Origin of the sequence: Phaeovulum veldkampii DSM 11550 (genome assembly GCF_003034995.1) — a bacterium.
Taxonomy (GTDB): domain Bacteria; phylum Pseudomonadota; class Alphaproteobacteria; order Rhodobacterales; family Rhodobacteraceae; genus Phaeovulum; species Phaeovulum veldkampii.
On sequence record NZ_PZKF01000016.1, the window covers coordinates 1 to 57194 of the forward strand.

The 57194-nt window shown below is 66.5% G+C and carries 47 protein-coding genes, 3 tRNA genes, 1 pseudogene and 2 riboswitches (1 of these 53 running past the window's edge); of the genes and pseudogenes, 26 read left to right on the plus strand and 25 right to left on the minus strand.

The annotated features are described in order from the left end of the window. Positions 1 to 251: 251 nt before the first annotated feature. The gene (locus C5F46_RS08455) at positions 252 to 1010 is read right to left on the minus strand and encodes a methyltransferase domain-containing protein (RefSeq protein ID WP_107324925.1); all 759 of its coding nucleotides are present in this window, start codon (positions 1008 to 1010) and stop codon (positions 252 to 254) included. Between the two features lie 62 nt (positions 1011 to 1072). On the opposite strand from C5F46_RS08455, the gene gloB reads away from it, so the two are divergent. Further along, positions 1073 to 1840 carry a hydroxyacylglutathione hydrolase gene (gloB, locus tag C5F46_RS08460; RefSeq protein ID WP_107324926.1) on the plus strand — a complete coding sequence of 256 codons (768 nt, stop codon included), beginning with the start codon at positions 1073 to 1075 and terminating at the stop codon, positions 1838 to 1840. Positions 1841 to 2012: 172 nt separating this feature from the next. Further along, positions 2013 to 4328, plus strand: coding sequence for an ATP-dependent Clp protease ATP-binding subunit ClpA (clpA, locus tag C5F46_RS08465; protein ID WP_107324927.1), 2316 nt, complete (start codon positions 2013 to 2015; stop codon positions 4326 to 4328). A 58-nt stretch (positions 4329 to 4386) separates the two neighbouring features. Here the strand turns inward: clpA and C5F46_RS08470 are convergent, their stop codons facing one another. Both C5F46_RS08470 and C5F46_RS08475 read right to left on the minus strand, forming a co-directional pair. Further along, positions 4387 to 5697, minus strand: a complete 1311-nt coding sequence (locus C5F46_RS08470) for a peptidoglycan -binding protein (protein ID WP_107324928.1) — start codon at positions 5695 to 5697, stop codon at positions 4387 to 4389. A 3-nt stretch (positions 5698 to 5700) separates the two neighbouring features. Beyond that, positions 5701 to 6792: a biopolymer transporter ExbB gene (locus tag C5F46_RS08475; protein WP_107324929.1), complete on the minus strand. Its 1092-nt coding sequence runs from the start codon at positions 6790 to 6792 to the stop codon at positions 5701 to 5703. A 156-nt stretch (positions 6793 to 6948) separates the two neighbouring features. Between C5F46_RS08475 and C5F46_RS08480 the strand changes: the two genes are divergently transcribed. Next, positions 6949 to 7926: a DUF2125 domain-containing protein gene (locus C5F46_RS08480; protein ID WP_107324930.1), complete on the plus strand. Its 978-nt coding sequence runs from the start codon at positions 6949 to 6951 to the stop codon at positions 7924 to 7926. On the opposite strand, the gene C5F46_RS08485 is transcribed toward C5F46_RS08480, so the two are convergent. The 4 genes from C5F46_RS08485 to rpsD form a co-directional block, all read right to left on the minus strand. Beyond that, positions 7914 to 8774: an extensin-like domain-containing protein gene (locus tag C5F46_RS08485; protein WP_107324931.1), complete on the minus strand. Its 861-nt coding sequence runs from the start codon at positions 8772 to 8774 to the stop codon at positions 7914 to 7916. The genes C5F46_RS08480 and C5F46_RS08485 overlap by 13 nt on opposite strands. Positions 8775 to 8803: 29 nt before the next feature. After that, positions 8804 to 9736: a prephenate/arogenate dehydrogenase family protein gene (locus C5F46_RS08490; RefSeq protein ID WP_107324932.1), complete on the minus strand. Its 933-nt coding sequence runs from the start codon at positions 9734 to 9736 to the stop codon at positions 8804 to 8806. After that, positions 9733 to 10818: a histidinol-phosphate transaminase gene (gene hisC, locus C5F46_RS08495; RefSeq protein ID WP_107324933.1), complete on the minus strand. Its 1086-nt coding sequence runs from the start codon at positions 10816 to 10818 to the stop codon at positions 9733 to 9735. The genes C5F46_RS08490 and hisC overlap by 4 nt, the downstream gene beginning before the upstream one ends. Before the next feature lie 148 nt (positions 10819 to 10966). Further along, positions 10967 to 11587 carry a 30S ribosomal protein S4 gene (gene rpsD / locus C5F46_RS08500; protein WP_107324934.1) on the minus strand — a complete coding sequence of 207 codons (621 nt, stop codon included), beginning with the start codon at positions 11585 to 11587 and terminating at the stop codon, positions 10967 to 10969. 243 nt (positions 11588 to 11830) lie between these two features. On the opposite strand from rpsD, the gene C5F46_RS08505 reads away from it, so the two are divergent. Beyond that, positions 11831 to 11904 (plus strand) — tRNA-Gly (locus tag C5F46_RS08505). 149 nt (positions 11905 to 12053) lie between these two features. After that, positions 12054 to 12887: a hypothetical protein gene (locus tag C5F46_RS17095; RefSeq protein ID WP_235820125.1), complete on the plus strand. Its 834-nt coding sequence runs from the start codon at positions 12054 to 12056 to the stop codon at positions 12885 to 12887. 19 nt (positions 12888 to 12906) lie between these two features. Here the strand turns inward: C5F46_RS17095 and C5F46_RS17285 are convergent. From C5F46_RS17285 to C5F46_RS08515, 3 genes and pseudogenes are all read right to left on the minus strand, one after another. Continuing rightward, a pseudogene (locus tag C5F46_RS17285) lies at positions 12907 to 13089 on the minus strand (hypothetical protein); the annotation flags it as partial. A 526-nt stretch (positions 13090 to 13615) separates the two neighbouring features. Beyond that, positions 13616 to 13828, minus strand: a complete 213-nt coding sequence (locus tag C5F46_RS16425) for a hypothetical protein (protein ID WP_133618339.1) — start codon at positions 13826 to 13828, stop codon at positions 13616 to 13618. A gap of 493 nt (positions 13829 to 14321) precedes the next feature. Next, complete coding sequence (locus C5F46_RS08515; RefSeq protein WP_107324984.1) at positions 14322 to 14978, minus strand: recombinase family protein; 657 nt, start codon at positions 14976 to 14978, stop codon at positions 14322 to 14324. Between the two features lie 1213 nt (positions 14979 to 16191). On the opposite strand from C5F46_RS08515, the gene C5F46_RS08525 reads away from it, so the two are divergent. Together C5F46_RS08525 and C5F46_RS08530 are read left to right on the plus strand one after the other, a co-directional pair. Continuing rightward, on the plus strand, positions 16192 to 17031 hold the full coding sequence (locus C5F46_RS08525; RefSeq protein WP_107324937.1) for a hypothetical protein: 840 nt from the start codon (positions 16192 to 16194) through the stop codon (positions 17029 to 17031). A gap of 138 nt (positions 17032 to 17169) precedes the next feature. After that, a complete protein-coding gene (locus C5F46_RS08530; RefSeq protein WP_107324938.1) occupies positions 17170 to 17520 on the plus strand; it encodes a RidA family protein in 351 nt (116 codons plus the stop codon). 148 nt (positions 17521 to 17668) lie between these two features. Here C5F46_RS08530 and C5F46_RS08535 read toward each other — a convergent pair whose 3' ends face one another. Further along, complete coding sequence (locus C5F46_RS08535) at positions 17669 to 18100, minus strand: SufE family protein (protein WP_107324939.1); 432 nt, start codon at positions 18098 to 18100, stop codon at positions 17669 to 17671. A gap of 130 nt (positions 18101 to 18230) precedes the next feature. Between C5F46_RS08535 and C5F46_RS08540 the strand changes: the two genes are divergently transcribed. Beyond that, the gene (locus C5F46_RS08540) at positions 18231 to 18713 is read left to right on the plus strand and encodes a hypothetical protein (protein ID WP_107324940.1); all 483 of its coding nucleotides are present in this window, start codon (positions 18231 to 18233) and stop codon (positions 18711 to 18713) included. A gap of 5 nt (positions 18714 to 18718) precedes the next feature. Here C5F46_RS08540 and rnd read toward each other — a convergent pair whose 3' ends face one another. From rnd to C5F46_RS08560, 4 genes are all read right to left on the minus strand, one after another. Further along, positions 18719 to 19876: a ribonuclease D gene (rnd, locus tag C5F46_RS08545; protein ID WP_107324941.1), complete on the minus strand. Its 1158-nt coding sequence runs from the start codon at positions 19874 to 19876 to the stop codon at positions 18719 to 18721. 131 nt (positions 19877 to 20007) lie between these two features. Then, a complete protein-coding gene (locus tag C5F46_RS08550) occupies positions 20008 to 21135 on the minus strand; it encodes a RuBisCO large subunit C-terminal-like domain-containing protein (protein ID WP_107324942.1) in 1128 nt (375 codons plus the stop codon). After that, on the minus strand, positions 21135 to 22136 hold the full coding sequence (locus C5F46_RS08555; protein ID WP_107324943.1) for a transketolase family protein: 1002 nt from the start codon (positions 22134 to 22136) through the stop codon (positions 21135 to 21137). Before C5F46_RS08555 ends, C5F46_RS08550 begins: the two co-directional genes overlap by 1 nt. Position 22137: 1 nt before the next feature. Then, the gene (locus tag C5F46_RS08560; protein WP_235820126.1) at positions 22138 to 23067 is read right to left on the minus strand and encodes a transketolase; all 930 of its coding nucleotides are present in this window, start codon (positions 23065 to 23067) and stop codon (positions 22138 to 22140) included. 227 nt (positions 23068 to 23294) lie between these two features. On the opposite strand from C5F46_RS08560, the gene mtnA reads away from it, so the two are divergent. Beyond that, complete coding sequence (gene mtnA, locus C5F46_RS08565; RefSeq protein ID WP_107324945.1) at positions 23295 to 24389, plus strand: S-methyl-5-thioribose-1-phosphate isomerase; 1095 nt, start codon at positions 23295 to 23297, stop codon at positions 24387 to 24389. A gap of 43 nt (positions 24390 to 24432) precedes the next feature. Here the strand turns inward: mtnA and C5F46_RS08570 are convergent, their stop codons facing one another. Then, positions 24433 to 25398 (minus strand): sugar-binding transcriptional regulator, encoded by a 966-nt coding sequence (locus C5F46_RS08570; RefSeq protein WP_107324946.1) that lies wholly within the window; start codon positions 25396 to 25398, stop codon positions 24433 to 24435. Between the two features lie 152 nt (positions 25399 to 25550). Here C5F46_RS08570 and C5F46_RS08575 point away from each other — a divergent pair, with 152 nt between their 5' ends. From C5F46_RS08575 to C5F46_RS08585, 3 genes are all read left to right on the plus strand, one after another. Continuing rightward, on the plus strand, positions 25551 to 27620 hold the full coding sequence (locus tag C5F46_RS08575; protein ID WP_107324947.1) for a bifunctional aldolase/short-chain dehydrogenase: 2070 nt from the start codon (positions 25551 to 25553) through the stop codon (positions 27618 to 27620). A gap of 64 nt (positions 27621 to 27684) precedes the next feature. After that, entirely contained in the window at positions 27685 to 30480 is a 2796-nt protein-coding gene (locus C5F46_RS08580; RefSeq protein WP_107324948.1) for a [protein-PII] uridylyltransferase family protein, read from the plus strand. A 16-nt stretch (positions 30481 to 30496) separates the two neighbouring features. After that, positions 30497 to 30760, plus strand: coding sequence for a hypothetical protein (locus tag C5F46_RS08585; RefSeq protein ID WP_107324949.1), 264 nt, complete (start codon positions 30497 to 30499; stop codon positions 30758 to 30760). Here the strand turns inward: C5F46_RS08585 and eda are convergent. Together eda and dnaE are read right to left on the minus strand one after the other, a co-directional pair. Continuing rightward, entirely contained in the window at positions 30757 to 31398 is a 642-nt protein-coding gene (eda, locus tag C5F46_RS08590) for a bifunctional 4-hydroxy-2-oxoglutarate aldolase/2-dehydro-3-deoxy-phosphogluconate aldolase (protein WP_107324950.1), read from the minus strand. The two genes, C5F46_RS08585 and eda, sit on opposite strands and share 4 nt — an antisense overlap. A 32-nt stretch (positions 31399 to 31430) precedes the next feature. Continuing rightward, positions 31431 to 34877 carry a DNA polymerase III subunit alpha gene (gene dnaE / locus C5F46_RS08595; protein WP_107324951.1) on the minus strand — a complete coding sequence of 1149 codons (3447 nt, stop codon included), beginning with the start codon at positions 34875 to 34877 and terminating at the stop codon, positions 31431 to 31433. Between the two features lie 127 nt (positions 34878 to 35004). Between dnaE and xdhA the strand changes: the two genes are divergently transcribed. The 9 genes from xdhA (at position 35005) to C5F46_RS08640 (ending at position 45442) form a co-directional block, all read left to right on the plus strand. Further along, a complete protein-coding gene (gene xdhA, locus C5F46_RS08600; protein ID WP_107324985.1) occupies positions 35005 to 36408 on the plus strand; it encodes a xanthine dehydrogenase small subunit in 1404 nt (467 codons plus the stop codon). Then, positions 36405 to 38729, plus strand: a complete 2325-nt coding sequence (gene xdhB, locus C5F46_RS08605) for a xanthine dehydrogenase molybdopterin binding subunit (RefSeq protein WP_107324952.1) — start codon at positions 36405 to 36407, stop codon at positions 38727 to 38729. Before xdhA ends, xdhB begins: the two co-directional genes overlap by 4 nt. Next, positions 38726 to 39667, plus strand: coding sequence for a xanthine dehydrogenase accessory protein XdhC (gene xdhC, locus C5F46_RS08610; RefSeq protein ID WP_107324953.1), 942 nt, complete (start codon positions 38726 to 38728; stop codon positions 39665 to 39667). The genes xdhB and xdhC overlap by 4 nt, the downstream gene beginning before the upstream one ends. Further along, positions 39664 to 41193 carry an ABC transporter ATP-binding protein gene (locus C5F46_RS08615; protein WP_107324954.1) on the plus strand — a complete coding sequence of 510 codons (1530 nt, stop codon included), beginning with the start codon at positions 39664 to 39666 and terminating at the stop codon, positions 41191 to 41193. Before xdhC ends, C5F46_RS08615 begins: the two co-directional genes overlap by 4 nt. Continuing rightward, positions 41190 to 42269, plus strand: coding sequence for an ABC transporter permease (locus C5F46_RS08620; protein ID WP_107324955.1), 1080 nt, complete (start codon positions 41190 to 41192; stop codon positions 42267 to 42269). Before C5F46_RS08615 ends, C5F46_RS08620 begins: the two co-directional genes overlap by 4 nt. Continuing rightward, complete coding sequence (locus C5F46_RS08625) at positions 42269 to 43198, plus strand: ABC transporter permease (RefSeq protein ID WP_407947333.1); 930 nt, start codon at positions 42269 to 42271, stop codon at positions 43196 to 43198. Before C5F46_RS08620 ends, C5F46_RS08625 begins: the two co-directional genes overlap by 1 nt. Positions 43199 to 43248: 50 nt before the next feature. Beyond that, positions 43249 to 44328 (plus strand): BMP family ABC transporter substrate-binding protein, encoded by a 1080-nt coding sequence (locus C5F46_RS08630; RefSeq protein ID WP_107324957.1) that lies wholly within the window; start codon positions 43249 to 43251, stop codon positions 44326 to 44328. A 71-nt stretch (positions 44329 to 44399) separates the two neighbouring features. Next, positions 44400 to 45122 carry an AzlC family ABC transporter permease gene (locus C5F46_RS08635; protein ID WP_107324958.1) on the plus strand — a complete coding sequence of 241 codons (723 nt, stop codon included), beginning with the start codon at positions 44400 to 44402 and terminating at the stop codon, positions 45120 to 45122. Continuing rightward, a complete protein-coding gene (locus C5F46_RS08640) occupies positions 45119 to 45442 on the plus strand; it encodes an AzlD domain-containing protein (protein ID WP_107324959.1) in 324 nt (107 codons plus the stop codon). The genes C5F46_RS08635 and C5F46_RS08640 overlap by 4 nt, the downstream gene beginning before the upstream one ends. Positions 45443 to 45572: 130 nt before the next feature. On the opposite strand, the gene C5F46_RS08645 is transcribed toward C5F46_RS08640, so the two are convergent. After that, positions 45573 to 46379 carry an SseB family protein gene (locus C5F46_RS08645; protein ID WP_107324960.1) on the minus strand — a complete coding sequence of 269 codons (807 nt, stop codon included), beginning with the start codon at positions 46377 to 46379 and terminating at the stop codon, positions 45573 to 45575. A gap of 337 nt (positions 46380 to 46716) precedes the next feature. Here C5F46_RS08645 and C5F46_RS08650 point away from each other — a divergent pair, with 337 nt between their 5' ends. Genes C5F46_RS08650 through kdsA form a run of 3 tightly spaced genes read left to right on the plus strand, consistent with a single transcriptional unit; the run spans position 46717 to position 49800 of the window. Further along, a complete protein-coding gene (locus C5F46_RS08650; protein WP_107324961.1) occupies positions 46717 to 47376 on the plus strand; it encodes an ABC transporter ATP-binding protein in 660 nt (219 codons plus the stop codon). Beyond that, entirely contained in the window at positions 47354 to 48952 is a 1599-nt protein-coding gene (locus C5F46_RS08655; protein WP_107324962.1) for a capsule biosynthesis protein, read from the plus strand. Before C5F46_RS08650 ends, C5F46_RS08655 begins: the two co-directional genes overlap by 23 nt. Positions 48953 to 48966: 14 nt before the next feature. Continuing rightward, the gene (gene kdsA / locus C5F46_RS08660) at positions 48967 to 49800 is read left to right on the plus strand and encodes a 3-deoxy-8-phosphooctulonate synthase (protein ID WP_107324963.1); all 834 of its coding nucleotides are present in this window, start codon (positions 48967 to 48969) and stop codon (positions 49798 to 49800) included. A gap of 90 nt (positions 49801 to 49890) precedes the next feature. Here kdsA and C5F46_RS08665 read toward each other — a convergent pair whose 3' ends face one another. Then, positions 49891 to 51066, minus strand: a complete 1176-nt coding sequence (locus C5F46_RS08665) for a BaiN/RdsA family NAD(P)/FAD-dependent oxidoreductase (RefSeq protein WP_107324964.1) — start codon at positions 51064 to 51066, stop codon at positions 49891 to 49893. A gap of 98 nt (positions 51067 to 51164) precedes the next feature. Here C5F46_RS08665 and C5F46_RS08670 point away from each other — a divergent pair. After that, positions 51165 to 51239 (plus strand) — tRNA-Gln (locus C5F46_RS08670). A gap of 507 nt (positions 51240 to 51746) precedes the next feature. Here C5F46_RS08670 and C5F46_RS08675 read toward each other — a convergent pair. Then, positions 51747 to 51822 (minus strand) — tRNA-Ala (locus C5F46_RS08675). Positions 51823 to 51933: 111 nt separating this feature from the next. Then, positions 51934 to 52380, minus strand: a complete 447-nt coding sequence (trxA, locus tag C5F46_RS08680; RefSeq protein WP_107324965.1) for a thioredoxin — start codon at positions 52378 to 52380, stop codon at positions 51934 to 51936. Positions 52381 to 52447: 67 nt separating this feature from the next. Here trxA and C5F46_RS08685 point away from each other — a divergent pair, with 67 nt between their 5' ends. Further along, on the plus strand, positions 52448 to 52639 hold the full coding sequence (locus C5F46_RS08685; protein ID WP_107324966.1) for a hypothetical protein: 192 nt from the start codon (positions 52448 to 52450) through the stop codon (positions 52637 to 52639). Positions 52640 to 52642: 3 nt separating this feature from the next. Here C5F46_RS08685 and gcvP read toward each other — a convergent pair whose 3' ends face one another. The 3 genes from gcvP to gcvT are packed head-to-tail and all read right to left on the minus strand — an operon-like array spanning position 52643 to position 56979. Beyond that, a complete protein-coding gene (gene gcvP / locus C5F46_RS08690; protein WP_107324967.1) occupies positions 52643 to 55483 on the minus strand; it encodes an aminomethyl-transferring glycine dehydrogenase in 2841 nt (946 codons plus the stop codon). 7 nt (positions 55484 to 55490) lie between these two features. After that, entirely contained in the window at positions 55491 to 55847 is a 357-nt protein-coding gene (gene gcvH / locus C5F46_RS08695) for a glycine cleavage system protein GcvH (RefSeq protein ID WP_107324968.1), read from the minus strand. 10 nt (positions 55848 to 55857) lie between these two features. Continuing rightward, positions 55858 to 56979 (minus strand): glycine cleavage system aminomethyltransferase GcvT, encoded by a 1122-nt coding sequence (gcvT, locus tag C5F46_RS08700; protein ID WP_107324969.1) that lies wholly within the window; start codon positions 56977 to 56979, stop codon positions 55858 to 55860. Positions 56980 to 57065: 86 nt separating this feature from the next. Next, a riboswitch (glycine riboswitch) is annotated at positions 57066 to 57129 on the minus strand. 2 nt (positions 57130 to 57131) lie between these two features. Beyond that, positions 57132 to 57194: riboswitch (glycine riboswitch) on the minus strand; it runs 37 nt beyond the window's last position.

Consider the following 57194-nt stretch of genomic DNA (forward strand, 5'->3'; position numbering starts at 1 on the left):
GTGGCGTGCAGTCGCCCGCACGTCTCAAATTCGGGCCGGGTGTAGCAGAGGCCTTCCCGGCTCGCAACCGTCTTGCATGCCCGAAAATGAATGTAAAAGGCGTTTTTTTCAGGGGTCGGGATTTCCGGGCGCAAAGGCCGCCTCACGCGGGCGCATCGCCCGCCCAAAAGGTCGCAGCGCAAGGATTTTAGGGCGAAAGCCCCGGCCCGAGCCCCGCCCGCGGCGGCGCCGGCCGAATCCCCCGGCGGCGGTCAGGTCGGCGTGGCCACGCCCTGCCCCACCCCCTCCAGCACCGACAGCGGGCGGCGCACCGCCTCGCCCAGGCCGCCGCGCCGCGGGGCGTGGACCTGCTTGGACACCTCAAGCATCACCACACCGGCTGCCAGCAACCCCGACACTTTTTGCCCCATGCCTTCCCACATCTGCGCCGAGCGCAGCCAGAACCGCCGCCCCGAGGGCGGGATATAGAGGGCCGCGGCGTGGCGTTCGGGCACAAAGCCCGCGCGCCGCGCCTGCGCATCCAGTTGGCCCAGCGTATAGGGCCGGCCAAAGCCGAAGGGCGTGGTTTCGCGCGGCGCCCAAAGCCCTGCGCGGTTGGGCACGATCAACAGCGCCCGCCCGCCCGGCCCCAACACCCGCCAGGCCTCCTCCAGCAGCGCCGAGGGGTGCTCTGACGTTTCCAGCCCGTGCAACAGGATCAGCCGATCCACCAGGCCGGTTTCCAGCGGCCAGCGGGTTTCCTCGCACAACACCGACACATTGGGCATGCCGGCGGGCCAGGGCATCACCCCCTGCTGGCCCGGCATCAGCCCGATCACCCGGCGCGCATGGGCGAGATAAGGCCGCAACAGCGGCACCGCAAAGCCGTAGCCCACAACGGTCTGGCCCGCGATCTCGGACGCAGTGGCGGGCCACAGCGCCAGCACCCGGTCGCGCACCGCCTTTTGCGCGGCCCGGCCAAGTTGCGTGCGGTAATAGAAATTCCGCAGGTCGAGGACATCAAGATGCATTGCGCAGGGCGGCTCCTTGGGCGAATGATGGCACCAGCATACGAAACGCCGCACGAAAAGCCATGCCCCTCGAACTGATCCCGATCCCCTGCCGCACCGACAATTACGCCTGGCTGATCCACGATCCGGCAACCGATACCACCACTGTCGTCGATGCCCCGGAGGCAGCGCCGATCCTGCGCGAGCTGTATGCCCGCGGCTGGAAACTGACCCACATCCTGATCACCCATCACCACCCCGACCATACCGACGGCGCCCCGATGCTGGAGGCCGCGACCGGCGCGCGGCTGATCGGGGCCGCAGCCGACACCCACCGCCTGCCGCACCTGACCGAAGAAGTGACCCCCGGCGAGGTGATCCCGGTGGGGATGCAGGCGGTGGCGGTGATCGACGCGCCAGGCCATACGCTGGGCCATGTCGCCTATCACTTTGCCGAAGCGAAGCTGGCCTTTACCGGCGACAGCCTGATGGCCTGGGGCTGCGGGCGGCTGTTCGAGGGCACGCCGGCGCAGATGTGGGGCACACTGACCCGGCTTGCGGCGCTGCCGCCCGACACGCTGATCTGTTCGGGGCACGAATACACGCAGGCCAATGGCCGCTTTGCGCTGAGCCTTGAGCCCGCCAACCCCGCGCTGATCGCGCGGATGGCCGCGGTTGCGGCGGCGCGCGCCGAAGGCCGCCCGACGCTGCCGGTGCCGCTGTCGCTGGAACTGGCGACCAATCCGTTCCTGCGCGCCTCTGATCCGGCGCTGAGGGCCGCGATCGGCATGACCGAGGCCTCGGATCTGGAGGTTTTCACGGCGCTGCGCGCGCTCAAGGACCGCTTCTGATCGCGCAAGCCCGCCTTTGGGCGATCACTTTTCAGGCGGCGTCTGCCCCCGGCACATAAAAGTGACACAAAAGACTTGAAGCGCGGGAAATTCCACCGAAGTCTAGTCCTATGCAGCATGGCGACCGGGCGTTGAAACCGCGCGCCCATTCCCTGAGGAAAGGAGCCCCGACGTGCCTTCATTCTCGACGACGCTCGAACAGGCGATCCACGGCGCGCTGGCTCTTGCCAATGCGCGCAAACATGAACTGGCCACGCTGGAGCATCTGCTGCTGGCGCTGATCGACGAGCCCGACGCCGCCCGCGTGATGCGGGCCTGCTCGGTCGATCTTGAAGACTTGCGCCGCACGCTGACCGAATTCATCGACGACGATCTTTCGACGCTGGTGACCGATGTCGAAGGGTCAGAGGCCGTCCCCACCGCGGCGTTCCAGCGCGTGATCCAGCGCGCGGCGATCCATGTGCAATCCTCGGGCCGGACCGAGGTGACGGGTGCCAACGTGCTGGTAGCGATCTTTGCCGAGCGCGAATCTAACGCGGCCTATTTCCTGCAAGAACAGGACATGACGCGCTATGACGCGGTGAACTTCATCGCCCATGGCGTCGCCAAAGACCCGGAGTTTGGCGAGGCCCGCCCGGTGATCGGCGCCGAGGAGGAAACCCATTCCCAGCCCAACCCCGCCGAAAACCGCGAATCCGCGCTGGCGAAATACTGCGTTGACCTGAACGCCAAGTCGAAGAAGGGCGAGGTTGATCCGCTGATCGGCCGCGAATCCGAGGTGGAGCGCTGTATTCAGGTGCTGTGCCGCCGACGCAAGAACAACCCGCTTCTGGTGGGCGATCCCGGCGTGGGCAAGACCGCCATCGCCGAAGGTCTGGCGCTGAAAATCACCCGCGGCGAGACGCCCGACATTCTGAAAGGCGCCACGATCTTTTCGCTCGACATGGGCGCGCTGCTGGCGGGCACCCGCTACCGCGGCGATTTCGAGGAACGTCTGAAAGCCGTGGTGAAGGAGTTGGAGGATCACCCCGACGCGATCCTGTTCATCGACGAAATTCATACCGTGATCGGCGCGGGCGCTACCTCGGGCGGGGCGATGGATGCCTCGAACCTGCTCAAACCCGCCTTGCAGGGCGGCAAGCTGCGCTGCATGGGAAGCACCACCTACAAGGAATTCCGCCAGCACTTTGAAAAGGACCGCGCGCTGAGCCGCCGGTTCCAGAAGATCGACGTGAACGAACCCTCGGTGCCGGATTCGATCAAGATCCTGATGGGGCTGAAACCCTATTTCGAGGAACACCATGACATCCGCTATACCAATGACGCGATCAAGGCAGCGGTCGAACTGTCGGCGCGCTACATCCATGACCGCAAGCTGCCAGACAAGGCCATCGACGTGATCGACGAGGCAGGCGCGGCCCAGCACCTGCTGTCGGAGGCAAAGCGCCGCAAGACGCTGGGCGCCAAGGAGATTGAGGCCGTAGTGGCCAAAATCGCCCGCATTCCGCCGAAAAACGTCTCCAAGGACGATGCCGAGGTGCTGCGCGATCTGGAAAAATCGCTCAAGCGCGTGGTGTTCGGTCAGGACAAGGCGATTGATACGCTGTCTTCGGCGATCAAACTCGCGCGCGCAGGTCTGCGCGAGCCGGAAAAGCCGATTGGCAACTATCTCTTTGCCGGCCCCACCGGCGTTGGCAAAACCGAGGTGGCCAAGCAACTGGCCAATACGCTGGGGGTGGAACTGCTGCGCTTCGACATGTCGGAGTACATGGAGAAACACGCCGTATCCCGACTGATCGGCGCGCCTCCGGGCTATGTGGGCTTTGATCAGGGGGGCATGCTGACCGACGGCGTTGACCAGCACCCGCATTGCGTGCTGCTGCTGGACGAAATCGAAAAGGCGCACCCCGATGTCTACAACATCCTGTTGCAGGTGATGGACCACGGCAAGCTGACCGACCACAACGGCCGACAGGTCGATTTCCGCAACGTGATCCTGATCATGACCTCGAACGCCGGGGCTGCCGAACAGGCCAAATCTGCCATCGGCTTTGGCCGCGACCGGCGCGAGGGCGAGGATACGGCCGCCATCGAGCGCACCTTCACGCCCGAATTCCGCAACCGTCTGGATGCGGTGGTCAGCTTTGCACCGCTGCCGCGCGAGGTGATCTTGCAGGTCGTGGACAAATTCGTGCTGCAACTGGAAGCGCAACTGATCGACCGCAACGTGCATATCGAACTGGCGCCCGAGGCCGCAAGCTGGCTGGCCGAAAAAGGATATGACGACCGGATGGGCGCCCGCCCGCTGGGCCGGGTCATTCAGGAGCACATCAAGAAGCCGCTGGCCGAAGAACTGCTGTTCGGCAAGCTGACCAAGGGGGGCCTTGTGCGCGTGGTGCTGAAAGACGACGCCATCGCGCTTGAGGTCGAAGAGCCGCAAAAGCCGCGGCTTTCCGGCTCACGCCCGCCGCTGCTGACCGCTGGCTGACCGCAGCCCGATGGCAAGACCAACGCAAGGGGCGCCCCGATCGGGCGCCCCTTGCAGTTCAGCGTTCGGTCAATTTCAACTCGATCCGGCGGTTTTGCGCCCGCGCCTCGGGGGTATTTTCCGGCGTCACGGGGCGATATTCGCCAAACCCCGTTGCCGCCAGCCGCGCGGGCGGAAAGCCAAGGCTGCCGGTCATATAGCGCACCACCGACAGCGCGCGCGCCTGGCTTAGCTCCCAGTTGTCGGCATAGAGCCCGGTGCCCGACAGGGGCGTGCTGTCGGTATGCCCGTCCACCCGGATCACCCAGTCGATTTCCGGCGGAATTTGCCCGGCAAGTTCGGTCAGCAGCGCCGCCACCCGTGCAATTTGCGCGCGTCCCTCGGGCGCCAGATCAGCCGAGGCCGGGGCAAACAGCACCTCGGAGGAAAACACGAACCTGTCACCCACCACCTGCACACCCTCACGGCCCGCCAGCAATTCCGACATCCGCCCGAAAAACTCGGACCGATAGCGTGCCAGGTCTTTCGTCTCCAGTTCCAGCCGCTTGCGCTCGGCTTCTTCCAGATCGGCGCGCTTGCGCTGTTCGGCGGCGACCTGCGCCAGCGCGGTGTTCAACTGCGCCCCCAGTGCTTCGATCTGCACTTTGGCAGCCTTGTCGCGCGCGGCACTTTCATCCAGCACCGCCTGCAAAGCCCCCAGTTGCGCCCGCAGCGCCGCGATCTGTTCGTTCAGCAGCGCCAGCTTGCGCGCCCCTTCGGCAGACACCAGCCGTTCCTGCGACAGCTTCTGTTCGGCCAGCGCCAGCAGCGCGGCAAGCCGTTCCTCATCAGTGGATTTCTGGGTTGCCGCGCCCTCCAACTCTCGGCGGGCGGCCTCGGCGGCGGCCAGCAGGGTCAGCGTTTCTTCGGCCTTGCGGCGACTTTCGTCCAGCGCCAGCGTCAACGCCGCCAGATCCGCCTCCGAGCCTTGCAGACGCGCCTGCAATTCGGCCTGCGCGGCGGCGTCAGCCGCCCGCGCAGCCAGCAGCCCCGCCACCTGTGCCTCATACTCCCCGATCCGCGCGCGCGAGGCGGCCAGATCGGCACCCAGCGTCGCCACCAGCGCCTCGGCCCCGGTCAGTCGCCCCTCCAGATCCGAGGCACGCGCCTGTTCCAGCGCCAGCGCCTCGGCCAGCCCCGCCAATTGCGTCGACAGCGCATCCAGCTCGCTGTCTTGCGTGGTGATCGTGTCGCGCAGCACCGATTGCACGACCATGAAAATGGTCAGCACGAACATCAGCACCATCAACAGCGCCGTCATCGCATCGACAAAGCCGGGCCAGATCGTAGCCGAAAAGCGGTTTCCCGCCCCGCGCGGCGACAGTGCCATCGCCTAGCCCTCGCCCCGGCGCGACAGGATCGCCCGCGTCAAGCCGGCAAAATCGTTGCGCAATTCGGCCATGCTTTCCTGCCGCCCCGCCGCCACCTCTTCCAGCAAACGCATCAGTTGCAGGTCGATCGAGCGCAGACGCATCCGCCCCTCGGCATCCTCGGCCAGCCCCTGCGCCACCGCCGTCTGCGCCTCCAGCGCCGCCGCCAGCCGCTGTTGCGTGTCGGCCAGCCGGGCCAGAACCGCGCCGGCCTGATCAGCCTCGATCCGCGCCGTCAGCGTCTCGATCCGCTCGGCCAGCGCGCCCATCTGGTCCACCACCACCGCCAGTGCCGAGGCCTCGCCCGCCTCGCCATCGGCCCCGGCAAAGCCCAGCCGGGTGATCGAGGAAATCCACTCCTCCAGCTCGCGGTAAAAGCGGTTCTGGCTTTGCGTGACGAACAGTTCCAGCAAGCCCACCACCAGCGACCCCGCCAGCCCCAGCAGCGACGATGAAAACGCCGTGCCCATGCCGCCCAGTTGCGCCTCAAGCCCGCCCATCAGCTTGTCAAACACCGACATCGCCGTGTCGCCCTCTTTCGGGGCCAGCGCGCGGATCGTATCGACCACCGCGGGAACGGTCGTGGCCAGACCGTAGAACGTGCCCAGAAGGCCAAGAAAAATCAGCAGGTTGGCCAGATATCGCGTGATATCGCGCGCCTCGTCGATGCGGGTTGCGACCGACTCGAGGATCGACCGCGCCGAACCGGTGGCCAGCGCCCGCCCCGGCCCCCGCGCGCCCAGGAGCGCCACCAGCGGCGCCAGCAGCAGCGGCGCGCGCGACTGCGGGTATCCCGTCCGGTTGGCGGCGAAATGCTCGATCCAGACGACCGATTGCATCAGTTGCACCAGTTGCCAGAAACAGGCCAGCACCCCCATGGCAAAGACCGCAAGGATCAGCCCGTTCAGCCAGGGGTTGGCCAGAAAGATCGGATAAATCCGCGCATAGGCGAAATACCCCCCCGCGACCACGGCCGCGACCACCGCCAGCATCAACAGAACCTGCCGCACCGGCTGCGAAAATTGTGGCGTGGCCTGTCGTGCCGGCGCGCGCATGATCTGCCCCCTGTGTTCCCTGACGGGGCGAGGATAGGCGGCGGCACCAGAACTGCCAAGGGGCAAGCGAAAACGCACCTACGGCCCTGTCGGTTCTGGCCCTTCGGCGGGCGCGGTAGTATAGGAGGCGCAACATCTGACGGAGGCTGCGAAACAATGGGACGTCTGATCTGGGGTTTGCTGGCGATCGCGCTGTTGTGGGACGGGATCTGGCTGATGGCCACCGGCGCGCTGCGCTCGGGGGCGGCTACGGCGATCAGCGCCTCGGCCGGTCAGATCGAGGCGGCCGATGTGCGCCGCACCGGCTTTCCGCTCAGCTTTGGGCTGCGCGCGCAGGATCTGACGCTGAAGACCGCCGATGGTCTGGCCGAATGGACCCTGCCCAAGGTGGTGTTCAAGGCCCCCGGCCTGATGCCGCACCAGCCCAGCCTGCGCGCCACGACCGGCCAGACGCTGCGCATTGCGGGCGAAACCGTCATGCTCGACTTTGACGAGATGCGGGCCGATGCCGCCTTTGCGCCCTCTGGCGATCTGACGCTGGAAACCGCGGGCTTTTTCCTGACCGCGCCCAAAGCCACCGCAGCCAGCGGCTGGCTGGCCAGCGCCGAGGCGGTCGAGGCCAATCTGCGCCCCGGCACCAGCCCCGAAACCGTTGATATCAGCGCCGAGGTCCGTGCGCTGACGCTGCCCGCAGCGGCGCTGGCGGCGCTGAACGGGGCCGTTACGCCCGGCACCCTGGTCGATCGGATCGGGCTGAAGGCGCAGTTGACGCTGTCGGCGCCGCTGGACCGGCACATCGGCCAGACCAAACCGCAGATCACCGCGGTCGATCTGGGCGAACTGGCGCTGCGTTGGGGCGAAATGGCGCTGGCGGCTCAGGGGCAGGTGACGATCACCGCCGCGGGCCAGCCCGAGGGGCGGCTGATGCTGCGCGCAACCCGCTGGCGCGAGATGCTGGATATGGCGGTGGCCGCCGGTCTGGTCAAGGCCGAAACCGCGCCTACGGTCGCCGCGATGCTGACCGAGATGGCCCAGGCATCGGGTGGTGAAAGCCTTGATCTGCCAATAGATTTCCGCGCAGGGCTGATGTTTGTCGGCCCCGTCCCGGTCGGCCCTGCGCCTTACTTGCAGTAACTCCCGTTGCGATGGCGGGCCGTATCTACATGGATATGGTCCTGATGATAGCGGTCGGCCTTTGGCCCCAGAACGGTGCCAAAGGTTCCGCAGGCGCTGCGCTCGACCGCCTTCATCACCCTCGGATGGCTGCGAAAGCCGCGCAACACCGAGATCACCTCGCCATTGGCCAGCCGCAGCCCCGCCAGATCCACCGCCCGGCCCCGGCCATGTTCCGACACCTTGGCGCCGGGCTGGTTGTTGCGCGGTCGGCAGACATAGCTTGCGGCAATCTCCAGCCGCGCCAGCCCGCCGCCGGTGCGGCCAACAGCCGGGAGGATGCCGGTTTCCACCCAGGTTTTCAGCGCCTTGGCGGTGGTGCAATCGACCGTTGCGGGCTGCGACAGTGACACGCCTGACACGGCGGTAATCCTGACCCCGCCGGTCAGCCCGCAGCCCGCTACCTTGCCCGGAATCGGCGGCACTGCCACCCCTTGCAAATCGGGATCACCGCAGACGGTGCCGCGCGCGCCGGGCTTGCCGGGGCGCGCGGGGATCGCCGCGGCCAGTTCAACCCTGCCGCTTAACCGAGGCGTCGGGCGGGGCGACTGCAGCGGCGCATGAGACAGCCCGGCGGGAAGCAGCGATATACCCGCCAGCGCCGGCGCGTAGCCCCCCGACAGCGCCGGTCGCGCCATCGGGCGCAGCAGCAGGCTGGCGACAGGCTGAACCTCGGAAACAGGCGGCAGCGCCACAACAGGGGCAAGCCCAGGGCGCGGGATCGGCCGCGGAGAAACCTCTGGCGCCTCGGCCAGCGCAACTCCCGCCAGCGTGGCCAGCACGGCTGCAATCACAAGGCTATGCCGCATCGTTGGCCCCCTCAGCGCAGCGGCGCCAGTTACCCGACCTCGGGCGGCGGCGCACCGCGCCCGAAATCGGGGGCGGCCGTGTCTTGCCCGGCCTCGATGATGCCGCGACGAATTGCGCGGGTGCGAGTAAAATAGTCGAACAAAAGCTGCCCGTCACCCATTCTGATCGCGCGTTGCAGAACGAACAGTTCTTCGGTGAACCGGCCCAGAATGTCGAGCGTGGCGTCCTTGTTGGTCAGGAACACATCGCGCCACATCGTCGGGTCAGAGGCGGCGATGCGCGTAAAATCACGAAACCCGGCCGCCGAATATTTCACGATCTCGGTTTCGGTCACGCGGCGCAGATGGTCGGCCACGCCCACCATCGTATAGGCGATCAGGTGCGGCGTATGCGAGGTGACAGCCAGCACCAGATCGTGATGCGCTGGCTCCATCAGATCGACATTGGCACCCATCGCCTCGCACAGCGCGCGCAACTGCGCCACCGGCGCCTCGGGCGTGTCGGGCAAGGGGGTCAGCAGCCACCAACGGTTGACAAACAGCGTGGCAAAGCCCGCATGGGGGCCGGAATGTTCGGTCCCGGCCAGCGGGTGACCGGGAATGAAATGGACCCCCGCAGGCACATGCGGTGCCACCGCCTCGATCACCGCCTGCTTGACCGAACCGACATCGGTCAGCGTAGCGCCCGGTTTCAGATGCGGCGCAATCTCGGCGGCAATCGCCCCCATAACCCCCACCGGCACCGCCAGTACCACCAGATCGGCGCCCGCCACCGCATCGGCGGCCGTGTCAAACACCCGGTCGCACAGGCCGATCTCCAGCGCGGCGGCCCGCGTCTCGGCACTTTTGGCGTGGCCGGTGATTTCGCCGGCCAGCCCCCTGGCGCGCATCGCATGGGCCATCGAGGCCGCGATCAGCCCCAGCCCGATCAGCGCGACCCGGCCATAGATCGGCGCGCTCATCTTTGCGCCTTGAACTGACCGATCGCATGGGCCACCCGGCGGCACGAGGCCTCGTCGCCCACGGTGATGCGCAGGCAATGGGGCAGGCCATAGCCCGCCACCCGCCGCACGATCAGCCCATGCGATTTCAGATAGTCGTCGCAGGCGGCAGCCTCGGCCTCGTCAGCAAACCGCGCAAGTATGAAGTTCGCCATCGAAGTGTCTGACGGAACGCCTCTTTCCGCCAAAGCCTCGGCCAGCCAAACGCGCATGCGCGCATTTTCGGCCCGACAGCGGGCAACATGGTCCTGATCACGGACCGCCGCCTCGGCCGCGTCAAGCTGCGCGGTCGACAGGTTGAACGGCCCCCGGATACGGTTCAGCACGTCGATAATCTCGCGCGGGCCATAGCCCCAGCCGATGCGCAGGCCGCCCAAACCGTAGATCTTGGAAAACGTCCGCGTCATCACCACGTTGGGCAGCCGCGTGGCCAGGTCCGCCCCACCGTCATAACCATCGACATATTCGGCATAGGCCCCGTCCAGCACCAGGATCGCCTGTTTCGGCAGGCCCTTGGCCAGCCGCTCCAGTTCCGGCAGGCCGATCATCGTGCCGGTGGGGTTGTTGGGGTTGGCCAGAAACACCAGCCTGGTGCGCTTGGTGGCACCCGCCAGCAGCGCATCCACATCGGTGGTGCGCTCTCGCTCGGGCACGGCAACCGGGGTCGCGCCCGCGGCCATCGCGCTGATGCGATACATCAGGAACCCGTGTTCGGTGAACAGCACCTCATCCTTCGGGCCGGCATAGGCCTGGCAGAGGAAGTGGATGATCTCGTCGCTGCCCACCCCGCAGATGATCCGGTCAGGGTCCAGACCGTGCACCTCGCCGATCGCCTCGCGCAGGGCGCGGTGGTCGGTGTTGGGGTAACGGTGCAGTTTGTGGACCGCGCGCGAAAACGCCTCGCGCGCCTTGTCCGAGGGACCAAAGGGGTTTTCGTTCGATGACAGCTTGACCGCATCGGACAACCCCGCCACATGCGCCGCCCCACCCTGATAGAGCGCGATGCCAAGAATGCCAGGCTGCGGTTTGATCTGGTCGGTCATATGTCTTCCCCCGTGTCGGGGCCGTTTCTAACGGCGCGCCGCAGGCTGCGCCAGCGCCATGTTGGCTCCCTGTCAAATGTCTGGCCCGGCATAGCAAAAGGGCCGCACCCTGCGGCGCGGCCCCCCCCGATCTGCCGATCCGTCAGGATCAGTTTTTCGCGTAATATTCGACCACGAGGTTCGGTTCCATGATGACCGGATAGGGCACATCGGCCAGCGACGGCTGCCGCACATAGGTCGCGGTCATTTTCGAATGATCGACTTCCAGATAGTCGGGCACGTCGCGCTCGGTCAGGCCGACCGATTCCAACACGATCGCCAGCTGTTTCGACCGGTCGCGCACCGCGATCACGTCGCCTTCCGAAACCCGGTAGGACGCGATGTTCACGCGCTTGCCGTTCACGGTCACATGGCCATGGTTGACAAACTGGCGCGCGGCAAAGATCGTCGGCACGAATTTCGCGCGATAGATCACGGCGTCCAGACGGCGCTCCAGCAGACCGATCAGGTTTTCACCCGTGTCGCCCTTGACCCGCTCGGCTTCGCCAAAGATCTTGCGGAATTGCTTTTCGGTCAGATCGCCATAGTAGCCTTTCAGCTTCTGCTTGGCGCGCAACTGGGTGCCGAAATCCGACAGCTTGTTCTTGCGGCGCTGGCCATGCTGACCGGGGCCATATTCCCGCTTGTTCACCGGGGATTTGGCGCGGCCCCAGATGTTTTCGCCCATGCGGCGGTCAATTTTATATTTGGCAGAGGTGCGTTTGGTCACCGCTGATCTCCTTCGTGCGTGCGGCCACGGGGGCCATGAAGGGCGTTGTCCTTTGGCCGAAGCCCGACAGGGTTCCCCTTGCGGGGCCCACCAACACCAATGAAAATCCGGGCCAAAACGAGGCCCGGAGGTGGCGCGCTTATACAAGCCCCGCCCGCCCTGTCAATGCCCGCCCCGGTTTTTTGTCCCGCCCTCCGCGGGCGCTTGACGCGGCAGGCGCAGTGGCCTATCTGCTTCCCCGTCGCGGGTGTAGCTCAATGGTAGAGCAGAAGCTTCCCAAGCTTACGACGAGGGTTCGATTCCCTTCACCCGCTCCATTTGCCCCTCTGGGCAGCCTTTTTTCTCAATAATTCAAGCCCTTGCGGTTCTCTCCGGTGCACATTAAGGCACACACGGGGCACACATGGGTCTAGTTTTGCAATACGTTGAGCGCACCAAAGCGGGCAGTTGGCAGTATCGCCGGAGGGTGCCCAAGGAAGTTTCCGCGATCATCGCCAAGCGGGAGTTCAAGCGGAAGTTGGGTGAGTCGGAGAGAGAGGCCCTTGCGGCCTATCCCCGGTTTCATGCCGAAGTGGAAAAAGAAATTGCAGAGGCCAAGCTGGGCCGGGTGCGTTCGGAGGCAGCGTCCAGTGCCGGGGCCACGGAGCGGGAAGCCTATGCCGAAGCATTGCGGCGTCGGGCTGATCTGGTGGCAGCGGGTGCCAGCGACGAAGACCTAGCCCTTACAGCGGATAGCATCGCAGAGGCGTATCCCCACGGGTATGACTATGAGCCGCAAGGGGTTCCCCCGGTGGAGCGCCATACGATCAACCTTCTGCGGCATGGGCCGGAGCGATACAAGGCCCCCGTGGCGACCCTTGGGGATGCCCTTAAGGTCTATCTGAAAGAGCACCTTCGGGCGGATGATCCTGCTACTGATAGCCGCGTTATCGGGTTTGCTAACCGGGTCGTAGATGCGGCCATTGCCGTCATCGGGAGAGACCCCGAATTGTCAGCGATCACGCGAGAGGATGCCCGGAAGATACGGGACGAAATGCTAGACCGGGTGAAGGTCACGGGGCGCGGGGTCGGAGAGAAGGTCAGCGCGTCCACGGTGGGGCGGGAATTGTCTATCCTCTCCGCCGTGGTCAACTATGGCATCCGCGAATTGGGCCTCCCTGACAGCACGACAAACCCCTTCCACGGTCTCCCTGTGGAGCGGGTGGCGAGAGGCCGGGGCCAGAAGCCCGGAGACGCAATGTCCCGTCCTTGCCCCGATAGCTCGCCCCAAATTTGGGGGCAGCTTCCCCAAGGCTTGTAAGTTCCCGGTCTATGTCGCGCATAACGTGATCGTGGCGCTTCCCTGTCATATGCGCGATCTCAAGCGACGACATGAAGGGCACCCCACGGCAGCTTTCCGGGATTGTATCGGGCAGCGGTGCGGGGATTGGTCGGGCGGTGGTGGGTAGGTTGTTCATGGTGGTTCCTTTCGATGTAGGAAATCGAGGATCATTCCTCGGCATGACGCCCCCGGCAGCCTTCCCACGGGCACCCACAGGGGCCGAAAGGAGACCCCAGTGGGGCGCACGGGGACGCCATGCGGAAGAATGAGAAACCGTCCCCCAGCCCCTCTGAAACTGCACCCCGCCGTGATCCCCATCACACCCCAGACGGGTCGAGGAAGGACGACGAAACGAAACCCGCGCGGGGGTCGGAAGGGTGCAGCATCGGAGAGGCCGGGAGAGAGTCACCAGAGGCCCGCTAGGGGGTCTCCGGTGGGTTGGTGTAGGGTGGACGGGAAGGGGCCTGTGCGGGCATCTCTGGGGGTCCTAGCGAAGGTCTCCCCACGCTTCCTTTGACCAAGGGTCTTGGGTGGTGCCGGGGGTGTCTGAATGCCCCCCAAACTTCCGTGGGTATTCCCTGCCCCTTCCGCGCGCTGGGCAGCTTCCATCATCTCGCGCTGGGCATCGGAGACATGCCCCACGGGGGCCACCTCTCCCTTGCCTTGGACATACACGGGTTTCAGCGCAAACAACCTGTAAGTGTCACTCATGCGGCCTTGGCCCCTTTCAGGTCCCGGAGCCGGGTGCGGTCCTCTAGGCGCTTGATCCCGTGGGCAGCAGCGGCTTTCAGCTTCAACGGCCCGTGGCGGTCATAGACCATCCCGGCAAAGCGCAGGGAGATCGGGGTGAAGTCGGCAAGCCCGTGGAGCATCCAAAGGACCGCCGCGCCATCTGCCAAGGGGTGCGTGGTGTTGTCCAAGGATGGACTCCGGGTCTCCGTTGTCCGCCACCTGATCCACAAGGGCATCCGTCACCTGTGGCCCGTGGACCTGATCCACACCCCGGAGAACGTCCCCGGCGAGTTTCGCAAGGTGCTCGGAATGGGTGGCATCGGGTGATTGATGGGGATGGATGGATGGACGGGCTGTCCTAAGATGAGGATGCATTTCTGCAACACCCCTGATAGGGGCACATGAGGCATCCCGGAGGTGATCCCGGAGAGGGATGTGTTTTGGGATCGGAGAGAGGCTTGGCCCTAAACGAAGGGGTTTTGGATCGGCTCCGATGGTGCCTGTATGGGGATGAAATATTCGGGCGATTACCCCTGTAAAGTTTACAGGGTAATGCGGTTCACCCTGTGAAGTTCACGGGGTAAATAGAGAGACCCCCGGAGGTGATCCCCGGAGGCCGTGGCAACAATACAGATAGGGAGACATGCGATCACGTCATAGCTTAGGCAAAAGCTATGCGCTTTATGCAAGCCTCTCCAGCACCCGCTTAACCTGCGTAGGGGTCCACTTCCCGCCCCGTGCGGTGCTGATCCCTGCCCCGTCCAGTGCCCCGGCGATCTCCGCCAGTGTGGCCCCAGAGGTCCGCAGAGGTTCCACAATCGGCTTCACCTTCTGGGCAAACGCCTGTGCACCCCTCTGGACAGCCTCATTGCGCTTCCCGGTGGCATCCCGCATCCCGCCTAGCTTCTGGCCTCTGGCCTTCGCCTCTGCCAGTGCTGCCTTGGTCCGCAGGGAGATGAAGTCCCGTTCCTGTTCCGCCAAGGCGGCGTAGATATGCAACTGAAACTTGTCCGCGTTGGGCATAGAGGCCACCCGGAGGCGCACCTTGGGGTCATCCATGATTGCCGCGATGAAGGACACGCGACGGGACAGGCGGTCCAGCTTCGCCACCAGCAACTCCGCCCCGGTCCTGCGGCACAGGTCCAGAGCCTTGGTCAACTCCGGGCGGTCATTGTCCCGGCCTGACAACTCATCCGTGAATGTCCCGGCGATCTGATACGGGGTCTCGGCATAGTTGGACAGATACAGGTCTATGTCCCGTGTCTGGGCCAAGAGGCCAAGGCCGGAGCGCCCCTGTTCCTCTGTGCTGACCCTACGATAGATGACGAATTGCTTCATGGTAGATACCCCCGGCAAGTTGTCGGGGGTATGTAGCATGGGCATTTATCTAACGTCAAGGAACGTTGTGAGTGTTAATCGCGTGAGAAGTTCGGGCGTCACCCGGTCCCGGAGGGTGGACCAAGGGGCGGTAGGGGTGCGGTATGAAGTGCCCCGGATGGTGGAGAGGGCGACCCCACCGGGGGGTAGCGCGCGGCTTCACCTGTTGAGGTCAGGGCCTCAGATTTTTGCCCCAAAAGCAAACTGGCCGAAGCTAGTAGCTGGTGCACGAGACGGAGTTGCCGAACCTGTTGCAGTTCGTGGTGGTAGTTCTCGGCGTGTAGGCCGGGGCAACAACTACGGGCGGCGGCTGATATGATTGGCCTCGGAAATCAAAAGAGGGCATACGGCCATCAGACTTCCCGCACTGATAGGACATGTAATACCAAGTCACCGGACCCGGCATAATATCTGCAACTAGGCCACCTGATTTGCTGTAGCTGTCCACAACCTGATAGGGCCCCTTGCAGGTTTCCGATGCCTTCTTGAAGCAACCTTCGGGTGATTGACTACACTTGGCTGTGCTCACTGTGGCACCCGAAGGCCCCGTTACGGTCGTCTCGGTCGGTTCAACACATGAAGCAAGTGCAAGCATGGAGGCGAAAGCTACAACAACTCTTGGTGTCGGCATTAATGAATCCCTTGGGCTAACGTTTCCCCACCGTGGAGAAGGTAATCCGTCAAGTCAATTTGGACTTGCTCAGGGACTGGTCTCAGAGCTAGACGTGGGCACACACTGACAGCACGTCAGGCACACACGGTAGAAATCCACCGGGAAGCCAAGCGGGCCGAAGTTATTGAGAACGAAGGAAAAAGTGGCAGCGTGACCCGGTTAGATTTTGTCCCCGATCGCCCTTCACCCGCTCCAAACTCACTTGCAAGTTCATATCTGCGTCCGAAGCCGTCGCACTGTGCGGTCTGTGCTGGACCCAGCTGTGCCCACCTTTTTCATCAGTTGCGAACGCGCCACACCCTGCGGCAAAGTCACCCGATTCAACTGAATAACGTGTGTTTTGTGGAATATTCCCCTTTTTCCCGCGATACTGTGCTTCACAGGCGCGTGATGGTGGGCGCTTTTTCACCGGATCGTGTATCACGCAGACAAGACCGACCAGCAGCGTCAGGTGAGCGCGATGACACGTCATGAACGAAGAAACAGAAAGCGAGGATATAAATGCAAAAAACGAGCTTGATCCTGGGCATGGCGGCGGCTTGCCTCGCCGGTCTGACCGCACAGGCAGAAACGGTTTTCAGCGGCGATATCGGTGCGAGCATTGCGCGGACCGACTTTACGAACAGCGATGACGACTACGAAGAGCGGATCGACGGCTATTCGCTGACCGGCACCCTGCGCGCCGACTTCGGCGACTGGGCTGCGTTTGCGGATTTCGCCCATATGCGCCGCGACACCATTGACGATGACTTCTACGACTACGCCCCCAAAGGCGCATCGAGCCTCGGTCTGCACTTCGGTCGCCAATTCAATGAACTTTATGCTGGCGCCTTTCTTGGCAAAAACTGGTTTCAGGCTTACGACACACCCACCGGCAATGGGTTTGCAAGCGACAGCCTCTATGGCGTTGAAGCGGAGTATCAGTTCGGCCCGAACACAAGCCTGTTTGCTCAGGTCGGCATGGCCGAAATGGTGGGCTACGAGGGGGACAACGCTTTTGACGGTCGCTTCGCAAGACTCGGCATGGCAACCACCTTCAATGCACTTACCCTGGCCATGGACTACGAATTCGGCAGGTCGGACGACATCTTTGAAGACGGCGGGGACTGGGGCGAATACAAGGCCTTTGGTATTTACGCGGAATACCAGTTCAAACCGATGCTGATCGGCACCATGAGCCTGAAGCAGATGGACATCACCGCAAACACCGAAGACAACGCCGACGAAACGACAGTTGCAGTCGGTCTGAAGATCCCGTTTGGCGCAACCTACAAGCGCAACAACCTCACGACGACCTACAATCCGGGCCTTGCAGCGGCCTGGGCGTCCACGCTGGACTGAAGCCAGCCCTGATTTGACTATGAAAAGGCGGCTCGCAAGGCCGCCTTTTCACATAGCGGGCATTGGTCGGCGCCCCCACTCTGCACTGGCACAGCGCGGTCGCTTTGGCTATCACCGCGACAGCTAACGGAGGCACCCATGAGCGACATCACACGGATCGACTGCGGCAAGCGTATGAGCGAGGCCGTCATTCATAACGGGCTGGTCTTTCTGGCCGGTCAGGTCGGCAAGCCCGGCGAAAGCGTGGCCGAACAGACCCGCGAGGTTCTGGCCCAGATCGACGCGCTTCTGGCGCGTGCCGGCTCGGACAAGACGCGCATCCTGATGGCCCAGATCTGGCTGGCCGACATCGCCGATTTCGCCGAGATGAACGCAGTCTGGGACGCCTGGGTGCCGCAGGGCCATTGCCCGGCGCGCGCCACCGGCGAATCAAAGCTGGCCGCACCCGAATACCGGGTCGAGATCATCGTGACCGCGGCACAAAAATAATCGTCCCGCCTCCGGCGGGCATATTATGACCAAACCGCACGGCGCCCCGTCTCCGCGGCTCTGCCGCCCGAGGCGGGGCGCCCCATCGCCCCTTCGCCTTGGCTGAAATATCCCCGCCGGAGGCAGAAAATCTTTCAGGCGCCGCGTTTCAGGCGGTAGCTGCGGCTTCGGCTGCAAGTGCCCGGATCCGCTCGATCATCGCGCGCACCCCGTTTGACCGCTGCGCCGACAGATGTTCGGTCAGCCCCAGCCGCTCCAGCGCGGCGCGGGCGTCGATGCGGCCCACCTCGGCCACGCTCAGCCCGGCATAGAGCGCATGCAGGATGGCGATCAGCCCGCGCACGATCATCGCATCGCTTTCACCCTGAAAATCGAACCGCGCCTGTGGCCCCCGCCCCTCGATCCGGGGCAGCAACCAGACCTGGCTGGCACAGCCCTCGACCTTCAGCCCCGGCACGCGAAACGCCTCGTCCAGCGGCGGCATCGCCTTGCCCAGTTCGATCACATGGCGGTAGCGGTCTTCCCAATCGTCGAGAAAGTCGAAGGTCTCTGCGATCTCGTCAAAGGCATCGGTGGTCATGGCGTTCTCCGGCAGGCATCGCACAAGACCTAAACGGCAGGCCCGCCAAGGTCCAGTAGCGGCCTTTTCAAAGCCCGCGCTTTGGGCTACCCAGAGGCAGGGCAAGGGCTGGGCAGCACCGGAGGGGTTCATGAAAACGCCAATCGTCGCGGTTATGACACTGTCGCTGGTGCTGGCGGGCTGCGGCACGATCCGCGAAAGCCGGATCAACCCGTTCAACTGGTTCGGCAAATCCGAGGATGGGCCGGCCACGCTGACGCCCTCGGCCAGCGAAGCCACGGCGGATGCGCGCCCGTTGGTCCAGCAGGTCACGCAGCTGGAGGTGGCGCCGGCCCATGGCGGGGTGATCGTTCAGGCCGCCGGGCTGCCGCCGACGCAGGGCTGGTGGAATGCCGAACTGGTAGCCGAAAACGACGGCCAGCCGGTCGATGGGGTGCTGAGCTTCCGCTTTGTGCTGATCCCGCCGCTGGCGGGCACCCCGGCCGCCAACCGCGTTTCCACCCCGCAATCGCGCGAGGTGACGGTGGCAACATTTGTGCCCAACGGCGATCTGGCGCAGGTCGCACGGATCAGTGTGACCGGGTCGGGCAACGCCCGCAGCGTCAGCCGCTGACCGGCTCAGCCCGCAGGCACTACCCGCACCGCGCCACCACGGGCAGACAGCGCGATTTCTCCGCGCACCAGCCGCAGCGCATCGGCGCCGAACACTTCGCGCCGCCAGCCGTGCAAAACCTGCCCGTCAAGCTGGCCCGCCGCGATCTCGTCCAGTTCCGAGGCCGAGGCGATCAGCTTGGGCGCCACCCCGGTTTCTTCGGATTTCGCCTTCAGAAGCACCCGCAACAGGTCTGACAGCGCGCTGTTGCCCTGCACATGTTCGCGCGCGTCATCGACCTTGGGGCAGTCTTCGGGCCGCGTCTCCAGCCCTGCCTTGACGGCGGCCAGAATGCCATCGGCGATCTCGCCCCGCCGTGCCTCGCGCAGCAGCAGCCGCGATTTACCCAGTTCATCAATGCTGGTGGGCTTGGTCGAGGCCAGTTCCAGCAGCGCGTCATCCTTGCAGACGCGGCTGCGCGGGATGTTGCGACTTTGCGCATAGCTTTCCCGAAACCGGGCCAGTTCCCGCACGATCGCCAGAAACCGACCCGACGAGGTGCGCGTCTTGACCCGAAGCCATGCATCTTCGGGGCGGGTTATGTAGGTTTCGGGGTTCAGAAGGATCGCCTCCTCCTCCTCCACCCAAGCCTCGCGGCCAGATTTCTTCAACTCTTTCGACAGGAATTCATAGATCACCCGCAGATGCGTCACATCGGCCAGCGCATAGGCCATCTGCGCCTCGGACAGCGGGCGGCGTGACCAGTCGGTAAAACGCGAGGTCTTGTCGAGCCCCTGCCGCGCGATCTTTTTGACCAGCGTTTCATAGCCCACCTGCTCGCCAAAGCCGCAGACCATCGCGGCGATCTGGGTATCGAACAGGGGTTTGGGGAACACGCCCGCCTCGACAAAGAAGATCTCCAGATCTTGCCGGGCGGCGTGAAACACCTTGACCGTCGCCTCATGGCGGAACAGGTCATAGAGCGGTTCCAGCGACAGCCCCTCGGCCAGCGGGTCAACCAGCACCGCCGCGCCATCCTTGCCGGGCAGCGCCATCTGCACCAGACAGAGCTTGGACCAATAGGTCCGTTCGCGCAGAAACTCCGTATCGAGGGTGACATAGGCTTCGGCCTTTGCCGCAGCGCAAAACCGCGCGAGGTCTTCGGTCGTGGTAATGGTCTGCATCTGGCACCCTTCTGTCGCGGGGTCATCCCGCAGGTTTTTTACGGTTTAGGCGAGCGATCCGCGAAAGAAAAGCCCGCGAAAGCCCCAAACTGCGCGAATTTCCCGCATTGCCACCGCTGCGGGGCGGCCAATCAGCCGACTTCGGGCAGGGCCGCGTCGATCGCCCGGCGCATCGCGGCGATGCCCTCGCCGATCCGGTCGCCGTGGCGCAGCAAGCTGCCGCCCAGCAAAAACACCGCATCCGTGCCATACATCGCCACCATGTCCTCGGCGCGCGCCACGCTCATGCCGCCGCCGGGGCTGGGCAGGATCGCGCGCCCCGGCCCTGCCACCGCGCGGCAGGCCCCGGCGATCTGTGCACAGTCCGCCGCAGAAAAGCCGAACCGCCCCCCCACATTGGGAAAGACCGAGATATCGGCCCCCGCCAGCCGTTGCAGCGTGCCAAAGATCACGCCATGATCCAGTCCGGTGTCGGACGACAGCACATGAGGCCCCAGAAAGGCCGGATGGGTCATCACCGGCAGGTTCAGCCGGTCATCGCGGGCGATCCGGTCCACCACACCAAAGCCCAGCAGCCCCGGCATCACCAGAATGCCCCCCACCCCCGCCCCGGCGGCAAAGCACAGGTTGCCCTCGATCTCTTCAGCGCGGCCTGCAAGGTTGGGAAAATATTGCGCCGCACCGCCGGTTTCGGCATTGGCACGGGCCACGGCGGCGGCGATCTTTTCCACCCGCTCGCGGAAGGGCGCCATCGGCTGATCGGCCAGCCCGTGGTCTTCCTTCACGATATCGGCGCCGCCGCGGGCGCACAGATAGGCGATATCGGCCAGCGCATCGGCCGACAGACCCATCGGTTTCAGCACCGGCGCAATCAGCCCGCCTGCTACGCGGCGGGTGCGCGCGCGCAACCCGGCAACGCCGAACCGTGCGCCGGGAAAGCGCGCAGCAAGGGTGTCGCCCGGCTCCAGCCCGATCACGCGCAGCCCGCGCTGGATCGAACTGTTGCCGAAAACCACGTTGAAAAGCTGTGTCACCTGCCCGCCCACGCTGTCGGGGCTGTAGGAAATGGCGGCGCGAAAGGCGCCCTCGGCCTCGGCGCCAAGCTCTTCGACGCGGCCCAGAATCTCGTCCTCGACAAAGCCCGCGGGCACCACGTCGCGCGGCACCTCGACGGTCTGCTCCAACGCGATCGCCTCGGCGCGGGCGCGGGCATCTGCGGCGGTGGCGGCCAGAATGCGGTAGTGGACGACAAGGCGCATCACAACGCCTCGGCCTTTGCGGCGCTGTGCACCGCCTCCAGCCGCACCGCGCCCAGCGCTGCCTCGTCGATGCCGGTCTGCTGCCCCGTCAGCCGTTCCACCGCCCGCACAAGGCTGAGCGCGTCCAGCCCGTAATAGCGCATCAGATAAGGGCGCGATCCGCCATGGGCATAGGTATCTTGCAACCCCAGCCGGGTCAGCCGCCGCGGCAGCCCCGCCTCGGCCAGCGCCTCGGCCACCATCGAGCCGATCCCGCCCGTCACCAGATGGTTTTCCAGCGTCACCACGCCAAACCGCACCGCCTCGGCATGGGCCAGGATCGTGGCGGCATCAAAGGGCTTGAGCGTGGCCAGATGCAGATGCCGGACCGACACCCCGGCCCGGTCCAGCGCGCCGCGCGCGCGCATCGCCTCTTCGGTGGCGATGCCAGCCGTCACAACCAGCACATCGTCCCCCTCGGCCAGCACCCGCACCTGGCCCAGTCGCATCGGCGTTGCAAACAGCCGCGGCACCGCACCGCGCAGGATGCGGCAATAGACCGGGCCATCGACCCGGTCGGCCTCGGCCACGATGCTTTCGACCTCGGTGGCGTCGCCCGCCTCCAGCACGGTCATGTTGGGGATGGTGCGCATCACCGCGATATCCTCGATCGCTTGATGGGTCATGCCGCCGGGGGTGGTGAGGCCGGGCAAAAACCCCATCAGCCGCACCTTGCGGCGGGGATAGGCGACCGAGGCCATCAACTGATCATAAGGCCTGCGATACAAGAACACACCAAAGCTGTGCAGAAACGGCCGAAACCCCGCCAGCCCCAGCCCGCCCGCAAACGACAGCATGTTCTGTTCGGCCATGCCCAGCGACAGAAAGCGGTCGGGGTGGCGGTCACGAAAGCCGTCGATCTCGCAGCTTGAGGTCAGATCGGCCGACAGGCAGAGCACCTCGGGGTTGGCCAGCGCATGAGCCTCGAAGGCGGTGGCATAGGGACGGTTGACCATCTCCATCTCACATATCTCCCAGATCGACCGGGGCGATGCCCAGTTCGGCAGCAATCGCCGCGTTCATCTCGGCCCGTTCCGCCTCGGACTTGAAGCGGACGTAGTGCAGCCGCGGAAACCGGCGGCGTAAAAACGCCATCCCCTGCGTAGGCGAGGAATGGGCCAGAATGATCAGCGGGCGGCCCTCGTGCGGGGTGGCACGGGCCTGCCGCAGCGCGGCCAGATCATGGGCGTCCACCTCGGCCACCACGGCACCAAAGGCGCGCAGCTTGGCGGCGATGTCGCCCACCGTCATCACGGCGTCCATCGCGCCGTCGCATTGCTGGCGGTTCACATCCATGATCGCCCAGAGATTGTCGATCCGGTGGTGCGCGGCGGCCTGCACCGCTTCCCAGGTCTGCCCCTCCTGCACCTCGCCATCGGACATGAAGACACAGACCTGCCCCGCCTCGCCGCGCCGCTTGCGGCCCCAGGCCAGCCCCGCGGCGGTTGACAGCCCGATCCCCAGCGTGCCGTTGTGCACCTCCATGCCGGGGGAATGCTCGGCCCCGATCATCTCGACCGAACTGCCATCGCGGTTGAACATCTCCAGCCCCTCGGGCGCCATCCGGCCCACCTCGACCAGCGCGGCATAGGCCACCAGCGCATAATGCGCGGGCGCGATGAACAGCCGGTCATAGTCGGGCGCGGCGGGGCCGTTATAGCCTGCGCCGGTGACATAGCCGGGGTTGCAGGCTGCGGGCACCCCCCCGAACGGCGGAGGGATCATCGGCCGCGTCGGCGCGCCCAAGGTCAGCGCCTCGTTATACAGAAACGCCAGTTGCTCAGCCGCCGAACAGGCCTGGCTCAGATAGCCGCCATTGGCGCGGATCGTGTGCTCAAAGACGCGGCGGCGGATGCCCTGCGCGATTGCTTCGGTCGTTCGGGCGTTGCGCACGACAGCCTCCTTGTGCCGGTTGACCTTGTGTTTCATGAAATCGAGCAAAAGTCAATTAATCCTGACATAAGACAATTTGCGCCCTTTGCGGAATTGGATCAAAAGTCAATTGTATTTGACAATTGCCGCCAAAGCGGAAATCCTGCCGCCTGGCCAAGGATGCGGCCAGACGCGCCGCCCAGACGCGGGCACCGCACCGCGCAACAGGACAACTCAGAGGATCAGGCATGAAGATCGACGGCAAACCTTACCGCTCCATCTGGCGCGAGGCTTCGGGCGAGGTGCGGATCATCGACCAGCGCTGGCTGCCGCATGAACTGCGCATCGTGCCGCTGCGCGACAGGGCGGAATTTGCCGCGGCCATCCGCGACATGTGGGTGCGCGGCGCGCCGCTGATCGGGGCGACGGCGGCCTATGGGGTGGCGGTGCAGATGCAGGGCGATGCCTCGGATGCGTCCTTGCGCGAAACCTGGGAGGTGCTGCACGAAACCCGTCCCACTGCAATCAACCTGAAATGGGCGCTGGACGAAATGACCCGCCATCTGGCCCCCCTGCCGGTGACCGAACGCCCCGCCGCCGCCTGGGCCCGCGCCGCCGAGATCGCCGACGAGGATGTGGAGATCAACCGCCGCATCGGCGAACACGGGCTGGCCATCATCCGCGAGATCGCGGCCCGCAAGGGCGGCGGGCGGGTGAACATCCTGACCCATTGCAACGCGGGCTGGCCCGCCACGGTGGATTGGGGCACCGCCACCTCGCCAATTTATCACGCGGTCGAGGCCGGGATCGACGTGCATGTGTTCGTCGATGAAACCCGCCCCCGCAATCAGGGCGCGCAACTGACCGCGTGGGAGCTGAACAGCCACGGCGTCAGCCACGATCTGATCGTGGACAATGCCGGCGGCCATCTGATGCAGCATGGCGAGGTGGATATGGTGATCGTGGGCACCGACCGCACCACCGCCAACGGCGACGTGTGCAACAAGATCGGCACCTATCTGAAGGCGCTGGCCGCCAAGGCCAACGGCGTGCCGTTCTATGTGGCGCTGCCCTCGCCCACCATCGACTGGACGGTGAAGGACGGCGTCAAGGAAATCCCGATCGAAGAGCGCGCGGGCAGCGAGGTGACCCATGTGCAGGGCCGCGACGCCGCGGGCCGGGTGATCTGCGTGCAGATCTCGCCCGACGGCACCCCCGCCCGCAACCCCGCCTTTGACGTGACGCCTGCGCATCTGGTTACCGGGCTGATCACCGAACGCGGCATCTGCACCGCCTCGTCCGAGGGGCTGGCCGCGATGTTTCCCGACCGGGTCCGGGGCTGACGCCCGCCAGCGGGAACCGGGGCCGCAGGGCGGGCCGAACGGCTCAGCCCGCCAGCAACGCCTGCGCCACGGTCAGGCCGGTGACCAGATGGGTCACATAGCCGCCGCGGATCGCGGCGCGCGTCGCCTCCAGCTTGTCAAGGCCGGGGGTGACCAATATCCCCATCTCCAGCCCCACCAGCCGATCCAGCGTGATGCCGATCATCCGCGCATCCAGCGGCCCCGACACTGGCCGCCCCTCGGCGTCGATAAAGCGCCCGCACAGCACCCCCACCGCGCCGCGCGCCACATGCCAGGCCAGATCCTCGGGCGAGGCCAGACCGCTTGACACAATATGGCTGTCAGCGGCGCAGGTGCCGACCGAGAACAGCACCTTGTTGACCCCCTGCAACTGGTCAAGCTGCGCCTTCAGGATCGGCTCGGCGCGCAATTCGGCCGCCAGATCGGCCCGGCTGATCACCGCGGGCGCGTGCAGGTTCAGGCAACGCGCCTGCAACCGCTGCGCCAGCCGGGTCGAACAGGCCTCGGCGGTGAAACCGTAGGGCGTGGCCATCGAGCCGACCAGTTGCAGCACCGTCATCGCCTCGATCCGGTGCGGCTCCACCGCCTCGACCAGATCGTGAACGGTGCGGCCCCAGGCCACCCCCAGCCGATCTCCGGGCGCCAGCAGATCAGGCAGCCATTCCGCCGCCCCGCGCACCACGCGGGCAAAGGCCGCTTCGGCATCGGCGCCCTCATCAGGCACCACATAGGCCGCGCGCAGCCCGAAGCGGGCGCACAGATCGACCGCCAGCCGATGCGTGGTAAAGGCGGGCGCGGCCAGCGTGATGCGGATCAGCCCGGTCTCGCGCGCCTCTTGCAGATAGTTGACCACCGTAGCGCGCGAAATCGCCAGCCGGCTGGCGATGTCTTGCTGGTTCAGACCCTCGTGGTAATACATCCACGCCACCTCGATCACGACATTCTCGCCGCTGATCTGCCCCATGGAGCGCCGTTTCGTCGTTGCCATGCCGCCCCCGATCGCGCCGGAAAACCTTTGCCAGCAAATGTTGACTTTTGTTGAAAATCATCCAAAGGTCAATCGCTTCCCGCTTGACCCCGGCCGCCGTCGCGGCACCCTGACCCGGCCTGAAACCCGGCCCCAGATCGAAGGACAGACAGATGATCCCGAACCGTTGGCACGACAGCGACGCCGATGCGATGCAAGCGGCCGCCGGACAAGACCCGACCGCGCGCGAACTGGCATTGCGCGTCTATACGTCGCGTCTGATCGGGCAAGACCCCGATCTGGTGATGCACGGGGGCGGCAACACCTCGGTCAAGCTGACCGCGCACGATGTCTATGGCGACGCGGTCGAGGTGATCCACATCAAGGGCTCGGGCTGGGATCTGGAGGTGATCGAGGCGGCGGGGCTTCCGGCGGTGCGGCTGGCGCCGCTGATGCGGCTGCGCGATCTGCCCGGCCTGTCGGACGAGGCGATGGTCAATGTCCAGCGCGCCAACCTGATGGACAGCGCCGCCCCCAACCCCTCGGTCGAGACGCTGCTGCACGCCTGGCTGCCGCACAAATATGTCGATCACACCCATGCCACCGCCTTCCTGACGCTGGCCAACCTGCCCGAGGTCGCCGCCGCCTGCCGCGAAATCTTTGGCGACCGGCTGACTCTGGTGCCTTATATCATGCCGGGCTTTGCCTTGGCCAAGGCCGCCGCCGCCGCCTTCGAGGCCAACCCCGAGGCCGAGGGGCTGCTGCTGGTCAACCATGGTCATTTCGCCTGGGGGCCGACGGCCAAGGCATCCTATGACCGGCTGCTGGCCCATACCAACGAGGTCGAAGACTGGCTGGCGCAGCGCCGTCCGGCGCGGCTGGTGCCCGCCGCGGCGCTGCCCGCCGACCGGCTGGCGCAGGCGCTGCCCGCGCTGCGCGGCGCGCTGGCCTCGGTGCTGCCCGAGACGGCAAACCTGCCGGTGCTGGACCTGCGCGGTGATGCGGCGGCGCGGGCCTTTCTCGCGCGGCCAGACCTGGCCGAACTGGCCCAACGGGGCGTGGCCACACCAGACCATGTGATCCGCACCAAGGGCCACCCGCTGGTGCTGGGGGCCGCGACGCTGGCCGCGGGCCCCGAGGCGATCCGCGCCGAGGTGGCGGGCTTTGCCACCCGCTACCGCGCCTATTTCGACCGGCAAGCGCCGCGCTTTGGCGACGCCAAGACGATGCTGGCGCCGATGCCGGGGCTGGTGTGGATGGCGGGCGCCGGGATCGTGGGCGTGGGCGCCACCGCCGCCGCCGCCCGGATCGCCGCCGACATCGGTGAACAGACCGCCCGCGTCATGGCCGATGGCGAGGCCTGCGGCGGGTTCCACCCGATCCCCGAGACGGATCTGTTCGACATGGAATACTGGTCGCTGGAACAGGCCAAGCTGGGCAAGGGCAAGGCGCCGCGCTTTCAGGGGCAGGTGGTGCTGGTCACCGGCGGCGCGGGCGCCATCGGGCTGGCCACCGCGCGCGCCTTTGCCGCCGAGGGCGCCAGCCTGTTTCTGGTTGACCGCGAAGAAGCGGCGCTGGCCACGGCGCTGGCCGCGCTGGGGCGCGACCACGGCGGCATCGCCTACGACATCACCGCGGCGGGTGCGGCAGCCGCGGCGGTTGCGGCCTGTGTGCGCCGATTTGGCGGGCTGGATATTGTCGTGTCGAACGCGGGCGCGGCCTTTACCGGCGAGATTGCCACGCTGGACGATGCCGTGCTGCGCCACAGCTTCGAGCTGAACTTCTTTGCCCATCAGGCCTTTGCGCAGGCCGCCGTGGCGGTGTTCCGCGCCCAGACCGCGGCGCGCGGGACGCGGGGCGCGGCTGACACGGGGCAAATTCTGATCAATGTCTCGAAACAGGCGGTGAACCCCGGCAAGGGCTTTGGCGCCTATGGCCTGCCCAAGGCTGCCAGCTTTTTCCTGCTGCGCCAACTGGCGCTGGAACTGGGGCGCGAGGGCATCCGCGTGAACGGCATCAACGCCGACCGCATTCGCTCGGGGCTGCTGACCGATGCGATGATCGCGGAGCGTGCAGCGGCGCGGGGGCTGGATCAAGCCAGCTATCTGGGCGGCAACCTGCTGGGCCGCGAGGTCGAGGCGCGCCATGTCGCCGACGCCTTCGTGATGCTGGCCGGGGCGGGCCGCACCACCGCCCATGTGATGACGGTGGACGGCGGCAATATCGAGGCGGCGCTGCGTTGACCGGCGGGGCGCGCGTGCCGCGCCCCTGGTTGACCTTGCTCCCTCGGGCTGTAGTCTGCGCGCCATGACCTTTGCATCCCGCCTGACCCGCTGCCCGATTGCCTTTGACCCCGACCGCGCCGAAGACATGGCGGCGCGGTTTGCCGGTCTGGCCCCCGAATTGCGCGCGCTGCTGACCGGCACCGCCGGGTGCAGCCCCTATCTGGCCGGGCTGATGATGCGCGAGGCCGACTGGATCGCGCCGGTGCTGGCGGGCACGCCCGAGGCCGGGCTGGAGGCGGCACTGGCCGGGCTGGACGCGCTGGCCCCCGATGCGCTGGGCGCCGGGCTGCGGCAGGCCAAGCGGCGGGTGGCGCTGTTGGCGGGGCTGGCCGATCTGGGCGGCGTCTGGCCGCTGGAGGCCGTCACCGGCGCGCTGACCCGGCTGGCCGATACCGCGGTGCATCTGGCGATGCAAAGCCTTGTGGCCGAGGAAATCCGCCGCGGCAAACTGCCCGGCGCGCGCCCCGAAGATGCGGCAACAGCGGGCGGCATGGTGGCGCTTGCAATGGGCAAGATGGGCGCCGGCGAGTTGAATTATTCTTCCGACATCGACCTGATCTGCCTGTTCGATGAAACCCTTTACGACCCCGACGACCAGATGGAGGCGCGCGCCGCCTTCATCCGCGTGGCGCGCAAGATGACCGCGCTTTTGTCGGACATGACCGCCGAGGGCTATGTCTTCCGCACCGATCTGCGGCTGCGGCCCGATGCCAGCGTGACGCCTGTCTGCATCTCGATGGCCGCAGCCGAAACCTATTACGAGGCCGAGGGCCGCACCTGGGAACGCGCGGCCTATATCAAGGCCCGCCCCTGCGGCGGCGACATCGCGGCGGGCTGGCGATTTCTGAAAACGCTCACCCCGTTTGTCTGGCGCAAGCATCTGGATTTTGCCGCGATCCAGGATGCCCACGACATGCGACTGCGCATCCGCGACCACAAGGGGCTGCACGGGCCGATCACCCTGCCCGGACACAACATGAAGCTGGGCCAAGGCGGTATCCGCGAAATCGAATTCTTCACCCAGACCCGGCAGTTGATCGCGGGCGGGCGCGACCACGATCTGCGCGACCGCACCACGGTGGGCGGGCTGGCCGCACTGGCCGCCAAGGGCTGGGTGCCGCCCGATGTCGCCGCTGAACTGACCGCAGCCTACCGCGCCCACCGCGAGGTGGAACACCGCGTGCAGATGGTAAATGACGCGCAAACCCACCTGCTGCCCCCGACGCACGCCGGGCTGGACCGGATCGCCCGGATGATGGGCGCGCCCGACACCCACCTTTGGGAGGCCGCGTTGCTGGAACGGCTCGAACGGGTCGAAACCCTGACGGGCGGCTTTTTCGCGCCCACCGAAGGCGGCGCGATCCCGCCGCTGTCAGACAGCGCGCAGGCCACAGTCGATGGCTGGCGCGGCTATCCCGCGCTGCGGTCGGCCCGCGCGCAGGGCATCTTTCGCCGGGTCGAACCCGAAATCCTGCGCCGCCTGACCCGCGCCGCCGCCCCCGAAGAGGCGCTGCACCAGTTCGATGGCTTTCTGGCCCGGCTGCCCGCCGGGGTGCAGCTTTTTTCGCTGTTCGAGGCCAATCCGCAGCTTATCGACCTGATTGTTGACATCTGCACAACGGCGCCTGGTCTTGCCGCCTATCTTTCGCGCAATGCCGGGGTTCTGGATGCGGTGCTGGCGGGCGAGTTTTTCGCTCCCTGGCCCGGTGCGCCCGCGCTGACCGAACATCTGGGCCGCGCGATCGACCCGGTGCAGGATTACGAGGAAAAACTGGTCACGGCGCGGCGATGGCTGAAGGAATGGCACTTTCGCGTGGGCGTGCATCACCTGCGCGGCCTGGTCGATGCGGCCGAAGCGGCACGGCAATATGCCGATCTGGCCGGCGCAACGGTCGCCGCGCTCTGGCCCGAGGTGCAGGCCGAGTTCGGGCGCAAGCATGGCCCCTGCCCCGGTCGTGGCGCGGTGGTGCTGGGGATGGGCAGTCTGGGGGCCGAACGGCTGAACGCGGCCTCGGACCTTGATCTGATCGTGATCTATGACCCGGCGGGGATCGAGTGCTCAGACGGGCCGCGCCCGCTGGCCACCCGCGCCTATTACGCGCGGCTGACGCAGGCGCTGGTCACGGCGCTGTCGGCGCCGATGCCCGAGGGGCGGCTTTACGAGGTGGACATGCGGCTGCGTCCCTCAGGGCGGCAGGGTCCGGTCGCCACCTCGCTGCGGGCGTTTCATGCCTATCAGATGGACGAGGCCTGGACCTGGGAACATCTGGCGCTGACGCGGGCGCGGGTGATCGCCGGGGCGCATGATCTGGCCGCCGAGGTCGAGACGGCACGGCTGGCGGTGCTGGCGGCCAAGGGCGGCGACGCGCGGGTGATGCCCGATCTGGCCGAAATGCGCGCCCGCATCTTTGCCGCCAAGGCGACCGATGGCCCGTGGGAGGCGAAAATCGGGCCGGGCCGGTTGCAGGACATCGAACTGCTGGCGCAAAGTTTTGCACTGCGCGCGGGCGACCCGGCGCGCCGGGTCGAGGCGCAGTTGCGGCTGGGGCAGCGCAAGGGCCTTGTGACCAAGGCCGAAGAGGCCACGCTGGCCTCGGCCTACCGGCTGCTGTGGCGGTTGCAGGCCGGTGCGCGGCTGCTGACCGACAAACCGCTGGATATGGAAACGGTGGGCGAGGGCGCGCGGGCCTTTCTGCTGCGCGAGGCGGGCGAGCCGGACCTGCCCGCGCTGGCCGCACGACTGGCCGCAACCGTCACCGCCGTGCAGGCGATCGTGGAACGCGCGCTGGCCCCCGGCGCCGAGGTTGAGGCACAGTGACATGGCGAGGACAATCATGGACATGACCAAGGCCGACCCGAAAGGCCTGATCCGCGAAAGCTATCGCATCGAGGGCATCGGCACGCCAGAATGTCGCTCGATCTTTCTGGATTGGGCACTCAGCCTCGCGCCCGGCACCGACCCGGCCGAAGCGATGCGCGCGGCGCTGGCGCACTATGGCGCAGACACCCCCGACCATCCGATGAGCCGGGTTCTGACCGAGGGGCTGACCCGCCCCCCCGCCACCCCCGCCCGCCGCGCGGCGCGGTTCGAGGGTTAGCGCCCCAACGCCGCCGCCGCCCGCGCCAGCGCGGTGATCGCGGCCCAGTCGCCCGCGGCCACCAGCGCCTCGGGCGCAAGCCAGCTACCGCCGACGCACAGCACATTGGCCAGCGCCAGATAGCCCGGCGCATTGGTCAGGCTGACGCCGCCGGTGGGGCAGAAACGCACCTGCGGCAGCGGCCCGCCCAGCGCGCGCAGCGCGCCCGCGCCGCCAGCCACCTCGGCGGGAAAGAATTTCTGCACCCGGTAGCCGCGTTCCAGCAGCGCCATCACCTCGGTTGCGGTGGCGGCGCCGGGCAGGATTGGCAGGCCCACATCCTCGCAGGCCGCCAGCAGCGCGGGCGTGGCCCCCGGCGACACACCAAACCGCGCCCCGGCAGCCTTGGCAGCGCGCACATCGGCGGGCGTCAGCAGCGTGCCCGCCCCCACCACGCCGCCCGGCACATCGGCCATCGCGCGGATCGCGTCAAGCGCCGCGGGCGTGCGCAGCGTCACCTCCAGCGCGGGCAGACCGCCCGCCACCAGCGCCTGCGCAAGGGGCGCGGCCCGGGCTGCATTCTGGACCACCAGCACCGGCACCACCGGGGCCAGACGGCAGATCGCCTCGGTCTGGTCGCTTTGCTGGCTGGGGGTCATGACACATCACCTTTCTGGGAGGAGCGGAGGGTTCAGATTTCCTCGACCATGGCCACACCGCGCAGCGCGCGCAAAGCGCCCTTGACCTGCGGGTTGACCGGAAATTCGCGCCCCGCAACTATTTCATATTCGGCGCCCCGGTCGCGGTCGATGACGCAAAAGGTGATCGGCCCGCGCGAGCGGACGCGGGCTTCTTCGGCCAGACGGGCCAGCAGGCTGGCCACCGCGCCCACCGCCTCGGGCGTGTCCACATGCACCCTCAACCCGGCCCCGCCCGCGTCGGCCGCCACCGCGTCGATCGGCGTCACGCCGCGCGCCAGCAGCTTCAGCGTCTCGCCCTCCAGCGTCGCCTCCACCGTCAGCACCACCGCCGCACCCGGCTCCAGATGGTCGCGCGCGGCCTCCAGCGTGTCGGAGAACACCGTCACCTCATAAAGCCCGGTCGGGTCCGACAGGCCGACAAAGGCGAACCGGTTGCCCTTGGCGGATTTCTTTTCCTTCTTGTTGGCCACGTTGCCCGCGATTTTCGCCACCAGCGGGCCGTTTTCGGCGGCCGCGGTGATTTCGGCCAGCGTCATCACCTTTTTGCGCCGCAGCGCGGGCATGTAGTCATCCAGCGGATGCCCCGACAGATAAAAACCCACCGCCTGATGCTCTTCGGCCAGACGTTCGGCGGGCAGCCAGTCATCGACATCGGCGAGCCGCGGCGGCGGCAGATCGTCGCCCGCCTCGCCAAACAGCGACACCTGCGACGACCCCTTGGCCTCGGCCACCGCCGCCGACCATGCCGCCAGCACATCAAGACTGTCGAACACCCGGCGCCGGTTCGGATCAAGCTGATCAAAGGCTCCGGCGCGGGCCAGCATCTCCAGCGGGCGCTTGCCGATCCGCTTCAGGTCGCAGCGGCGGGCGAAATCATAGAGATCGGCAAAGGGCGTATCTCCCCGCGCCTCGACGATCAGCCGCATCGCCTCGACGCCCACGTTTTTCAGCGCCCCCAGCGCATAGACCACGCAGCCCTTGGCCACGGTAAAGGTGGCAAGGCTGCGGTTGACACAGGGCGGGATCGTCTCGATCTCCAGCCGGTCCACCTCGCGCTTGTAGACGGCCAGCTTGTCGGTCAGGTGGATATCGCAATTCATGACGCCCGCCATGAATTCCACCGGGTGATTGGCCTTCAGCCAGGCGGTCTGATAGCTGACCACGGCATAGGCCGCCGCGTGCGATTTGTTAAAACCGTAGTTGGCGAATTTCTCCAGCAGGTCAAAGACTTCTCCTGCCTTCTTCGCGTCAACCCCATGCGTGGCCTTGGCGCCCTCGATGAACTTTGGGCGTTCCTTCGCCATTTCCTCGGCAATCTTCTTGCCCATCGCGCGGCGCAGCAGGTCGGCGCCGCCCAGACTGTAGCCCGCCATCACCTGAGCAATCTGCATCACCTGTTCCTGATAGACGATGATGCCCTGCGTTTCCGCCAGGATGTGGTCGATGGTGGGGTGGATCGATTCAATCCCGCGCAGGCCGTTCTTGACCTCGCAATAGACCGGAATGTTCTCCATCGGGCCGGGCCGATAAAGCGCCACCAGCGCCACGATATCTTCGATGCAGGTGGGCTTCATGCGCCGCAGCGCATCCATCATGCCGGTGCTTTCCACCTGAAACACCGCCACCGTGCGGGCATGGGCGTAAAGATCATACGTCTTGGCGTCATCCAGCGGGATCGCCGAGATATCGACCACCACCCCGCGCAATGCCAGCAGGTCGATGGCGTTCTGAATGACAGTCAGCGTCTTCAGACCCAGAAAGTCGAACTTCACCAGCCCCGCCGCCTCGACCCACTTCATGTTGAACTGGGTCGCGGGCATGTCGGACCGCGGGTCTTGATACAGCGGCACCAGCGCGTCCAGCGGGCGATCGCCGATCACCACGCCCGCGGCATGGGTCGAGGCGTTGCGCAGCAACCCCTCGATCTGGCGGGCATAGGTCAGCAGGCGGTCCACCACCTCCTCGGCGCGCGCGGCCTCGCGCAGGCGCGGCTCGTCGGCCAGCGCCTTTTCGATGGAAACGGGCTTGACCCCCTCCAACGGAATCATCTTCGACAGCCGGTCCACCTGCCCATAAGGCATTTGCAGCACCCGCCCCACGTCGCGCACCGCGGCCTTTGACAGCAGAGCGCCAAAGGTGATGATCTGGCCCACCTTCTCGCGCCCGTATTTCTGCTGGACGTAGTGAATGACCTCTTCGCGCCGGTCCATGCAGAAGTCGATGTCAAAGTCGGGCATCGACACCCGTTCCGGGTTCAAAAACCGCTCGAACAGCAGGCTGTAGCGCAACGGGTCAAGGTCGGTGATCGTCAGCGCATAGGCCACCAGACTGCCCGCCCCCGAGCCGCGCCCCGGCCCCACCGGAATGCCGTGATCCTTGGCCCATTTGATGAAATCGGCCACGATGAGGAAATAGCCGGGAAAGCCCATCTGCTCGATGATGCCCAGCTCGAACGCCAGCCGCTTTTCATAGTCTTCGACCGGCGCGGCATGGGGGATCACCGCCAGCCGGGCCGCCAGCCCCGCCGAGGCCTGACGGCGCAACTCTTCGACCTCGTCATCCGCAAAGCGCGGCAGGATCGGCTTACGCTTGTGCGCCGCGAAGGCGCAGCGCCGCGCGATTTCGACGGTGTTTTCCAGTGCCTCGGGCAGATCGGCAAACAGCGCCGCCATCTCGGCCTCGGTCTTGAAATAGTGCTGCGGCGTCAGCCTGCGGCGCGGTTCTTGCTGATCGACATATGTTCCTTCGGCGATACAGATCAGCGCGTCATGGGCCTCATACATGCCGGGGGCGGGAAAATAGACATCGTTGGTGGCCACCAGCGGCAAGCCCATGTCATAGGCCATCTCGACAAAGCCGCGCTCGGTCGCGCGTTCGGCCGGCGTGCACTGCCCGCCCTCGCCGGGGTGGCGCTGCACCTCGACATAAAGCCGGTTCGGATAGATCGCCGCCAGCCGCTCCAGCAGCGCCCGCGCCCTGGCGGCCTGCCCGGCCTGCAACAGCCGCCCCACCGGCCCATCGGCCCCGCCACTCAGGCAGATCAGCCCGGCGGAATGGGCGGCGAGTTCGTCGATCGTCACCTGAACCAGCTCGCCCGCCTTGTCGAGATAGAGGCAGGAATTCAGCTTCATCAGGTTCATGTAACCGGCTTCGTCCTGCGCCAGCAGAACGACCGGCGCGGGCATCCGCACCTTTTCGCCCGGCGGGGCCGGATCGAAGGCGACCGAGACCTGACAGCCCACGATCGGCTGCACCCCCGCCCCCTGCGCCAGCACCGAAAATTCCAGCGCGGCGAACATGGCATTGGTGTCGGTCACCGCCACGGCGGGCATGGCGTGCTTGTCGCACAGCTTGATCAACTGCTTGACCGGCACCGCCCCTTCCAGAAGCGAGTATTCGGTGTGCACACGCAGGTGGATGAATCGCGGATCGGCCATGCCGCGACCCTAGGCGCGCCGAAAGCGCTTGCCAAGCGCCAGCGGGGCCGGTTTCCTGACCCAACGGCCCCGCCCTACGCCGCATCGGGCGGACCGGCCGGCCACCGGAACCGCGGCGGAAGACCCGATGGACATCACGTTTCTTCTGAACGGAGAAACCCGGCACCTGACCGACGCAGACCCGACCGCAAGCCTGCTGGACTGGCTGCGCGACAGCGCCGGGCTGCGCGGCACCAAGGAAGGCTGCAACGAAGGCGACTGCGGCGCCTGCACGGTGCTGCTGACCGATGCGGCGGGGGCGCGGGCCGTCAATGCCTGCCTGCTGATGCTGGGCCAGATCGACGGCTGCGCGCTGCGCACGGTCGAGGGGCTGGCCGCCCCCGATGGCAGCCTGCACCCGGTCCAGCAGGCGCTGATCGACCATCACGGGTCGCAATGCGGGTTTTGCACGCCCGGCATCGCCGTGTCGCTGGCGGCGGCGCATCTGACCGGGTGCCGCGACCACGACGACATCCTTGCGGGCAACCTGTGCCGCTGCACCGGCTACGCCCCGATCATTCGTGCGGCCAAGGCGGCGCAGGCCGCCCCGGTGCCCGCCCATCTTCTGACCGAAACGGCCCGCGACCTGGGCAAACCATCCTCGGGGGGCCGGGGGCAGACGGCCCCCGGCACCGCCTTTGCCGCGTGGCCCGATAGCGCGGATGCGCTGGCCGCAGCCTTCCTTGCCCGCCCTGACGCGACCCTGATCGCAGGGGCCACCGACGTGGCGCTGTGGCAGACCAAGGCGCTGCGCGATCTGGGCGATGTGATCTTTCTGAACGGCTGCAAGGACATGCAATCCATATCGCAAGCTGCGGGAGAGTTGCGCATCGGCGCGGGCGTGACCATGTCCGCGCTGCGCCGGGCGCTGGAAAACCACCACCCCGCCTTCGCTGCCCTGCTGCGCCGGTTTGCCTCGGAACAGGTGCGCAATGCGGCGACGATCGGGGGCAATATCGCCAACGGCTCGCCCATCGCCGATACACCGCCGGTGCTGATCGCGCTGGGCGCCCGGCTGACCCTGCGCCGGGGGACCGCGCGGCGCGACATCGCGTTGCAGGATTTCTACCTCGGCTACCGCCAGCAAGACCGCGCGCCGGGCGAGTTTATCGAAGCGATCACGACTCCCGCCAGTGCGCCCGGCCTGCGGGTCTGGAAGCTGTCAAAGCGCTTTGATCAGGATATCTCGGCAGTCTGCGGGGCCTTCAACCTGACCTGCGATGCGGGCGTGATCACCGCCGCCCGCGTGGCCTTTGGCGGCATGGCCGCCACCCCCAAACGCGCCACCGCGTTTGAGGCCGCGCTGATCGGGCAGGCATTCACCGAAGCCACGTTCCAGGTCGCGATCCCGGCATTGGCCGATGACTTCCAACCCATTTCCGACATGCGCGCCTCGGCCGATTACCGGCTGCGCGCGGCGCAAGGCATGGCCCTGCGCTACCTGCACGAGGCCCAGGGCCTGCCGGTTTCGGTGCTGGAGGTGGCGCCATGAGCATCCGCGAACCGCACCCGCACGACTCGGCCCGCCTGCATGTCACCGGCGCCGCGCGCTATACCGACGACATCCCCACGCCCGCAGGCACGCTGCATCTGGCCTTTGGCCTGTCGCCCGTGGCGCATGGGCGGATCGAGGCGCTGGATCTGTCGGCGGTGCGGGCGGTGCCGGGCGTGGTGGCGGTGCTGACCGCAGCCGACCTGCCCCATGGCAATGATGTGTCACCCTCGGTGCATGACGAACCGCTGCTGGCCCAGGGCCATGTGCATTACGCGGGCCAGCCGGTGTTTCTGGTCGTGGCCCGCAGCCACATCGCCGCACGCAAGGCGGCGCGCCGCGCGCAGATCGACATCACCCCCCTGCCCGCGATCCTGACGCTGGATCAGGCGCTGGCGGCAGGGGCCTGGTTCGAGGGGGGCCCGGTGATCTGGGCGCGCGGCGATGCGGCAGCCGCCATCGCGGCCGCCCCGCGCGTGGTCGAAGGCCGGATCGAGATTGGCGGGCAGGAGCATTTCTATCTGGAGGGTCAGGTGGCCCTTGCCCTGCCCGAGGATGAGGGGATCACCGTTCACGCCTCGACCCAGCACCCCAGCGAGGTGCAGCACAAGCTGGCCGAGGCGCTGGGCCTGCCGCTGCATTCCGTGCGCGTCGAGGTGCGGCGCATGGGCGGGGCCTTTGGCGGCAAGGAAAGCCAGGGCAACGCGCCCGCCGTGGCCGCAGCCATCGCCGCGCGCGCGACGGGGCGGCCCTGCAAGATGCGCTACGACCGCGACGACGACATGATCATCACCGGCAAGCGGCACGATTTCCGCATCGACTACCGCGCCGGGGTAGATGAGGCGGGGCGGATTCTGGGGCTGGAGTTTCGGCATCTCGTCCGCTGCGGCTGGGCGCAGGATCTGAGCGCGGCCATTGCCGACCGGGCCATGCTGCACGCCGACAACGCCTATTTCATTCCGGCGATGCGGATCGAAAGCCACCGGCTGCGCAGCAACACCCAAAGCGCCACTGCCTTTCGCGGCTTTGGCGGGCCGCAGGGCATGCTGGGGGTCGAGCGGGTGATGGACCATATCGCGCATGATCTGGGGATCGAGCCTGTGACGCTACGGCGCGCCAATTTCTACGCCGCGCCGGTGGCGACTGGGGAAGCCTCCGGCGGGGATATTTCGGCCAAGATGAATGCGCCGCAGGAAACCCATTATGGGCAGAAGGTGGACGATTTCATTTTGCCCGAGATGGTGGCCGAATTGACAAAATCGGCCGCTTATGAGGCCCGCAGAGCGGAAATTGAGGCATGGAACAGCCGCAATCCGATCCTCAAACGCGGGATTGCGCTGTCGCCAGTGAAATTCGGCATCGCGTTTACGCTGACTCATCTGAATCAGGCGGGCGCGCTGGTGCATGTCTATACCGATGGCTCGATCCGGCTGAACCATGGCGGCACCGAGATGGGACAGGGGTTGCAGCGCAAGGTGGCGCAGATCGCGGCAGCGGCCTTTGGGGTGGGGCTGGACGCCGTGCAGGTCAGCGCGACCGATACCGCCAAGGTGCCCAATACCTCGGCCACCGCGGCCTCGTCGGGGACGGATCTGAACGGGGCGGCGGTACAGGCGGCCTGCGCCACGATCCGGGGCCGGATCGCCGCCCATCTGGCCGCGCACCATGGCTGCGCCCCCGCAGAGGTGCATTTTGCGGGCGGGCGGGTCTTTGCCGGCGATGCCGAGATGAGCTTTGCCGAGGCGGTGCAGGCGGCCTACATGGCCCGGGTCAGCCTGTCGGCCACCGGGTTTTACGCCACGCCCAAGATCACCTGGGACAGGACCGCGGGGCGGGGGCGGCCATTTTTCTATTATGCCTATGGCGCGGCGATCACCGAGGTGGTGATCGATACGCTGACCGGGGAAAACCGCATCCTGCGCGCCGACATCGTGCATGATGCGGGCGCGAGCCTGAACCCGGCGCTCGACATCGGCCAGATCGAGGGTGGCTATGTGCAGGGGGCCGGGTGGCTGACCACCGAGGAACTTGTGTGGGACGATCAGGGGCGGCTGCTGACCCACGCGCCCTCGACCTACAAGATACCTGCCTGTTCCGACCGTCCGCGCGTGTTCAACGTGGCGCTGTGGGGGGCCGAGGCCCGCGAGGAGACGATCCACCGGTCGAAGGCGGTGGGCGAACCGCCCCTCATGCTGGGGATTTCGGCGCATCTGGCGCTGTCGGCGGCCTGCGCGGCCTGTGGGCCGCACTGGCCCGACCTGCGCGCCCCGGCCACGCCCGAGGCCGTTCTGGCTGCCGTTCACCGTGCGAGGGGGGCATGAGCCTGTGCCGGGAAATGCTGGTCCGGGCGGCGCGGCGGGGGCCGTTTGTGCGAGTGGTGATCGTCGATGTTAAGGGATCGTCGCCACGCGAGCCGGGGGCGGCGATGCTGGTCTGGCCCGAGGCAACCGAGGGCACGATCGGCGGCGGCGCGCTGGAATGGGCGGCGGTGCAGCGCGCCCGCGCCCTGCCCCCTGGCGCGCGGACGGTGGAGCGGTTTTCGCTGGGCCCCGGCCTTGGCCAATGCTGCGCGGGCCGGGTGACGCTGGTCTTCGAGGCGATGGAGGTAACTTGCCTTGCCGCCATCGTGGGCCCGGTTCATGCCCGCCCGATCACCGCCGCGCCGGGGCCGATGCCGGGGGCCGTGGCGCGGGCTGCGGGCGGGGCATTGCCCCGGCTGGTGGCGGGCTGGCTGATCGAGGCCGTCGATCCGGCGCGCGCGCCGGTCTGGGTCTGGGGGGCGGGGCATGTGGGGCGGGCGGTGGTGTCGGTTCTGGCGCCGCTGCCGGACTTTGCGGTGACCTGGGCCGACATCGGCGCCGACCGCTTTCCCGACCCGGTGCCGGCAGGCGTTGCGGTTATCGCGGCCCCTGATCTGGCGGCGGCCAGCGCGCATGCCCCGTGCGCCGCACATCATCTGATCATGACCTACTCCCACGCGCTGGATCTGGACCTGTGCCACCGGCTTTTGTGCCGGGGATTCGCCTCGCTCGGCCTGATCGGGTCTGACCAGAAACGCGCGCGCTTTGCCACGCGGTTGCGCGACCTGGGCCACAAAAGCGCACAAATTCAGCGCATTGACTGCCCTGTGGGCGACCCGACGCTTGGGAAACATCCGCAAGCCATTGCCGTGGGCGTGGTGGCCGGGCTACTGAGGCAGGCAGGGGCACCGCCTGCTGCGCGACCGGCCCGCCAGAGTGCAGAGGACAGCGCCCGATGACGGCAACCGACAAGCTTCTGATCGTGGAGGGGCTGAGCAAGGCCTATCCGGGCGTCAAGGCAAATGACGCCGTGTCGTTCAGCGTGGCGCCGGGCGAGGTACATGCGCTGCTGGGCGAAAACGGCGCGGGCAAATCGACACTGGTCAAGATGATCTATGGCCTTGTCGCCCCTGATCAAGGCCGCATGGTTCTTGCCGGGGCGCCCTATGCGCCCGCAGACCCGCATGCCGCGCGGATGGCGGGCGTGGCGATGGTGTTTCAGCATTTCTCGTTGTTCGAGGCGCTGAACGTGGCCGAAAACGTGGCTTTGGGCATGGAAAACCCACCGCCGATGCGCCAGCTTGCGGCGCGCATCCGGCAGGTGTCGCAGACCTATGGCCTGCCGCTTGACCCGGCGCGAATCGTGGGCGACCTGTCGGCGGGCGAACGGCAACGGGTCGAGATCATCCGCTGCCTGCTGCAAGAACCCCGGCTGTTGATCATGGACGAACCCACCAGCGTGCTGACCCCGCAGGAGGTGGAGATCCTGTTCGGCACCCTGCGCAAGCTGTCGGCCGAGGGAACGGCGATCCTTTATATCTCGCACAAGCTGGAGGAAATCCGCAGCCTGTGCGACCAGGCGACGATCTTGCGCGGGGGGCGGGTGGTGGCAACCTGCGTGCCCGCCGAACGCACGGCGCGCGAACTGGCCGAAATGATGGTGGGCGCGGAACTGAAGCTGACCGACCGCGCCGGGCGGCAGGCGGGCGCGGTGGTGCTGCGTGTGACCGGGCTGAGCCTGCCGCCCGCCACCCCCTTCGGGCCATCGCTGAAGGAGGTGACTTTTGATCTGCGGGCCGGCGAGGTGCTGGGCATCGGCGGGGTTGCGGGCAACGGCCAAGAGGAATTGCTGGCCGCGCTGTCGGGCGAACGCCCCGGTCGACCGGGCACCGTGCTGCTGGAGGGGGCCGATATCGCGGCCCTTGGGCCAAATGCGCGGCGCGCGCGGGGTTTGTTGGCCGCCCCCGAGGAACGCCTGGGTCATGCCGCCGCCCCCGACATGAGCCTGACCGAAAACGCCATTCTGACAGGAACCGTGCGCAAGCCGCTGACCCGAAAAGGCTTTCTTGATATGGGCGCGGCGCGGGCCTTTGCGCGCGAGGTGATTTCAGCGTTTGACGTGCGCACACCGGGGCCAGAGGTCGCGGCGCGCGCATTGTCGGGCGGCAACCTGCAGAAATTCGTGATCGGGCGCGAGGTGTTGCAGTCGCCCCGCGTTCTGGTGGTGAATCAGCCCACTTGGGGCGTGGATGCCGCGGCCTCTGCCGCGATCCGGCAGGCGCTGCTGGATCTGGCCGCGCAAGGCGCTGCGGTGATTGTCATATCACAGGATCTGGACGAGTTGATGGAGATCGCCGACCGCTTCGCCGCGCTGAACGAGGGCCGCCTCTCGGCCCCGCGGCCCACCGCGGCGCTGACGCTGGAGGAAGTGGGCCTGATGCTGGGCGGCGCGCATGGGATGAAGCCGGTGGAGGGCATGGCATGATCCGGCTGGAACGGCGAGCGGTGCCCTCAAGGCTGTGGACGGTGGCCACCCCGGTGGCGGCGGTTCTGGCCACGATGGTGGCGGGCGGCATTCTGTTTGCGGCCCTTGGCAAGAACCCGGCCGAGGCAATCCGCATGATTTTCTGGGATCCGCTGTTCGGGCCGAATGCCAGCTATTTCCGCGGTCAGCTGCTGGTCAAGGCGGGGCCGCTGATCCTGATCGCCGCGGGGTTGGCGGTGGGGTTTCGCGCAGGTGTCTGGAACATCGGGGCGGAAGGCCAGTATATCATGGGAGCGATCGCGGGGGCCGGCGTGGCGCTGGCGGCTTACCCTGCCGAAAGTCCGATGATCTTTCCGGCGATGGTGCTGGCGGGTGCCTTGGGGGGCTGGGCCTGGGCCATGATCCCGGCGGTGCTGAAGGCGCGGTTCGGCACGTCGGAAATTCTGGTGTCGCTGATGATGGTCTATGTGGCGCAGAACCTGCTGGCCTATATGGCCTTTGGCCCGATGAAGAACCCGCAGGGCTTTGGCTTTCCCGGCTCGCGCAACCTGCAACAATATCCCTCGGCGCATAACCCCGAACTGATCGCGGGCACCGGGATGCACTGGGGCGTGGTCGCGGCCTTTGTGGCGGTGATCGGCACCTATGTGCTGATGCATCGCCATATCGCGGGGTTCCGCATTCGCGTGGCGGGCGATGCGCCCAAGGCCGCGCGGTTTGCGGGCGTGGTGCCGGGGCGGCTGATCGCCTTTTGTCTGGGCCTTTCGGGCGCGCTGGCGGGGTTGGCGGGGCTGTTCGAGGTTGCAGGCCCCTCGGGGCAGATCACCGACAGCTTCAATGCGGGCTATGGCTTCACCGCGATCATCGTGGCGTTTCTGGGCCGGTTGCACCCGGTGGGCATATTGCTGGCGGGGCTGCTGATGGCGCTGACCTATATCGGCGGCGACCTGGCGCAACTGATGCTGCGGCTTCCGGCTGCGGCGATTCAGGCGTTTCAGGGGATGTTGCTGTTTTTCCTGCTGGGGTTCGACCTGCTGACCAACTTTCGCATCCGTCTGGGGAGGGCGCGCGCATGATGATTGCGGGCATCGACATCGCGCAACTGGTGGCCATGCTGATGGTCGCCTCGACCCCGATCCTGCTGGCGGCCACGGGCGAGTTGGTGGCCGAAAAGGCGGGCGTACTGAATCTGGGCGTCGAGGGAATGATGATCATGGGCGCGATCGGCGGCTTTGCCGGGGCGGTGGTCACCGGCAGCCCGGCGCTGGGCTTTGCCGCGGGCGCCATGGCGGGCGCGGGAATGGCGCTGCTGTTTGCCTTTCTGACACAGGTTCTGCTGTCCAATCAGGTGGCGACGGGGCTGGCGCTGACGCTGTTCGGCCTTGGGCTGTCGGCGCTGCTGGGGCAAAGCTATCAGGGCATAAAACCCCCCGCGACCGAAAAGCTGACCTTCGGCCCGCTCACCGATCTGCCGGTGCTGGGGCCGGTGCTGTTCAACCATGACTGGGTGGTCTACCTGTCGCTTGCGCTGGTGGCGGGGGTGGGGCTATTCCTGTCGCGCAGCCGCGCCGGGCTGATCCTGCGCGCGGTCGGCGAAAGCCACGACGCCGCCCATGCGCTTGGCTATCCGGTGGTGGCGGTGCGCGTTGCGGCGCTGGCCTTTGGCGGGGCGCTGGCAGGGCTGGGGGGGGCCTACCTCAGCCTTGTGCGGGTGCCGCAATGGGCCGAAGGCATGACGGCGGGCGCGGGCTGGATCGCGCTGGCAATCGTGGTTTTCGCAAGCTGGAAACCGGGGCGGGTGCTGATCGGTGCCTATCTTTTTGGCGGCGTCACGGTGTTGCAACTGCGGTTGCAGGCGGCGGGCTTTGCGATCCCGGTGCAACTCTTGTCGATGGCGCCTTATCTGATAACCATTGCGGTGCTGGTCATCATCTCGGCCCGTCACCGGCGCGGGGCGCAAGTGGCGCCCGCATCGCTGGGCCGGGTCTTTCACGCCTCGCGCTGAGGCAGCCGCCAATGGGCCCACGTGGCCCACAACCAAAACGGGGAGCCCCCATGAAACGCAGAAGCTTTCTGACATCAACCACGCTCGCCGCGGCCGCTCTTGGCCTCGGCCTGCCCGCGATGGCGCAAGAGCCGCTGAAAGTCGGCTTCATCTATGTCGGCCCGGTGGGCGATATGGGATGGTCCTATCAGCACGATCAGGGCCGCAAGGCGATCGAGGAAGCCTATGGTGACAAGGTCGTCACCTCGTATGTCGAGTCGGTTCCCGAAGGCCCCGATGCCGAGCGCGTGCTGACCCAGATGGCGCTGGAAGGCAACAAGCTGATCTTTGCCACCTCGTTCGGCTTCATGGATTCGGTGATGAATGTCGCCGCCAAATTCCCCGATGTGAAATTCGAACATGCCACCGGCTACAAGCGCGCCGACAACGTCGCCACCTATGACGCACGCTTTTACGAAGGCCGCGCCGTGCAGGGCACGATTGCGGGCCGCATGACCAAATCGAACAAGATCGGCTATATCGGCTCGTTCCCGATCCCCGAAGTGGTGCAGGGCATCAACTCGGCCTTCATCCACGCCCGCAAGGTCAACCCCGCAGTCGAGATGAAGGTGGTTTGGGCCTATACTTGGTTCGACCCCGCGAAAGAGGCTGACGCCGCCGCCGCCCTGATCGCCGAAGGCGTGGACGTGGTGCTGCAACACACCGATTCGACCGCGCCGCAGGCCAAGGCGAAGGAAGCCGGCATCTACAGCTTTGGTCAGGCCTCTGACATGGAAGCCTTTGCCCCCGCGCCGCGGATTTCCTCGATCATCGACAACTGGGCGCCCTATTATGTGGAACGCGTGGGCCTGATGCTTGACGGCAAGTGGGCCTCCAGCGCGACCTGGGGCGGCATCGGCGCGGGCGAGGTGCAGATCGGCGAAATCAGCGAGGCGGTGCCCGCCGAGGTCAAGGCCGAGGCCGAGGCGCTGCGCGATGCGATCGCCAAGGGCGACTATCACCCCTTCACCGGCCCGCTGAACAAGCAGGACGGATCGGTCTGGCTGGCCGAGGGCGAGGTGGCCGATGATGCAACCCTGTCGGGGCTGAATTTCTACGTCGAAGGCATCACCGCCGAACTGCCGAAATAAGCTGCCCCTCGCGGCAGAACCGTGGCCGGGCGGCAACGCCCGGCCTTTCGTCTTGAGCACAGGAGCCACGGATGCCCTCGTCTTCACCATCTGCAGGTTTCCGGTCTGGGCTGACAGCATCGCTGCCGATCACGCTGGGCTATCTGCCGATCGCCTTTTCGTTTGGCGTGGCGGCGACACGGGCCGGGCTGGGCGCTGCCGAAGCGGTGTTTTTGTCGCTGGTGATGTATGCGGGCGCCTCGCAGTTTCTGGCGCTGGCGCTGATCGGCACGGGCGCACCGCTGGCGGTGTCGGCGGTTACGCTGATTGCCATGAACCTACGTCATGTGCTTTACGGCCCCGCACTGTTGAAACAGGCCGGGGCCGATGCGCGCAAGAAACATGCCTGGGCCTGGGCCTTTGGGCTGACCGACGAGGTGTTCGGCACCACCCTTGGCGTGCTGGCGCGCGGCCAGCACCGGTTTTCCGAACGCTTCATGTTCGGCATCGGCCTTGGCGCCTATGCGTCCTGGGTGATGGGCACCGCGCTGGGCGCCTTTGCCGGAGGGGGCGCGCTGGAGGGCTTTCCAACCCTTGATGCCGCGCTGGGCTTCATGCTTCCGGCGTTGTTTCTGGCGCTGCTGCTGTCGGTGCTGCGCCGCGCCCAACTGCCGCTGATCGCGGTGGCCATTGGCACGACGGCGCTGGTATCGTGGCTCGTCTCGCCGGTTGCGGGGATTTTCTCGGGCATGGTTGCGGGGGCCGCCATCGGCATGATCCGCGCGCCCCGCGCAACGAAAGGCAACACTGCATGAGCGTCGATGTCATCCAGCTTGGGCTGATCGTTGGCGCCTTCACCTGGGCCTTCCGCTTTGCTCCGACCCGGCTTGATCTGGCGAACGACAGGCCCGAAGGTCTGTTTGACCGCTTTCTGTCGGCCACCGGCCCGGCCGCTATCGCCACTCTGTTCACGGCCTCGGTGCTGCCGATGCTGAAGCCGGGTCTTGGCGATCAAGCCCCCCTGGCAATGGGCATGTTGGCGGTAATTGGTGCCCACTTTTGGTTCAGGTCAACGGCCATCGCCACGCTCTCGGGGGCGGCGGCCTATGGGATGACCATCTTCGTTCTGGGCTGATACGGCGGCCACCCTGCGCCGGGCCAAAGGCCGCGATCAGGTGCCGATGACCCGCATCGCCTCAGCCGAACGCGGTCAGAAAGCGCTGAGCCGCGCCCCTCGCGGGGCTGCGGGAGGCCGCGCAGTGTTGTCAGCGCAGAACGGGCGGGCGGTCGGGGTCCATGCCGGGGCCTTTGGGGGCCTCGGCTTCCTCAGCGGTCTCGGCCGGAACCAGCACGACACGCCAGCCGATTTCGACCAGCGTGGGGCGCGCCGGGTCATCGGCGGGCAAGAACACCACGGCGATTTCCTCGCCCTCCAGTCCGGCAAATGCCAGCGCCTCGGACACCGCCTTGGCCAGCGCAGGCTCGGCCTCGGGGCCAGCCGCGTCAGGCAGGGTTTCAAACGCCAGAATATGACCCTGCCGCCCATCTTCCCAGCCGACACCGGCCAGAAACGCCTCGGGCACCACAGCACCGAAGGGCGCCAGCTTGGCCGCCAGTCGGTCAAGCACCGCCTCCGACAGGTTCGGGGCCAGGAAATAGTCGGGCCAGCCCTCATCGGCCTCGGGGGCGGCCTCGGCCAGCATTCCGGCCAGCCAGTCCACCGCCTCGGGCGGCATCAGAATCGCGCTTTCGGCCACGCCAAGGTTGATCCCCAGCCCGATCCCCTGCCCCGCCAACTGGCCCACGATCACCCGCCCCGGCAGCGCGGCATAGGGCGCCTCCTTGCCGGTAAAGGCGGTAAGGCGTTCTTCCAGATCGAAAGCCATCAAAAACTGGCCTTCTTCGGTCTCGATCAGAGCCGGGGCAAGGCTTTGGTCATCCGTTTCTTCGGCCAGCAGCAAGAACAGCTCGGAATCGGCCAGGCATTCATAAAGCGCAAGCCGCGCGGCATCATCTTCGGGGGCGTCCTGAGTGGCCTTGTGGGCAAGGTCGAACGGGGTGACGGTGGTCATGGCGAGGCTCCGGCAGGGTCAATCTGGGTCGGGCCCAACATGACGCGCGGCACGACCAAGCGAAAGGCAAAAAGCGACGCGCGCAGCGGGCGGTGGCGATTTCGTCGCCCGCCGGGCCGAACCGCCGACAACCGCGGCGCCATCGTGCCCGCCCCGCCCCACACCCGACCGGTTACGACCCAGACGTTTCCGGGGCGGAAACAAACAGCCTAAAATTACAGGTATCCCCACAGGCGGGCGACATGATATTGCCCGATTGTGACCGTAGTCACAGGTCAACCCCAGCCCCGCCGCGGCGGGTGTCGCCCCGGCACGCGCAGGTCATCGCAAGGCGCCCATGCTTGAATTCCGCAATGTCAGCAAATCGTTCTGGACCGGCTCGCAGCGCAAGGTGATCCTTGATCGTGCCTCGTTCCGGATCGAACCGGGGCGCTCGCTGGGCATCCTTGCGCCCAACGGCACCGGCAAGACCACCGTGATCAACATGATGGCCGGGCTGGAAAAACCCGACGAGGGCGAGATTTACAAAAACTGCCGCGTGTCGTTTCCGCTGGGCTTCATGGGCGGCGTGGTGTCGCGCCACAGCGGCAACGAAAACGCCCGCTTCATCGCCCGCCTTTACGGCCTTGACCCTGATTACGTCGAGGCGTTCTGCCGCTGGCTCACCGATCTGGGCGAATATTTCGACCAGCCGGTGGGCACCTACAGCGCCGGTATGCGCGGGCGGCTGTCGCTGGCGCTGCTGCTGGCGCTGGAATTCGACATCTACCTGATCGACGAGGGGATGCCCGGCACGACGGATGTGGAATTCAACCGCAAGGCAGGCAATATTCTGCGCGAGCGGCTGCGCGACGCCACCGTGGTCGTGGTATCGCATCAGGCCAGCACGCTGGAAAAGTTCTGCCGTCAGGCGGCGGTGCTGCGCGACGGGCACCTGTATATGTTCGACACTCTGGAAGAGGCGAAACAGCTTTATGACTACCGGACCCAAGGCTAAACGGTTTCGCATCCGCCCCGAGGCCAAGCCCGGCACGACACCCGCCGAGGCGGCGCCCGAGGTTTCGCCCTTCGAGCCGGTCGAAGACGGCTTTGGTGGCGCCCCCTTCCCCACCGCCGCGGCCGCAGACACCGACGCGCCCACCACGCCCGGCCCCAACAGCGCCGAGGAAATCGCCGCGATCCGCGCCGAAGGGCTGAGCGGGCGGCAATTGCGCACCGCCCGGCGCGTGGCCCAAAAACACGGGATCGAGGCCTCGTCCGATTTCGAGGCGGTGCGGCTGTTGCGCCGTCGCGGCATCGACCCGTTTCAACCGACCGGGGCGCTGGCCGCGCTGGTGGGGGCCGAGGTCGGGGACCGGGTGCAACTGCCGCAGCCGCTGCCCTCGGGCCAGACCTTGCCCGCCACCGCCGACCTCAACCCCGAAGATCGCCGTGCCCGCGAGATCATCGCGATGCAACGCGACATCGCGCAGCGCCGCCGCCAGCGGCTGGCGCTGCTGGTTGCGCGGCTGGCGGTCTTTGTGCTGCTGCCCACGCTTATTGCGGGCTGGTATTATTTCCGGACTGCAACGCCGCTTTACGCGACCAACACCGAATTTGTCATCCAGAAGGCCGAGCAACAGGGCGGCGGGCTGGGCGGGCTGTTTGCGGGCATCCAGCTTGGCTCCAGCCAGGATTCGGTGACGGTGCAAAGCTATCTGCAATCACGCGAGGCGCTTTTGCGGCTGGATCAGGATCTGGCCTACAAACAACACTTCGCGCAAGACCACATCGACCCGCTGCGGCGCCTCGACCCTGACGCCAGCAATGAAAAGGCCTACAAACTCTACCGCAAAAACGTCAAGATCGGCTATGATCCGACCGAAGGCGTGGTGCGGATGGAGGTGATCGCCGCCGATCCGCAGATGTCTGTCGCCTTCTCCAAAGCCCTGATCGGCTATGCCGAGGAACAGGTGGACCATCTGACCCAGCGCCTGCGCGAAGACCAGATGGAGGGCGCGCGCCAAAGCTATGCCGAGGCCGAGGCCAAGGTGCTGGAGGCCCAGCAAAAGGTGCTGGCGTTGCAGGAACAGATGGGCATCCTCGACCCGGCCTCGGAATCGGGGCTGGTGATGCAGCAGGTCAGCGCCTTTGAAACGCAGATGCAGCAAAAACGGCTGGAATTGCAGCAACTGCTGGATAACCCCAGCCCCAACAAGGCCCGCGTCGATGGCGTGCGCGGCGATATCGCCCGGCTTGAATCGCTGATCGCGGGGCTGCGCGCCACACTGACGCAAAGCACCGGCGGCGCCTCGTCGCTGGCCTCGGTCACCGGCCAGTTGCGCATTGCCGAGGCCGATCTGCAAACCCGCCAGCTGATGCTGAGCCAGGCTGCACAGCAGTTGGAAACCGCCCGGATCGAGGCCAACAAGCAGGTGCGCTATCTGTCGATGGGCGTGCGCCCCGTGGCCCCCGACGAGCCGACCTATCCGCGCGCCTTTGAAAACACCGTCTTGGCCTTCCTGATCTTTTCCGGCATCTACCTGATGCTGTCCCTGACCGCCGCGATCCTGCGCGAACAGGTCTCGGCCTGACACCGGAGGTGCCCATGACCCATGTGAAAATCGGCGGGCTGACCGTCGGCAATGACCTGCCCCTGACCATAATCGCCGGTCCCTGCCAGTTGGAGGGACTTGATCACGCACTGATGATTGCCGGGGCGATGGCACAGGCCTGCGCCACAGCGGGCGCGCAATTCGTGTTCAAGGGCAGCTATGACAAGGCCAACCGCACCTCGCTCTCGGGGCGGCGCGGGATCGGGATGGAGGCGGGGCTGGCGGTGCTTGAGGCCGTGCGCGCCCGGCTGGGCTGCCCGGTGCTGACCGATGTGCATGACGCGGCCCAGGCGCGCGAGGCGGGGGCGGTGGTCGATGTGATCCAGATCCCGGCATTTCTGTGCCGCCAGACCGATCTGTTGCTGGCCGCAGGCGCCACCGGCGCCGTGGTCAACATCAAGAAGGGTCAGTTTCTGGCCCCTTGGGACATGGAAAATGTGGCGGCCAAGGTCGCCTCGACCGGCAACCCCAACATCCTGCTGACCGAACGCGGCACCTCGTTTGGCTACAACACGCTGGTGGCCGACATGCGCTCGTTGCCGATCATGGGCCGCATGGGCTGGCCGGTGATCATGGATGCCACCCACGCCGTGCAGCAGCCCGGAGGGCTTGGCGGCGCCTCGGGCGGGCAGCGCGAATTCGCCCCCGTGTTGGCGCGTGCCGCCGTCAGTCTGGGCATCGCGGGCGTGTTCATCGAAACCCACGAAGCGCCCGATACTGCACCCTCCGACGGGCCGAACATGATCCCGCTCGACCAGATGCCGCGCCTGATCGACAGCCTGATGGCCTTTGACCGGCTCGCCAAGGCCGACCCGATCCGGCTCTGACCCGCCCTTCATCTTGGCCGAAATATCCTCGGGGGGTGAATGGGCCGCAGGCCCAGAGGGGGGCAGACGGCCCCCCTGCCCGGTCACGGCTCAGGCTACCTGACCTGCCGCCCAGCCCGATGACCAGGCCCACTGAAAGTTATAGCCCCCCAGCCAGCCGGTCACATCGACCACTTCGCCGATAAAGAACAGCCCCGGCACGGCACGGGCCTGCAACGTGCGCGCCTCCAGCGCCGCGGTGGACACGCCCCCCAGCGTCACCTCGGCGGTCCGGTAGCCCTCCGACCCGACCGGGCGCAGCGTCCAGCCCTGGACCTGCGCCACCAGCCGATCCAGCGCCGCATTGCCCTGATCGGCCAACCGCCCCGACAGCCCCGCCTCGGCCACTGCAAAGGCCGCCAGCCGCTCGGGCAGGTGCCGGGCCAGGGCATTGTGCAGCGCGACCTTGCCCGCGCTGGCCCGCTGGCCCCGCAACAACGCCCCCAGATCGGTGCCCGGCAACAGGTCGATCGTGATCGACTCGCCCTCGCGCCAATAGCTGGAGATCTGCAAGATCGCCGGCCCCGACAACCCGCGATGGGTGAACAGCACCGCCTCGTCAAAGCCTTGCCGCCCAAAGCGCACCCGCGCGGGCACCGCAACCCCCGCCAGTGGCGCGGTGCGCGCCAGATCCTGTTCGGCCAGCGTCAGCGGCACCAGACCCGGCCGGGTTTCGGTCAGCGCCAGCCCGAAGGCTTCCGCAATCCGATAGCCAAGACCCGTCGCCCCCATCTTCGGGATCGACTTACCCCCGGTCGCCACCACAAGGCTGGCCGCGCGGAACGACCCCTCCGACGTCTCGACCACGAATCCTGCCGCCTGCCGCACCGCGCCGATGCTGACCCCCAGGCGCAGCTCGGCCCCCGCCGCGCGCAGATCGTCGGTCAGCATTGTCACGATCTGCCGCGCCGATCCGTCGCAGAACAATTGCCCCAGCGTCTTTTCATGCCAGGCAATGCCCGCCCGCTCGACCCGCGCTAAGAAATCGGCGGGCCGGTAGCGCCCCAGCGCCGAGGCGGCAAAGCGCGGATTTTCCGACACGAATCGCTCAGGTGTCGTGTGCAGGTTGGTGAAATTGCAGCGCCCGCCGCCCGAAATGCGGATCTTTTCGCCCGGCGCCTGCGCGTGATCAAGGATCACCACGCGGCGCCCCCGCCGGGCCGCCTCGATCCCGCAGAACAGGCCGGCGGCCCCGGCGCCAAGGATCAGCACATCGCAATCTTGCATTCCCTGCCCATAGCCCGCCTGTGCGGCGCCGACAATGACGAGCTGTACGTTTTTCCCCTTGCAGCCCCCCGAAGCCTTGGCTAAACACCGCCGCAAGTTGGGGCGTGGCCAAGTGGTAAGGCGTCGGTTTTTGGTACCGTGTACCGTAGGTTCGAATCCTACCGCCCCAGCCAATCTTACTGATGTGACGTTCGCCTAAGATTGGAACCTATCCGGTCCAAGTTGGCGTTTTTCCCGGGCAAGACTGGCATCTGGTGACGGACACGCCCCCTTATTGCGGACAGCGCCGCGGGGGCTGTGTTCGCCGGAATGGGGCGGAAAGCGGCCACCGCAGATGTTGTGGTCGGCACGGCGGATTTACGGGCCAGAATGCGTTGTGCCCACCGGGAGGGGGGCATGCGGCATCGCCTGTTGAGTCGGTGCCTCAGAAATTTTGGTCAATTCACAGTCAACGTGTAGGCTGTTGGCTTGTAATGGATCGGGGCACTTGGGGTGAGGGACAGCAAGGAACCGCTGTAAGCAAACTCGACTTGCGACGATGCTCGTGCAGGAAGCGGAAGGGCATGTTGGCGACAAGTCAAAGCTGGTCAGAATGGCTGGCGGGAACAGCCTGCAACGGCACCGCAAACTCGCCCACAAGTCATGGCTATTATGAATTTATTTGCAGAATTCGTGGCGAATGGTGGAGCAGAGGGGGATCGAACCCCTGACCTCGTCATTGCGAACGACGCGCTCTCCCAACTGAGCTACTGCCCCTCGCCACGGGCGGGTGTTTCGCCGATGCCGGGGGGGATGTCAAGCGAGGCGGCGGGGGGATGGGCAAGTTTTTTCGCGGGGCCCTGCCCGCCCCGATCAGCGCCCCCTCCGTCACCGCGCTGCGGGCAGCTTGGCGCGCACCATCGACACCAGATCGGCCGCAGGCCGCGCCCCGGCAAAGCGGGCGATCTCGCGCCCCTTGTGGAACAGGATGAAGGCCGGGATGCCCTGAATGCCGTAGCGCGTTGCGGCGTCGGGGTTTGCCTGGGTGTCGATCTTGGCCAGCCGCACCTGCGGCGCAAGCGCGGCAGCGGCCTTCTGGAACTCGGGCGCCATCGTCCGGCAGGGGCCGCACCACGGTGCCCAGAAATCGACCAGCAGGGGCAGATCGTCACCTTTGGCGGCCTTTTGCAGCGTGGCCAGATCCAGCGCCGCCACCTTGCCCGCGGCGAGGGGCGCGCCGCAGACCCCGCATTTTGGCGCCGAGGCCAGCTTGTCCAGCGGCACCCGGTTTGCCTGCCCGCAGTCGAGACAGACCAGTTTCACAGCTTCGGCCATTCTTGCCTCCGTCACATTCGTGTTTCAGAATATATTTGTCTGCCACGCCCCGAATGCAAGGTGTCCCATGCCCGCTGACCTGACCCCGTTCCGCGATCTGGCGCCCGATGTTCAGGCGCGGCTGCGCGATGCCTATGCAGACGCCATGGCCCGTCAGGCCACAACCTGCGCGCTGGATGAAAAGATTACCCGCTTTGCCGCCTGGCTTGCCCCGCAAGGCATCAGCTTTTCCGCCGAAGACCTGCCCCGGCGGAAATAGCCGTCATTCGGCCGCTTCGGCGTAGGCCTCGATCGGCGGGCATGTGCAGATCAGGTTCCGGTCGCCATAGACGTTGTCCACCCGGCCCACGGGCGGCCAGTATTTGTCCACCCGGAAGGCGCCGGGCGGGAAGCAGCCCTGTTCGCGGCTGTAGGCGCGGTCCCAGTCGGCCACGAGGTCTTCGACCGTGTGCGGCGCGTGGCGCAGGGGGCTGGCCTCGGCGGTTATCCGGCCTTCGGCCACATCGTCGATTTCCGCCCGGATCGCCAGCAGCGCGGTGATAAAGCGGTCCAGTTCGGCCTTGGTTTCCGACTCGGTCGGTTCCACCATCAGTGTGCCGGGCACCGGCCAGCTCATGGTGGGGGCGTGAAAGCCGTTGTCGATCAACCGCTTGGCGATATCGTCCACGGTCACGCCATGATCGGCAAAGGGGCGCGTGTCCAGAATGCATTCATGCGCGACCCGACCGCGGTTGCCCATGAACAGGATCGGATAGGCCCCGCGCAGCCGCGCGGCGATATAGTTGGCATTCAGAATCGCCACCTTGGTTGCCTGTGTCAGCCCTTCGCCCCCCATCATCAGGCAATAGGCCCATGAAATCAGCAGGATCGAGGCCGAGCCGAAGGGCGCAGCCGACACCGGCCCCTCGGTGCCGCCGGTCACCGGATGCCCCGGCAGATAGGGCGCCAGATGCGCCTTGACGCCGATGGGCCCCATGCCCGGCCCGCCGCCGCCGTGCGGAATGGCAAAGGTCTTGTGCAGGTTCAGGTGGCTCACGTCCGACCCGATCTCGCCGGGTTTGGCCAGCCCCACCAGCGCGTTCATGTTGGCGCCGTCCAGGTAGACCTGCCCGCCATAGGCATGGGTCAATTCGCACACCCGGCGCACGGTTTCCTCGAACACGCCGTGGGTAGAGGGATAGGTGATCATGCAGGCGGCCAGCCGGTCGCCTGCGGCCTTGGCCTTTGCGGCAAAATCCTCGATGTCGATATCGCCGTTCGGGGCCGATTTGACCACGACGACCTGCATCCCCGCCATCTGCGCGCTGGCCGGGTTGGTGCCATGCGCCGACACCGGGATCAGGCAGATGTCGCGGTGCTCCTCGCCACGGGCGCGGTGCCAGGCAGCGATGGTCAGCAAGCCCGCATATTCGCCCTGCGCGCCGGAATTGGGCTGCATCGAAAAGGCGTCATAACCCGTGATCTCGCACAGCTTGGAGGTCAGATCCTCGATCGCCTCGGCATAGCCCTGCGCCTGATGCGCGGGGGCAAAGGGGTGCAGGCTGGAAAAGCCCGGCCAACTGATCGGCATCATCTCGGCCGCAGCATTCAGCTTCATCGTGCATGACCCCAGCGGGATCATCGCCCGATCCAGCGCAAGGTCGCGGTCCGACAGGCGGCGCATGTAGCGCATCATTTCCGATTCCGCCCGGTTCATATGAAAGACCGGATGGGTCAGATAGTCGGACTGGCGCAGCAGGCCCTCGGGAAAGCCAAGGCCGCTGACGGGCTGCACCGGGTCGTGGATGCCAAAGGCATCCAGCAGCCGCGCGACAATCGCCGGTGTGGTGGTTTCATCGACCGAAATCCCCACCCGGTCGCGACCCACCTTGCGCAGATTGATGCCGCGCTGTTCGGCGGCCGCCAGAATGCCCGCCTGCCCCACGCCCACCTCGACGGTGATCGTGTCGAAAAACGCCCCCGGCCGCACCTTGGCGCCCGCATCCTTCAGCGCATTGGCCAACGACTGCGCGGTGAAATGCACGCGCTCGGCAATCGCGCGCAGCCCGCGCGGGCCATGGAACACCGCGTAGAACGAGGCCATCACCGCCAGCAACGCCTGCGCCGTGCAGACGTTCGACGTGGCCTTTTCGCGCCGGATATGCTGTTCGCGCGTTTGCAAGCTAAGCCGGTAGGCCCGCCCGCCCCGCGCGTCGATCGACACGCCGACAATCCGGCCCGGCATCGCGCGCTTGAATTCATCCCGGCACGACATGAAGGCCGCGTGCGGCCCGCCATAACCCATCGGCACGCCAAACCGCTGCGCGGAGCCGATGGCAATATCGGCCCCCATCGCGCCCGGTTCTTTCAGCAGACACAAGGCCAGCAGGTCGCAGGCCACGATGGCCACCGCCTTGGCCGCATGAAGCGCCTCGATTTCGGCGGTAAAGTCGCGCACATGGCCATAGGTGCCGGGGTATTGGAAGATTGCGCCAAACACCATGCCCGGCTCCAGCGCGTCGGGGGCGCCGACCAGAACCTCGATGCCGAGGGGCTGCGCGCGGGTGCGGATCACGCCGATGGTCTGCGGGTGGCAGTTCTCATCGACAAAGAACACCCGCGCCTTCGACTTGGCCACCCGCTCGGCCATCGCCATCGCCTCGGCGGCAGCGGTCGCCTCGTCCAGCAGCGAGGCATTGGCCACCGGCAGCCCGGTCAGGTCACAAACCATGGTCTGGTAGTTCAGCAGCGCCTCCAGCCGACCTTGGGCGATTTCGGGCTGATAGGGGGTATAGGCGGTATACCACGCCGGGTTTTCCAGAATGTTGCGCTGGATCGCGGGCGGGGTGACGCAGCCGTAATAGCCCTGCCCGATCAGGCTGACCATCACGCGATTCTTTGCCGCCACCGCGCGCATCTTTTCCAGTGCTGCGTGTTCGGTCAGCGGCTCCCAGCTCAGCGCCGTGGTTTGACGGATGCTGCCGGGCACGGTTTCCTCGATCAGCGCATCCAGCGAAGGTGCCCCCACGGCCTGCAACATCTCAGCCATCTCGACGGGCGATGGGCCGATGTGGCGACGGTTGGCGAAATCATAGCTGTCATAGGCGGTGGGGGTAAAGGTCATGGCATCCTCAGCCGATCAGAGCCTTGTAGGCGGCTTCATCCATAAAGCTCTCCAGCGCCGACATGTCGGCAGGCTTCATCTTGAAAAACCACGCCGCCCCCAGCGGGTCTTCGTTGACCAGCGCGGGGGTGTCGGCCAGCGCCGCGTTGACCTCGACGATCTCGCCCTCCAGCGGCGCCAGAATGTCAGAGGCCGCCTTGACGCTTTCGATCACCACGATCTCGGCGCCCTTTTCGACCGGGCCGGGCTCGGGCAGTTCGACGAACACCACATCGCCCAGCGCCTCCGCGGCATGCTCGGTAATGCCCACCACGACCACATCGCCCTCGACGCGCAGCCATTCGTGATCTTCGGTATATTTCATGAGAAGTCCCTCAGCGTTTGTAGGTTGTGGGGTGAAACGGCATCGCCACGATGCGCGCAGGCAGGCGTTTGCCGCGCAGGTCGCCGTAGACGATGGCGCCTTCGGGCAGATCGGCAGGCAGATAGGCCATGGCGACAGGCGCAGTTACCGACGGGCCGAACCCGCCCGAGGTGATTTGCCCGATGGGCTGGCCACCCTCGGCAGCGGCAAATATCTCGACCCCCTCGCGCATCGGTGCGCGGCCCTCTGGGGCCAATCCCACGCGCCGCCGCACCGGACCATCGGCCAGTTCCGCCAGAATCCGCGCGGCGCCGGGAAAACCGCCCTCGCGCGCCCCGCCCGTGCGGCGGGCTTTCTGGATCGCCCAGGCAAGGCCGGCCTCGACCGGGCTTGTGGTGGTGTCAATGTCATGACCATAAAGGCACAGCCCCGCCTCCAGCCGGAGGCTGTCGCGCGCGCCCAGACCGATGGGAGCCACCTCATCCATCGCCAAGAGCGCCTCGGCGAAGGCCAGCGCCTGCCCCTCGGGCACCGAAATCTCGAATCCGTCCTCGCCGGTGTAGCCGGAACGCGAGACCCAAAGTTCGGCCCCCGCCCAGACGAAGATACCCACATCCATGAACCGCATCGCCGCCACCCCCGGCACCAGCCGCGCCAGCGCGGCCTCGGCCGCAGGCCCCTGCAAGGCCAGCAGCGCGCGGTCGGTGATTTCGTTCACCTCAAGGTCAAGATGCGCGCGCAGATGCGCCAGATCGGCCTCCTTGCACGCGGCATTCACCACGACAAACAGATGATCTCCCCGGTTGGCCACCATCAGGTCATCCAGTATCCCGCCCGCAGGGTTAGTGAACATCGCATAGCGCTGCCGCCCTTCGGCCAGCCCCAGCAGATCGACCGGCACCAGCGCCTCCAGCGCCGCCGCCGCATCCCCGGCCCGGCCCGAGGCCGCGCGCACGATCACCTGCCCCATATGGCTGACATCGAACAGCCCCGCCGCTGCGCGGGCGTGCAGATGCTCCTTCAGCACCCCCAACGGGTATTGAACCGGCATCTCATAGCCCGCAAAGGGCACCATTTTCGCACCCAAGCGGATGTGCAGATCGTAAAGACCCGTGCGCATCAGGTCGGCCATTGCCGCCCCCTTTCCCATCTCGCCGGATCGCCCGGCATCGTGCCCAAGGCAGCCACGCTGCCCAAACCGATGCCCCCTCTGTCCCTACCCCGTCGGGGCGCCTGAGATCGTTATCCCTTCGGCGGGCGCAAACGCGCCTCTCTCCAGAGTCCTTTGTCAGAACGGTCCCTTGCGCCTGAGAGTTTACCGGGGCGGTTGCTCCTTCGGCACCGATG

Coding starts and splice junctions, on each gene's coding strand:
- C5F46_RS08625 (WP_407947333.1), top strand. CDS start 42,269: ATGATTGCGGGCATCGACATCGCGCAACTGGTGGCCATGCTGATGGTC.
- C5F46_RS08550 (WP_107324942.1), bottom strand. CDS start 21,135: ATGCGCCTTGTCGTCCACTACCGCATTCTGGCCGCCACCGCCGCAGAT.
- C5F46_RS08665 (WP_107324964.1), bottom strand. CDS start 51,066: ATGCAAGATTGCGATGTGCTGATCCTTGGCGCCGGGGCCGCCGGCCTG.
- rnd (WP_107324941.1), bottom strand. CDS start 19,876: ATGCAGACCATTACCACGACCGAAGACCTCGCGCGGTTTTGCGCTGCG.
- trxA (WP_107324965.1), bottom strand. CDS start 52,380: ATGGCCGAAGCTGTGAAACTGGTCTGTCTCGACTGCGGGCAGGCAAAC.
- C5F46_RS08570 (WP_107324946.1), bottom strand. CDS start 25,398: ATGGCAACGACGAAACGGCGCTCCATGGGGCAGATCAGCGGCGAGAAT.
- gcvH (WP_107324968.1), bottom strand. CDS start 55,847: ATGAAATATACCGAAGATCACGAATGGCTGCGCGTCGAGGGCGATGTG.
- C5F46_RS08540 (WP_107324940.1), top strand. CDS start 18,231: ATGAAAACGCCAATCGTCGCGGTTATGACACTGTCGCTGGTGCTGGCG.
- C5F46_RS08580 (WP_107324948.1), top strand. CDS start 27,685: ATGACCTTTGCATCCCGCCTGACCCGCTGCCCGATTGCCTTTGACCCC.
- C5F46_RS08620 (WP_107324955.1), top strand. CDS start 41,190: ATGATCCGGCTGGAACGGCGAGCGGTGCCCTCAAGGCTGTGGACGGTG.
- C5F46_RS08480 (WP_107324930.1), top strand. CDS start 6,949: ATGGGACGTCTGATCTGGGGTTTGCTGGCGATCGCGCTGTTGTGGGAC.
- C5F46_RS08685 (WP_107324966.1), top strand. CDS start 52,448: ATGCCCGCTGACCTGACCCCGTTCCGCGATCTGGCGCCCGATGTTCAG.
- C5F46_RS08455 (WP_107324925.1), bottom strand. CDS start 1,010: ATGCATCTTGATGTCCTCGACCTGCGGAATTTCTATTACCGCACGCAA.
- C5F46_RS08640 (WP_107324959.1), top strand. CDS start 45,119: ATGAGCGTCGATGTCATCCAGCTTGGGCTGATCGTTGGCGCCTTCACC.
- C5F46_RS08655 (WP_107324962.1), top strand. CDS start 47,354: ATGACTACCGGACCCAAGGCTAAACGGTTTCGCATCCGCCCCGAGGCC.
- xdhB (WP_107324952.1), top strand. CDS start 36,405: ATGAGCATCCGCGAACCGCACCCGCACGACTCGGCCCGCCTGCATGTC.
- kdsA (WP_107324963.1), top strand. CDS start 48,967: ATGACCCATGTGAAAATCGGCGGGCTGACCGTCGGCAATGACCTGCCC.
- C5F46_RS08485 (WP_107324931.1), bottom strand. CDS start 8,774: ATGCGGCATAGCCTTGTGATTGCAGCCGTGCTGGCCACGCTGGCGGGA.
- C5F46_RS08535 (WP_107324939.1), bottom strand. CDS start 18,100: ATGACCACCGATGCCTTTGACGAGATCGCAGAGACCTTCGACTTTCTC.
- C5F46_RS08650 (WP_107324961.1), top strand. CDS start 46,717: ATGCTTGAATTCCGCAATGTCAGCAAATCGTTCTGGACCGGCTCGCAG.
- hisC (WP_107324933.1), bottom strand. CDS start 10,818: ATGACCGACCAGATCAAACCGCAGCCTGGCATTCTTGGCATCGCGCTC.
- eda (WP_107324950.1), bottom strand. CDS start 31,398: ATGACCCCCAGCCAGCAAAGCGACCAGACCGAGGCGATCTGCCGTCTG.
- C5F46_RS08490 (WP_107324932.1), bottom strand. CDS start 9,736: ATGAGCGCGCCGATCTATGGCCGGGTCGCGCTGATCGGGCTGGGGCTG.
- C5F46_RS08635 (WP_107324958.1), top strand. CDS start 44,400: ATGCCCTCGTCTTCACCATCTGCAGGTTTCCGGTCTGGGCTGACAGCA.
- gcvT (WP_107324969.1), bottom strand. CDS start 56,979: ATGGCCGACCTGATGCGCACGGGTCTTTACGATCTGCACATCCGCTTG.
- C5F46_RS08645 (WP_107324960.1), bottom strand. CDS start 46,379: ATGACCACCGTCACCCCGTTCGACCTTGCCCACAAGGCCACTCAGGAC.
- C5F46_RS08470 (WP_107324928.1), bottom strand. CDS start 5,697: ATGGCACTGTCGCCGCGCGGGGCGGGAAACCGCTTTTCGGCTACGATC.
- C5F46_RS08515 (WP_107324984.1), bottom strand. CDS start 14,978: ATGAAGCAATTCGTCATCTATCGTAGGGTCAGCACAGAGGAACAGGGG.
- C5F46_RS08615 (WP_107324954.1), top strand. CDS start 39,664: ATGACGGCAACCGACAAGCTTCTGATCGTGGAGGGGCTGAGCAAGGCC.
- xdhC (WP_107324953.1), top strand. CDS start 38,726: ATGAGCCTGTGCCGGGAAATGCTGGTCCGGGCGGCGCGGCGGGGGCCG.
- dnaE (WP_107324951.1), bottom strand. CDS start 34,877: ATGGCCGATCCGCGATTCATCCACCTGCGTGTGCACACCGAATACTCG.
- C5F46_RS08575 (WP_107324947.1), top strand. CDS start 25,551: ATGATCCCGAACCGTTGGCACGACAGCGACGCCGATGCGATGCAAGCG.
- gcvP (WP_107324967.1), bottom strand. CDS start 55,483: ATGACCTTTACCCCCACCGCCTATGACAGCTATGATTTCGCCAACCGT.
- C5F46_RS08555 (WP_107324943.1), bottom strand. CDS start 22,136: ATGGAGATGGTCAACCGTCCCTATGCCACCGCCTTCGAGGCTCATGCG.
- C5F46_RS08525 (WP_107324937.1), top strand. CDS start 16,192: ATGCAAAAAACGAGCTTGATCCTGGGCATGGCGGCGGCTTGCCTCGCC.
- C5F46_RS08585 (WP_107324949.1), top strand. CDS start 30,497: ATGGACATGACCAAGGCCGACCCGAAAGGCCTGATCCGCGAAAGCTAT.
- C5F46_RS08630 (WP_107324957.1), top strand. CDS start 43,249: ATGAAACGCAGAAGCTTTCTGACATCAACCACGCTCGCCGCGGCCGCT.
- mtnA (WP_107324945.1), top strand. CDS start 23,295: ATGAAGATCGACGGCAAACCTTACCGCTCCATCTGGCGCGAGGCTTCG.
- C5F46_RS08530 (WP_107324938.1), top strand. CDS start 17,170: ATGAGCGACATCACACGGATCGACTGCGGCAAGCGTATGAGCGAGGCC.
- C5F46_RS08475 (WP_107324929.1), bottom strand. CDS start 6,792: ATGCGCGCGCCGGCACGACAGGCCACGCCACAATTTTCGCAGCCGGTG.
- xdhA (WP_107324985.1), top strand. CDS start 35,005: ATGGACATCACGTTTCTTCTGAACGGAGAAACCCGGCACCTGACCGAC.
- gloB (WP_107324926.1), top strand. CDS start 1,073: ATGCCCCTCGAACTGATCCCGATCCCCTGCCGCACCGACAATTACGCC.